This is a genomic window from Amycolatopsis sp. MtRt-6, assembly GCF_017308975.1.
Lineage (GTDB): Bacteria > Actinomycetota > Actinomycetes > Mycobacteriales > Pseudonocardiaceae > Amycolatopsis.
Map to the genome: position 1 here is coordinate 1 of NZ_JADWPD010000007.1, position 54753 is coordinate 54753.

Sequence of the window (54753 nt, forward strand, 5' to 3'; positions counted from 1 at the left end):
TGATAGATCGCCTCGTGACTGATGCGCATGGACTCATCATCGGGGAAATCAACCGGGAGCCGGTGAGAGATCTGCTCCGGGCTCCACGCCATCGCCCACCGCCGATCCTGCCGATACGGCTTGTTCACCGGCGGGCGATCTCGCGCACCCCGTGCTCCTGGGCACGCAACAGCGCGATCTCCTCACGCTCGGCGAACGACAGGTACCGGCCCGTGGGCTCCTCCAGACTGATCGGCGGCATGCCGCCAGCGTGACGGAACCAGCGGGCCGCGACCGGCCAGGACACACCGACATTCTCCGCCGCCTCAGCCGTCGTCACACCCAACGCGATCTGCCGCCAAAAATCCCGCTGCACCGCCCGAGACGGCTCCGGCCGGCCCGGTGAACGCATCGGTGCCCGCAACGCCCGATCCGCTGCCCACTGCCGCCGCGCACCCACCGGTGCCTCCGGCACCTGCTTCCGACCGCGCCCCATCGCAAACCTCCGTGATCAAGGTGTTGCGACGACCAGTTGAATCCGCCCTGGACCCCGCGGTCGGAATGAAACACCGCGTCATCTCCGACAAGACCGCGAGCAGTCGCGAGGTCGATCGCGTCGCAGACCAGGTCGGTGCGCATGTGCTCGGCCATGGCATGCCCGACGATCTCGCGGGTGTGCAGGTCGATGACGGTGGCCAGGTAGAGCCAGCCCTCAAACGTGGGCAGGCAGGTGATGTCCCCGACCATGCGCAGTCCCGGCGCCGGCGCGGTGAAGTCGCGGCGGATCAGATCCTGAACGGGGGTGACCGGCCCGGCCGCAGGCCGGGTGGTGGTGCGGCGTTTGCGGCGGGTGATCCCGGCCAGCCCATGCTCGCGCATCAGCCGCTCCACCCGCTTGTGATTCACGATATGGCCGCGGCGGTGCAGCTCCGCGGTGATCCGCGGGACACCGTAGGCCCGCCGGTGCTCGGCATGGATCTCGGTGATCAGCCTGACCAGCTCGGCCTCGGCCTCCGCCCGCGCGGCCCGGGCAGCCTCGGCAGCGACCCACTCGTGGAAGCCCTGCCGGCGCAGCCCGAGGACCTGGCACAACCGCTTCACGCCATAGCTGGCGCGGTGTTCGGAGATGAACCGGTAGCGGTAGATCATCGATCCATCTCGCGCGCAAAATAGGCGGCCGCTTTCCGCAGGATCTCCTTCTCTTTCTCCAGCTCAGCGACCCGCTTCCGCAACCGCTGCAGCTCCTGGGCCTCGGCCGGATCCTCCGCTTGCGGCCCGGCCTCGGCAGCCTGCTTGGCGGTGGTCACCCACGAGCGCAGGGTCTCGTGGTTGACCCCGAGTTCACGGGCGATCTGCCGCAACGGACGATCACTCGAGTTGACCAGCTCGATCGCGTCGCGACGGAACTGCTCCGGATACTTCGACCTGCGAGACACCAGGACATCCTCCCTCCAGACCACCGTCTGGAATCAAGGTGTCCGGCCCCACGGGGCAACTCCACGTGATGCCCCTCCAGACACGCGAGATCGCTCCTCAATCACGCGAATTCCGGCTTCGATCACGCGAGCCGGCTTCGGCCGCTGGACCATTCGCACCAATGACCCGCTAATTCGGTATCTCCTCGTCTGTCCGGAGCGCTATCGTCCGCCGGGTGAAACTCACATCGCGCATCTTTGCCGTCATCGCGGCAGCAATGGCACTGGGATTGGGAGTCACGGCTCCGGCGGTGGCGGAAACCAATCAGACGCTCGAAATCAAGAACGTCGCCTTGGGCAAATGTCTCGCTGTCGGGGCACCGGCCAACGCCTGGCTGACGGTGGAGACCTGCACCGGCGCGCCGACCCAGCAGTGGGAGCGGATTCCCGTGGACGGCGACAAGGTGATGCTCCGCAACCTCGGCGACCGAAGCTGTGCAATGGGGCTCAACAACCTCGTCCGCTACGAATGCGACGACGAGAACAACGAACAATACTGGGTGCTCGCCGGCGACCAGCTGAAGAATGCCAAGACGGGCCAGGTGGCCGATACCTACCTGCACGACGGCGGCTCCGGCGTGATCCTGTGGGACGCCGGCGGCAGTGACTACCAGCGGTGGCAGTTCAGGGTCACCGGGACCGCGCCGGCTCCGCCCGCGGACACCAGTGGCCAGATAATCGGGATCAAGAGTGTGTCGGATCGACAGTGCGTCGCGGCCAGTGGCATCGCCGCGCGGCTGGCGGACTGCGCCGGTGTGGTGGAACAGAAGTTCCAGCGTGTCGAGTTCGGCGAGGGCGTGGTCCAGCTGCGGAGCATTGCGTCCGGTAAGTGCCTGCGCACCGGGTCGTTCGGATCGCCCCGCGTCGATCTGGTGACCGCCTGCGCTGCGAACGACCCGGCGCAGCAGTGGCAGATCGAGCCGGACCTGATCGGCACGGTCCGGGTGCGCAACGTCGCCAGTGGCAATTACCTCACGCCCAGCACAAGCGCCAACATCACGACCTACGAGCGTACTTCCCTGGCGAACTGGCAGAAGTGGAGTCTCGCCGTCGCCTGACCGAAACGACGGTGCCGGCCGATCCCGGCCGGCACCGTGGTCTCAGGCGCGCTGCCCGGACCACGCCTCCCACAGCTTCGCGTACCGGCCACCGGCGGCCACGAGATCGTCGTGGGTGCCGGACTCCACGACCGCTCCCGCGTCGAGGACCACGATCCGGTCGGATGCCGCCGCCTGCGTGAGGCGGTGCGCCACCACCAGCGCCGTCCGTCCCTCCAAGGCCGCCGCGGCCGCCGCTTCCAGCACCTTCGAGCCCGCGCTGCCCGCCTCCGCCGTGGCTTCGTCGAGGATCGCGATCGGCGGGTCGGCCAGCACCAGCCGCACCAACGCCAGCTGCTGTGCCTGCGTCACCGTCAGCTGGTGACCCCCTTCGCCGACGACCGTCGCGAGACCGTCCGGTAGCGACGACGCCCAGGTCAGCGCGCCCACCTTGGCCAGCGCTTCCCGCAGTTCGGCGTCCGTCGCCGACGGGCGGGCGAGCCGCAGGTCGTCGGCCAGCGTGCCGGCGAAGACGTGGACCTCCTGGCTGATCAGCCCCACCGTCCGCCGCGTCCCCTCCGGCCCCAGCTCGTCCAGCGCCACGCCGCCGAGCGTCACCGAACCCGTGTCCGGGCGGTGGATGCCGGCGATCAGCTTGGCCAGCGTCGTCTTCCCGGCCCCGCTCGCGCCGACCAGCGCCACCCGCTCGCCCGGCGCGACACCGAGGTCGACGTCGCGCAGCACCGGGTGACCGTCCACGTAGGAGTAGAAAATCCCGGCGGTCTTCACCGACGCGTCCACCGGCCGGGCCGGCCGCGCGGGCGACGCCTCGGCCGGCAGGTCGGCGACGCCGATCAGGCGCGCGAGGCTGGCCGCGGCCGCCTGGGCGTCGTCGACCAGCGCCAGCGCCGTCGTGATCGGCCCGAACAGGCTGTGGAAGTACAGTGCCGCCGCGGTCGCGACGCCGACCGTCACCGCGTCCGCGCCCACCAGCACGAACCCCAGCGCCAGCACCGCCGACAGCCCGACGAACTCCGCCAGGTTGAGCCGCGCGTAGAACCGCGTCACCAGGCGGATTCCCCGCAGCGCCAGCGAAACGGCGGCCTCCGACCGCTCGCGCACCCGCGAAAGGTGAGCGTCCGCCAGCCGGAACGCGCGGACCGTCTTCGCGCCGCCGATGGTGTCCAGCAGCTGCTGCTGTTGCGTCCCGACCGCCTCGCGCTGGGCGGCGTACAACGGCTTCGCGCGCGGCACGTACCAGCGCACGGTCCACAGCTGGATCGGCACGGCCAGCAGCGCGGCCAGCAGGAACCGCCAGTCCAGCACGGCCAGCGCCCCGAGCGTCAGCACGACCGTCAGCACCGACCGGCCCAGCTCGGGCAGCGCCTGCCGGACGCCCTCGGCGACGACCGAGACGTCGTTCGTCACCCGGGCGGTGAGGTCGCCGGACCCGGCGCGCTCCAGCTGTTCGAGCGGCAGGCCCAGCGCGCGTTCGACGAAACGCTCGCGCAGCTCGGCCAGAATCGTCTCGCCCAGCCGCGCGACCAGCGACACGCCGATCGCGGTCGCCACCGCCTGTGCCACCGCGACGAGGACCAGCCCCACCACCGGCGTGACGAGCTCGGCGGCCGGACGGCGCGTGGCGACCAGGTCGACGACCCGGCCGAGCAGGGGCGCGGTCAGCAGACCGATCGCGGTGGCCGCGACGAGCATCGTGGCCGCGGCCGCCGCCCGGCCCTTCGCCCGGCCGACGAGCTCGCCGACGACGGCGCGGATCCGCCGCCCGTCGGCCACGGGGAGGAGTTCGCGGGTCATGACAGCACCGCCGCTCGGTAGTCGGGACGGCCGGCCAGCTCGGCGTGGCTGCCTTCGCCCGCGATCCGCCCGTCGTCGAGCAGGACGACGCGGTCGGTGGCGGCCAGCAGCGCCGGGCTGGTGGTGACGAGGATCGTGGTGCGGCCACGCCGCAGTTCGGCGAGGCCCGCGGCGATCCGAGCCTCGGTGACCGTGTCGACGGCGGTGGTCGGGTCGTGCAGCACCAGCACCGGCGCGTCGGCGGCCAGCGCCCGGGCGAGCGCGACCCGCTGCCGCTGCCCGCCCGACAGCGACCGCCCGCGTTCGGTGACGGCGGTCGCGACGCCGTCGGGCAGCGCGCTCGCGACCTCGTCGACGGCGGCCGCGGTCATCGCCTCGGCCGTCTTCGGCCCGGTCTCGATGTTCTCGGCGACCGTCCCGGCGAACAGGTCCGCGTCGTGCGCGGCGACCAGCACGACCTCACGCACCCGGCTCGGGTCCACAGTGGACAGGTCGACCGAGTCGACCGACACCGAGCCGCTCGCGGGATCGGCGGTGCGGCCCAGGCAGTCGAGGAGGTCCGTCGCGGCGGCCGGGTCGGTGGCGACCACGCCCAGCAGCTCACCCGGGCGCGCTTCGAAAGCGACGTCACGCAGGGCGCCGCGGTGCAGCGCGGACAGCTTGACGTGCCCGGCTGCCGGAACCGGCAGCGTCGCGTCCCCGGCGCCGACGGCGGGCGGCGCGTTCAGCACGTCGGCGATGCGCGCGGCCGAGGCCCGGCCCTGCGCGAGTTCGCCGTTGACCCACGAGAAGATCGTGAACGGCGTGATCAGGTACTGCGCGAGCCCGACCGCGGCGACCAGGTCGCCGACGCTGATGTCACCCGCGGCGGCGAGGTTGCCGCCGACCAGCGCGACCACGGCGATGAAGATGCCGGTGAGCGCCAGCAGCGCGCCGTTGTGCCAGGCCTGGGCGCGGGCCGCGCGCAGCGTCGCGCGCAGCGAGTCCTGGCTCGTGCGGCGGTAGCGGTCGACGGCGGCGCGTTCGGCGCCGACGCCCTTCAGTACGCGCAGCCCGGCGACGAGGTCGGTGGCGACGCCGGAGGCGAACGCGGAGCGCTCCTGCTCGGCCTCGCTGCGGCGCTCGAGGGGCTTGCCGATGAGGTGCGCCAGGTACAGCATCGGCGGCGTGCCGAGCAGGACGAGCAGCCCGAGCGGCAGCGACATGGTGAGCAGCGCGATCGCGCTGACCAGCAGCCCGGCCAGGCCGGCGACGCCGAAGGGCAGGACGCCGTTGACGGTGCCGACGCGCTTGGCGTCCGACGTCCCGATGCTGACCAGCTCGCCGGCGAGCGTGCCGGAGTCGGCCACACCGCCGGGGTGCAGCACCCGGCGTCCGACGTCGAGGCGGAGGTCGTGGGCCGCGCGTTCGGCGGCGCGCTCGCCGAAGCGGGCACCGAGGCGGTAGCTGGTCGACAGCGCGGCGAAGAGCACGCCCAGCACCACCAGCCAGAACACCAGCGTGCCTGCCGAGCCGCCCGCGACGGCCTGGTCGATGACCACGCCGATGACGACCGGAACCAGTGCTTCGCCGCCTTGGTGGCTCGAGGTCAGCAGCGCGGCGAGCGCCACCGACCGTCGTTGCCCGGCGATCGACCGGCGGAGGACTTCCCGTCCCGTCGTGCTCACCCGCGCCTCCCTCTCCAGAGCTGGGATAGGTAAGGCTAGTCTAAGTAAAGAAGTTACGGGAACACGGTCGGCTTGGTCTCACTTCGCTGCTCGGTGGCCGGTTCGCCGAACCGCGCCAGCGCGAGCGCGGCCGCCACGGCGAGGGCGAACCCGGCGACGGCGACGACCGCGAAGCCGGGCCGGGTGCGGTCGCCGAGTGCCAGCACGCCGACCAGCGACGGGAAGATCGTCTCGCCGAGCACCATCATCGCGGTCGAGGTCGTGACGCTCCCGCGCTGCAGCGCCGTCGCGTAGAACAGCATGGCCATCGCGCCCGCGACCGCGACGGTGTAGGTGGCGAGGTCGGTGAGCAGGTCGAGTGGTGCGAGGCTGGGGATGATCCGGCCGGCGATGGCGACGACACCGAAGCACAGCCCGGCGACGAGCCCGAGCGCCGGCGTCCGGATCCGGCGGCTCGCCTTGCCGGCGGCGATCCCGGCCACGGCGAGGACGGCGACCGCGGCGACCAGGCCGAGCCGGAAGCCCAGCCCGACGGGGTCCGAGCCTTCGCTTTCGGCGGCGGTGCCGAGCAGGGCGAGCCCGGCGCACACGACGACGACAGCCGCCCATTCCGGCCGGCCGAGCCGCACGCCGAGGAACCGCGCGGCGACGGCGGTCACGGCGAGACTGGCGGCGAGCGCGGCCTGGACGACGAAGAGCGGCAGGACGTGCAGGGCGGCGATCTGCGCGACGAACCCGAGGACGTCGAGCAGGAGGCCGAGCACGAACTTCCCCTGGCGGAGCACGCGCACCAGCAGCTTCGGGTCGACCCCGGCGGCGCCGGTGTCGGTGGCCCGCGCGGCGACCGACTGCATCACCGAAGCCACGCCGTACGCGCATGCCGCGCCGAGGGCGCAGAGCAGTCCCCACCACATGCCGATCACTCTATTTCGCCGTCCCGGTTTTGTCGGACCGGTGCGGTACGGTGCGACCATGTCGAACACGAGTTCGAAGACGCACCGCCAGTGGCCCGCCCCGCTGGCGGCCGGCGAGCTGCGTCTGTTGCTGGATTTCCTGCAGTTTCTCCGCGCGACGGCGGTGAACAAGCTGGCGGGGTTGGCGCTGTCGCAGGCCTCGGCGACGCCGTTGCCCACGTCACCGAGGATGAGCGCGCTGGGCGTGGTGAAGCACCTGACGGCGGTGGAGCGCTGGTGGCTGGCGATCGAGGCGGGCGGGGCGGACCTGCCGTCACTGTGGGCGGGCAGCCCGGACCCGAGCTGGGACCTGGGCCCGGAAGACACGCCGGCCTCGGTGGTGGCGGCGTACAAGGCGGAGTGGGCACGGGTGGAGAAGGCGTTGCGGGGGCTGGGCCCGGACGACCGGACCCGGCGACGATCGGAGTTCACGGTGCGGTGGGTGGTCGCGCATGTCGTACAGGAGACGGCGCGGCATGTGGGGCACTTGGACGTGCTGCGCGAACTGGCCGACGGGGAGGTGGGTGAGTGATGCAGCGGTGAGGTGGCGGCGGGTGGGTGTGGCGCCGTCCGCCGGGTGCCCGACGCCGGCGCGTGTTCCGGCCCGTTCCGGCGAAAACCGCGTGACAAGCGCAGCTACCCTGAATTCGTGACCGTCCTCGTGGAACACCGCCGATTTACCGGCCCCCTGGCCCTTTCCGGGCGCCAGCGGGGTTCCGGTGCCGCGTCCACGACCAACGCAGCCTGAACCGAACCTCGCCGGGTGTCCGGGCCAGGGGGAACCGCCCTCAGCCGTCCCGTACACCCGGAGGTTCCGTCATGTCCGCAACACTGACCCCCGCCCAGCTCGCGCGCGATCTCGCCGTTCGCGACCTCACCGATCCGGCCGCCGGGCCGCATGCCGTCCAGCTCGTTGTCGACCAGGCCGTCGAGGCGCTCGCCGGCCGGTGGCCCTGTTCCGTCCGGAGAATCGCCGGCGACCGCGTCGTCACCGTTGCCGACAACTACGACAACCTCGGCTACCACCCCGCCGACGTCACGCGCGACGCCCGCTACACCCGGTACGTCGACGACCGGCACGTCCTGCGCAGCCACTCCACCGCCCTGGTCCCCGGCGCGCTGCGAAACCTGGCCGCGAACCCCGCCGACGACGTCCTGCTCGTCTGCGCCGGCGTCGTCTACCGCCGCGACAGCATCGACCGGCTGCACAGCGGCACGCCGCACCAGCTCGACCTCTGGCGGATCGTCCGCGGGACCGTCGCCCGGGCCGACCTCGAAGAAATGGTCGCCGCCCTGGTGCCCGGCTTGAGGTGGCGGCTCGAACCGCGCCGTCATCCGTACACAGTGGATGGTGCGCAGCTCGATGTCGACCACGACGGGCGCTGGGTCGAGGTCGCCGAGTGCGGGCTCGCCCACCCGGGCGTTCTCGCGCGGGCCGGGCTCGGCGACGGCTGGTCCGGCCTGGCGCTCGGCATGGGCCTCGACCGGATGCTCATGCTGCGCAAGGGGATGCCGGACATCCGGCTGCTGCGCTCCACCGAGCCGGCCGTCGCCGCGCAGCTGACGGACCTCGCGCCCTACCGGCCGGTCTCTGCGCTGCCGCCGGTGCGTCGCGACCTGTCGATCGCGGTGCCGGCCGGGGACCGGGCCGAAGATCTCGGCGACCGTGTCCGCGACGCCCTCGGCGCCGATGCCGACGTCGTCGAGTCGGTCGAGATCCGGCAGGAGACGTCGTACGCCCGGCTGCCCGCGCCGGCCCGAGCCCGGCTCGGTGCGACGCCGGACCAGAAGAACCTGCTCGTGCGCCTCGTGCTGCGGCCCCTGGACCGGACGCTGTCCGATCGGGAGGCGAACGTCCTGAGAGATCGGGCCTATGCCGCCCTGCACCGGGGGAGCGTCCACGAGTGGGCCGGATTCACCGGACCACGCGATAGCGCAGGTGCGTGACCGAGGCCGTCGCCCGCGCGTCCACCTGCTCCAGGTTCAGCGGCGGGACACCGTCGAACAGCCGGACGCCGTCGCCGAGTGTGTACGGCGCGACGTGCAGCCGCAGTTCGTCGATCAGGCCCGCGGCGAGGTACTGGTTGACGGTGGTCGCGCCGCCGTGGACGGAGATCCCGCCGTCGCCGGCCGCTTCGCGGGCGCGGGCCATCGCGGCCTCGATGCCGTCGGTGACGAAGTGGAAGGTGGTGCCGCCCGCCATCGGCTGCGGCTCGCGCGGGTGGTGGGTGAGCACGAAAACCGGGCCGTGGTAGGGCGGGTTGTCGCCCCACCAGCCCGTCCACGGCCGGTCCCACGCGCCGCGCACCGGGCCGAACATGTTGCGCCCCATGATGAACGCCTTGGCCGTCATCATCCGGTCGAACTCGGCCGGGTGCTCGTCGCGGCCTTCGCCGTACCAGGCGTGCAGCCGGTCGCCCCAGCCGTCGCCGCCGTCGTCGCCGAACGGGCGCTGCTCGGTCTGGTGGTGCCCGGCCGCGTATCCGTCGAGGGTGATCGTGAGGTCGCAGGTCACCTTGCCGGTCATGTCCGTCTCCTTCTCGGTCGGCTGCTCCGGAACCAGGATGGACCGGACATGACATGACGTCCAATGCCAGTTGGGGCGGTGACCCATTGATATTCTCGATGAATGCTGAACCTGGTGCAGCTCAAGGTCCTGGCCGCGGTGGCCCGGCACGGCTCGGTGACCGAAGCGGCCCGGGAGCTGCACTATTCGCAGCCGTCGGTGAGCCACCACCTGGCCCGCCTGGAAGCGGCCACCGGCGCCCGGCTCGTGCAGCGGGCCGGCCGCGGGATCCGCCTGACGCCGGAAGGCCGCCTGCTGGCCGACCGCGCCGCCGAAATCGCCGGCCGCGTGGAGGCGGCGGCCGAAGAGCTGGCCGCGCAGGTCGGCCTGCGGGCCGGGCGCGTCCGGCTGGCCGCCAACGCGTCCGCGCTGAGCACCCTCGTGCCGAGAGCGGCCGCGTCGCTGGCGCAGGCCCACCCGGGGCTCGAGCTGAGCCTGCTCGACCGGCATCCCGTCGAAGCACTGGACATGCTGCGCCGCGGCGAACTCGACGTCGCCCTCGTCTTCCAGCACGCCGGCGCCCCGGCCGGGGAGGACGGGTTCCGGTTCCGCCACCTCGCCGACGACCCGATCCACCTGATCAGTCGCCGGCCGGGCGAAAGCCTCGCCGACCATCGCGGCTCCGCCTGGATCGGCGGGTGCGACCGGTGCCGGGCGGAGCTGACCGCCGTCTGCGCGGGGGCGGGGTTCAGCCCGCGCCTCGGCTCGTTCAGCGACGACATGGTCGTCGTGCAGTCCCTGGTCGCCGCCGGCCTCGGCGTCGCCATCCTGCCCGGGCTCGCGCTGGAAGCGCACCGCCATCCCGGCGTTCACGCGACCGAACTCCCCGGCGTCCACCGCCGCATCCACGCGGCCACCTACGGCGACCCACCCGACCCGCCCGCGGTGGCCGCCGTCCTGACCGCGCTCACCGAGGCCGCCTCACCGGCATGACGGACGATCATCGTGCCGGGCGAGCAGGTCTCCGCAGATGGCCAGCATGAACCTGGTGTACAGGGCGCCGAAAGCCGTCGCGTCGAAGTCGGCGAACCGCTCGTCGTAGGTGCTGTTCGGCAGGTAGGCCAGGATCTCGGTCGCGCGATCCACCGCGACCTGCGAGCCGTAGACGAACACGCGGGCCTTGATGGTGAGGAGTTCGTAGCGGGAGGCCGCGAAATTCTGCTCTTCCCGGGAGCAATCCAAAGGTTTCGGGGCCGGCGGGTCGTTCCCGTCCGCGCCTACCGACCTGGGTACCGGGTTGCGGCAGCTTGCGACGCTTTGGGCCGCGCTGGCATGCCGATCTGCCGCGTCGAGGAACTTCAGGTACGCGTCGGACCGCTTCTCGCGGTCGTCCTTCGCGCGTTGCTCGGACGCCTGGACGTCCTGGTTCCGGATCGAGGCGTCCACGCTGACCTTCGAGCCGAAGAAGGTTCCTGTCACGCCGAGGATCCCGACGAGGGCGGTGGCGACGACGGAGACGACCGCCACGCGCCGGTCCGCGCGCTTGTCTTCCCCGGGCGAGTCGTCAGCGGGCATGACCAGGCCGTCGTGGGCCGCGGTGCCGGTGTTGCACCCGCGGGAACGCTTGTTATCGCACCGTTGCCGTAGGGTGTCCGCTGTGACTGATCGGCTCTACTTCCGGCAGCTGCTCGCCGGCCGTGACTTCGCCGTCGGCGACCCCGTCGCGACGCAGATGGTGAACTTCGCCTACCTGATCGGCGACCGCGAAACCCGGGACGCGGTCATCGTCGACCCGGCCTACGCGGTGCGTGACCTGCTCGACGTCCTGGCGCAGGACGGCATGCGGCTCACCGGTGTGCTGGCCACCCACCACCACCCCGACCACGTCGGCGGCGAGATGCTCGGCTTCTCGCTGCCCGGGATCGCCGAGCTGCTCGCCGCCGAGCCGGTGCCGATCCACGTCAACGGCGCCGAGACCGAATGGGTCAAGCGGGTCACCGGCGTCTCCGGCACCGATCTGCGCGCGCACGACCACGACGACGTCCTCGAGGTCGGGGCCATCCCGATCCGGCTGCTGCACACGCCCGGGCACACGCCGGGCAGCCAGTGCTTCCTCGTCGAGGACAAGCTCGTCTCCGGCGACACGCTCTTCCTGGAAGGCTGCGGCCGCACCGACTTCCCGGGCGGCGACGCCGAAGAGATCTACCGCAGCCTGCAGGCGCTCGCCGGCCTGCCCGGCGACCCGGTCGTCTACCCCGGGCACCAGTACTCGGCCGAGCCGTCCGCCGCGCTGTCGGACGTCAAGCGCACGAACTTCGTCTACCGGCCGCGGTCGCTCGACGAATGGAAGGTCATGTTCGGCGGCTGAGCCAAGCCGTTCCACGGGCTGAAACACCGGGAGTTCACGGAGTGGGCGCCGATTGACTTCGCTTCCCGCTCCCCGGATGGTCGGGACCACGCCATTCCGATCGTCCCCGTCCCCGGGAGAAATCCGTGTCGATTTCCACCACGGGTGTGCTCGCGCACGCCCGGAAACGCGCCGCCGAGCCGCCGCGCAACGCCCTCAGGCGGCCCGACCTGCGGCGCTGGATCAGCCCGGTGGTGCTCGTCGCCGCCTGGCAGCTGGCCAGCGCCACCGGCGTCCTGCCGCCGGACAAGCTCAGTTCACCGTGGACGGTCGTGCGGGCCGGGATCGAAACCGCGCGCAGCGGCGAACTCGGTGCCGCGTTCGCCGTTTCGCTCGGCCGGGTCGGCGCCGGCTTCGTGCTCGGCGCGCTCGCCGGCGTCCTGCTCGGCCTCGCCTCCGGGCTCTCCCGCTGGGGTGAGGCCCTGGTCGACCCGCCGGTGCAGATGCTGCGCACCCTGCCGTTCCTCGGCCTGATCCCGCTGTTCATCCTGTGGTTCGGCATCGGTGAGGAGACGAAGATCGTGCTGGTCGCGCTCGGCGTGGCCTTCCCGCTCTACCTCAACGTCCACTCGGGAATCCGCGGCGCCGACCCGGCCCTCGTCGAAGCCTCGCGGGCGCTCGGGTTCAGCCGCGCGGAACGGCTCTGGCACGTCGTCCTGCCCGGCGCCCTGCCGCAGGCGCTCGTCGGGCTGCGGCAGTCGCTCGGGCTCGCCTGGCTCGCGCTGATCGTCGGCGAGACCGTCAACGCCGATGCCGGCGTCGGCTACCTCATCAACAACGCCCGCGAATTCCTGCGCACCGACGTCGTGGTCGTCGGACTGGTCCTGTACGCCCTGCTCGGCCTGGTCACCGACGCGCTGGTCCGGCTGCTCGAACGGAAGGTGCTGCGGTGGCGAACCCGGTAGCCGACGTCCGCGGCCTCACCAAGCGGTTCGGCGACCGGACCGTCCTCAGTGGACTCGACCTGACCGTCGAACGCGGCGAGTTCGTCGCCCTGCTCGGCCGCAGCGGGTCCGGCAAGTCGACGCTGCTGCGGGTGCTCGCCGGCCTCGACGACGACGTCGAAGGCCACGCCGACGTCACCGGCACCGTCTCGGTCGCGTTCCAGCAGCCGAGACTGCTGCCGTGGCGGAAGGTCTGGCGCAACGTCGTCCTCGGCCTGCGCCAGGACGGCGTCACGAAGTCCCGCAACCGGGCGCTGGCCGAGAAGGCTCTCGCCGAGGTGCACCTGAGCGACCACGCCGACGACTGGCCGCTGACGCTGTCCGGCGGCGAAGCGCAGCGCGTGTCGCTGGCCCGCGCGCTCGTGCGCGAACCCGATCTGCTGCTGCTCGACGAGCCGTTCGGCGCCCTGGACGCGCTCACCCGGATCGCCATGCACGGCCTCGTGCAGGACCTCTGGCGGCGGCACCGGCCGGGCGTGCTGCTGGTGACCCACGACGTCGACGAGGCCCTGCGGCTCGCCGACCGCGTCCTCGTGCTGGACGGCGGCCGGATCGTGGCCGCGCACCGGCCACGCGACGCCGCCGATCACGACGACCTCCGCCGCCGCGTGCTGGCCGACCTGGGAGTGACCGAAGATGCTGTGGCGTAAGGGAATAATGGCCGTCACGGCGGCCCTCGTGGTGTCCGCGTGCGGCACGGCGACCGGGAACGAAGCTTCCGTGCCGGCCTCGGTGAGCGCGGCGGACCTGGCGAAGGTGACGCTCAAGGTGGGCGACCAGAAGGGCGGTCTCAAGTCGCTGCTCACCGCGGCGAACCTGCTGCAGGGGACGCCGTACAAGATCGAATGGTCCACGTTCACCTCGGGCCCGCCGCTGCTCGAAGCGGCCTCGGCCGGCGCGATCGACACCGGGCGCGTCGGCAACACGCCGCCGATCTTCGCGGCCGCCGCCAAGGCGAAGATCAAGGTGATCAGCGTGTCGCGCAGCAACGTCGAGCGGGAAGCCGTCCTCGTGCCGCCGGACTCGCCGCTGCAAGACGTCGCCTCGTTGAAGGGCAAGACGATCGGCGTCGCGAAGGGCTCCTCCGCGCACGGCCAGCTGCTGAACACGCTGCACCACAACGGACTTTCCACGAAGGATGTGAAGCTGAGCTTCCTGCAGCCGTCCGAGGCCTACGCCGCGTTCACCCAGCGCGCCATCGACGCCTGGGCGATCTGGGACCCCTACACCGCGCAGGCGCAGCTCGAAGCGCACGCACGGGTGCTGGCCGACGGCCGGGGCGCGTCGAACGGCCTGGCCTTCCTGACCGCGAGCACGGCGGCGCTCGGCGACCCCGGCCGGAACTCCGCGCTGCGCGACTTCGCCGTGCGTGTGGTCAAGGCGCAGAAGTGGGCCGACACGCACCGCGAAGAGTGGGCGCAGGCGTGGGCCGAGGAGACCGGCCTGAAGCCGGAGGTCGCGCGGAAGGCCGTCGAAGCGGGCCGTGACCTGCCGATCGCGCTCGACGACGCCGTGGTGGCGTCCGAACAGCAGCTCGCGGACGCCTTCACCGACGAGAAGACTCTGCCGGGCAAGGTGGACTTCGCCGCCTTCGTCGACCGGCGGTTCGGTCCCGACCTGGACCAGGCGAGGAGCAACGGATGAGCATCAGGCTGCACTGGTTCCTGCCCACCAGCGGTGACGGCCGCACGATCGTGGAACGCTTCCACGCCAATCGGTCCGCCGGCCCGGCCGCCCAGCGCGACCCGGACCTGGACTACCTGGCCCAGGTCGCCCGCGCGGCCGAGCGGCAGGGCTTCGAAGGCGTCCTGACGCCGACGGGCACCTGGTGCGAGGACGCGTGGCTCACCACGGCCGCGCTGATCCGGGAGACGACCCGGCTGAAGTTCCTGGTCGCCTTCCGCCCGGGCGTCATTTCGCCGACGCTCGCCGCGCAGATGGCGGGGACGTTCCAGCGCCTGTCGGGCGGCCGCGTGCTGCTCAACATCGTCACCGGCGGCGACGCGGTCGAGCAGCGCCGCTTCGGCGACTGGCACGACCACGACGCCCGCTACGCCCGCACCGACGAGTTCCTGACCATCGTGCGCGGCGTCTGGTCCGGCGAGCCGTTCAGCTTCACGGGCGACCACCTGCGCGTCGAGGGCGCGACGACGCTGGCCGCGCCGGACCCGGTGCCGCCGATCTACTTCGGCGGCTCGTCACCGGCCGCGCTGCCGGTCGCGGCCCGGCACGCCGACGTCTACCTAACCTGGGGCGAACCGCCCGCCCAGGTCGCCGAGAAGATCGGGAAGGTGCGGGAGCTGGCCGGGGACCGGCCGATCCGCTTCGGCGTCCGGCTGCACACGATTTCGCGCGACACCTCGGCCGAGGCGTGGGCGGAGGCGCAGAAGCTGCTCGACGCGCTGAGCCCGGAGCAGGTCACGAAGGCGCAGGCGCAGCTGGCGGCGAGTGAGTCGGTGGGGCAGCAGCGGATGGTCGCGCTGCACGGCGGCCGGACCGGCGGCGGCGTCCGCGGGCTGGAGATCCACCCGAACCTGTGGGCGGGTGTCGGCCTGGTCCGCGGCGGTGCCGGCACCGCGCTGGTCGGGAGCCACGAGGAGGTCGCGGACCTGATCGAGGAGTACCACTCGATCGGCGTCAGCGAGTTCGTGCTGTCGGGCTACCCGCACCTGGAGGAGGCGTACTGGTTCGGCGACGGCGTGCGGCCGGAGCTGGCCCGGCGCGGCCTGCTGGCGGACGTCCCCGCCCTGCCCCGGCCGGCGCACCCGGAGCGCAACGTCGCGGCGCTGTAGCTACTGCTGTGACTCGGCGAGCAGGCGCAACGCCAGCTCCTTCAGCCGCGGGCTCGCCGTGGCCGCGTCGCCCGCGTCGAACGGCGGCCGTGGGTCGTACTCCACCGCCAGCTGGACGGCGCGGGCGACCTCCTCGCCGGCGAGCTCGCTCGCCAGGAACAACGCCATGTCGATGCCGGCGGAGACGCCCGCCGCGGTGATCACCTTGCCCACCCGCACATACCGTTCCGGCACGTACTGGACGCCGAAGGTGGCCTCCAGGTAGGGCGCCGACGCCCAGTACGTCGTCGCCCGCTCGCGCAGCAGGCCGGCCGCGCCGAGGACCAGCGCGCCGGTGCACACCGACGTCGTCCAGGTCGTGTGGCGGTCGATGCGGCGGATCCAGTCCAGCAGCACCGGGTTGCGCATCGCCCCGACCGTGCCGCGGTCACCGGCGCCGGGCACCAGCAGGACGTCGAGACGGTCCACTTCGGACACCGCGCGGTCGGCGAAGACGGCCGTGCGGTGAGTGTCGGTGCGCACCGGGCCGCGGCGCTCGCCGATCATGGTGACCGTCGCGCCCGGGAGCCGGGAGAGCAGTTCCGCCGGACCGGTCGGGTCGAGCAGGCTGAACCCGTCGTAGAGCAGGATGCCGATCTTCGGGCCGGGACGGCCGTCCAGGACCGGCACCGCGGCGGCGGTGCCGGTCGCGGCCGGGAGCCCCAGTGCCGCGACCGCGGCCAGCCCGCCGAGCACGGTCCGCCGGGTCGTCTGTGTGGTGGTCATGCCCCCGGAGTCTGGACGGCCGCCGCGCCCGGGAGCCGCGGCATGTCCGGCATCCTGCGAAGCGTGTCCCCGGTGACGCCGTAGTGGTCGAGGAACGCCTGCCGCAGCGTCTCGGCCGAGCCGAACCCGCACCGGCGGGCGATGGCGGCGAGCGGCAGTTCGCTGCCCCGCACCAGGTACGCGGCGGCTTCGGTGCGCGCGACGCGGACCGCGCGGGCCGGGGTGGTGCCGAGATGGGTGGCGAACAGCCGGGCCAGGTGCCGCGGTGTCACCCCCGCCCTGGCCGCCAGCGCCGGCGGGCTCAGGTCCGCGGCCAGGTGGCCGGCGATGTACCCGAGCAGGTCCGGCACGACCCGGTTCCCCGGCGACGGCGCGGCGAGGAACATGCTGATCTGGGCCTGGTCGGCGGGGCGGTGCAGGTAGGTGACGAGCTCGCGGGCGACCGCGCGGGCCAGCGTCGGGCCGTGGTCGGCTTCGACGAGCGCGAGGGTCAGGTCGAGCGCGCTGGTGACCCCGGCCGAGGTGTAGACGTTGCCGTCGCGCAGGTACAGCGGCGCCGGATCGACGGTGACGGCGGGGAACCGGGCGGCGAGCAGTTCGCCGTAGCCCCAGTGCGTGGTGACCCGCCGCCCGTCGAGCAGCCCGGCGGCGGCGAGCACGAACGTGCCGGTGCACACCGAGGCGATCCGGCGGCTCCGCCCGGCCAGCCGGCGGATCTGGGCGAGCAGCGGTTCGTCGAGCACGGCCGCGCGCGTCCCGGCACCGCCCACGACCATCAGCGTGTCCAGCGGCCCGGTGATCGCGGCGAGCCGCCGGGCCCCGGCGAGCACGATCCCCGCCGAGCTGCGCGCGCCCTGCCCGGACACGGTGGCCAGCTCGACGCGGTACGGCGGCGCGGCGCCGTGGGAGTTCGCCAGTTCCAGCGCGCCGCTCGGGCAGGCCACGTCGAGGATCTGGATCTGGTCGAAGGCGGCGATGACGACCCGTCTTTCCTGCCCCATGCCCGGAATCTACCGGGTCGGCGGCAGCAGCCCGGGCGGCGCGAAGAGCGGGTAGGTGACGAGCACGCCGTCGGCCGTCCGGGTGACCGACGCCGGGCGGAAGAGGTCGCGTTGGCCGGCGTAGAAGGCGGTGGCACCGTCTTCGTCACCGGTCAGCAGGACCCGGCGGCGCGGCTGCCCGGCGGCGTCCTCGCCGAGCACCTCCGGGAAGGCCGCGACCCGCACCGGCCGGGTGGCCGCGAGCGCGGCGAGGGTGGTGATGAGCCGCGGGTCCGCGCGCCCTGCACGCAGCACGGCGGCGGCCTCGGGGCTCAGCGTGATCCGCGCCGACGCGGCCAGCGCTTCGCCGGCGTGGGCCCGGGCCGGAGCTTCCGGCGGCGCGCCGGGATCGACGGGCGGCAACCCGAGGCGCCAGACGGTGACTCGCGTGTCGCCGGCCCCGAAAACGGCGGTCGGGCCGGCGCCGGCGAGCGCGCCGTCCAGCGCGGGATAGTGCTTGCGGAGCGCGGCTTCACCGGAGCCGAAGACAGCCCATTCGGCGGCCGGGCAGGTGACGTCGCACGCGGCGGGCGGGGCCAGCATGCCGGTCGGCCAGCCGGCGTTGGCGAGTTCGGCCCAGGCGGCGTCGTCGACGAGCAGCCGGGAGCCGGAAGCGTTGGCGCGCACCCAATCGCGGGCCTCGGCCAGCGGGCCGCCGCGGGCGATGGTGGGTTGCAGCGCGGAGTAGCCGGCGACCCAGCTGACAGCGAGAGTGGCCACGACGACGGTGGCGGCCAACGCGGGCGCGATCGGGCGGTGGCGGCGCGTGCGGCCGTGGTGCGTGGGGTGCGGAGGCGGGGCGGCCGGGTTGCGGCGGTCGGCGAACCGCCGGTGTGCGGGGGTGGGCTGTGGGTTGGTGGGGCCGGTCGGTGCGGTGTCGGCCAGCGCGGGCCGGGTGCGGCAGGGCCTCCTGAGCGCGGCCACCACCCGGCCCGGGCCGCCGGTACCCCCGGCCGGGGCCGCAATGGCGCCGGCCGGGGCCGGCCGGGCGAGACCGCCCGCGTCTCCCCGGCCCTCCGGGGCGGCCCACCGGATCGCCGCTTCCCGCGGGAGCCGGCCCCAGCGAGCCCGGGAACCCCGCCGGGTCAGGGCCTGGGCCACTCCCGCCACCAGCAGCGGTGTCACCGGCAGCAGCAACGCCAGCACCGCCGTCGACGGCACACCCGGCACCAGCAGCACCGCCGCGAGCAGCACGCCCGTCAGCGCGAACGGCCGCACCGCCCGCACCCCCAGCGCCGCCACCGAAGCGACCGCCGACCACAGCACCCAGGCCGGGTCCAGGGCCGCCCAGTCGGCGAGCGCCGGACCGGTTGCGGCCGGCAGGTGGGGGCGCAACACCGCCGCCGCCGGGCCGAACGCGATACCCAGGCCCAGGTTCAGCACCACCGCCACCAGTGCCGCCCGGACCGGGGCCCGGCGGACCAGCAGCCAGCCCGCCGCGGGGAGGAAGAACAGCGCCAACGGGGACGTCAGCACCGCCGCCAGCAGGCACGCCGCCGCCGCCACGTCGTGGCGGACGCGGGCCCTCCGGCGGGTGATCAGGACCAGCGCTCCCAGCACCCACACCGCCGCCAGGTGCTCCACGACGACCAGGCGCTGCACCCCGAGCGCGAGCGGGGACGCCGCCAGGAGCAGCACCGCCACCGCCGCGGCCCAGCGCGGCAAGCCCAGGCGGCGGGCCAGGACCCACAGCAGTGCCGCGCCCGCCAGGGCCGCCAGCAGCACGGTTTCGCGGACCGCCGCCAGCGCCGTCGTCGACCGGCCGAACGCGTCCGGCACCATCGTCGCCGCCGCGAGCTGGAGCCAGCCGAACGGGCTGACCCCGGCGCCGCCCGCGTCGGCGAACGACGTCAGGTGGCCGAGCGCGTACGCGTGGGCGACCGTGGCGGCCTCCGCGGGCAGGGCCGGCGCGGGCGCGGCGAGGTAGAGCACCCGCAGCCCGCCGGCCAGCGCCAGCAGGGCGAGCACGATGTCGAGCGACAGCAGCCGGTGCGCGGCGGAACCCGGCCTGTGAGCCATTGGACGGACTGTAGCGGAGCCCGCCGCCGGAACCCGTTGCCGGGCAACGCCGGCTACGGCTGTCCCGAGAGTGTCCGGGTCAACGCGAGCGCCACCGTCCGGACGGCCGGGGCGACCCGCTCGGTCCGCATCCGGTTGGCCCAGCCGGAGATCGACACCGCCGCCACCGCGACGCCGCGGGCGTCGAGCAGCGGGCTGGCCGCGCACACCACGCCGACGCCGGATTCCTCGCGCTCCAAGGCGATCCCGTCCTCCCGGACGCGGCCGAGCTGACGGCGGAGCAGGCCGGGCGCGGTGATCGTCCGCGCGCTCAGCCGCGGCAGCCCGGCGTCGATCACCTGGCTCACCACGGACTCCGGGGAAAACGCCAGGATCGCCTTGCCGACGCCGGTGGCGTGCGCCGGGAACCGGCCGCCGATGCGCGAAGGCAGCGTCGGCGCGTCCGGCCCGCGCAATACGTCCAGGTACACGACTTCGGTGCCTTCGAGGATCGCGAGGTGGACGGTGTTGCGGGTGGCCTCGCGCAGGTCGGCCAGGTAGGGCCGGGCCGCCTCGACCAGGCCGCGCCGCGGCGAGGCCAGCTGGCCGATCTCGAACAGCCGCAGCCCGAGCCGCACCGCGCCCGCTTCGCGTTCGAGCAGCCCGGTCTCGGTGAGGTGCCCGGCGAGCCGGTGGACGGTCGTCTTCGCCAGGCCGGTCCGGCGGGCGAGCTCGGAGACGCCGAGGGTCTCGTCACCCGGCCGGAAGGCCTCCAGGAGCGCGGCGAGCCGGGCCGCGACGAGGCCGTCGCCGTTCGCGCCGTCGTTCCGTCCAGCGGTACGCATGGGTTGAGTGTGCCCGATCGGCGGGGCGAGTGTCAGCAGTGAGGAGGTGGGGTCAGTGGCTGTCGGCGCCGAGGACGAGCTTGACGCAGTGCGCGACGAGCCGTTCGCGCGACACCGGCAGCGACCCGTCGAGGTAGGCGATGAAGACGTTGCTCAGCGCGCCGACCAGCCCGACGGCGGCCAGCCGGCGTTCGAGCTCGTCGCCGTGGGACAGCTGCTCGCCGACGAGCGCGGCGAACACCGGCAGCAGGTGCAGGCCCCGGCGGGTCAGCGCCGGGTCGGTGAGCGGCGCGAGCAGCAGGACCCGGCCCTTGCGGGGGTCGTCGACGATCAGCTCGACGAACGCACGCACGGCGTGCTCCGCCCGCAGCACCGGAGTGGGCGCGTCCCGCACGGCGTCGACGAGCGCCTGCCGCGCCTGCTCTCCGACGTGCTCGTACACGGCCGCGACGAGCTCTTCGCGGTCGGCGAAGCTCTCGTAGAAGTAGCGCTCGGTCAGCTTCGCGTGCCGGCACACCGCGCGGACGCTCGTCCCGGCCGAGCCCTCGGTGCCCAGCAGCTCCAGGCCCGCGGCCACCAGTTGCTCCCGCCGGAGCGCCTTCCGGTCGTCCAGCGTCGTGCCCGCCCAGGTCCGGCCCGGCATCACAGCTCCTCGGTTGACTACAACTGTTGTCAGATCCTAGCCTGACAACAGCCGTAGTCAGTTCCGGACTCGACGAGGAGTACGCGATGGAACCCGAGCCGCTGGGGCCCGACTCGCTGACGTGGAAGTACTTCGGCGACTGGCGCGGCCTGCTCATCGGCCTGTGGGCCGGGTCGATGCAGAACATGCACCCCGGCCTCGGCGCCGGCGTCGAGCAGCACTCGCGGTTCTTCGAAGAGCGCTGGCAACGGCTGTTCCGCTCGCTCTACCCGATCGGCGGGGTGGTCTACGACGGCCCGCGCGCCCACCGGACCGCGCTGGAAGTCCGCGGTTACCACGACCGCATCAAGGGCGTCGACGCGCAGGGCCGCCGCTACCACGCGCTCGACCCCGGCACCTACTACTGGGCGCACGCGACCTTCTTCGTCAGCACGATCCTCATCGCCGACCACTTCATGGGCGGCATCGGCGAGGCCGAAAAGCGGCGGCTGTTCGACGAGCACGTCCAGTGGTGGCGGATGTACGACATGACGATGCGGCCGGTGCCGGAGAGCTGGGAGGACTTCCAGCGCTACTGGAAGCACATGTGCGCCGAGGTCCTCGAAGACAACAAGGCCACCCGGGACGTCCTCGACATCCGCGGGCTCGGCAAGCCGCCGTTCCTGCCCTGGCTCCCGGACCCGCTGTGGCGGCCGGTCCAGCGGGTGATCGCGCGCAACTTCGTGTGGCTGACGATCGGCCTCTACGACCGCGAGGTCCGCGACCTGCTCGGCTTCCGCTGGACCGAGCGCGACGCGCGGCGGCACCGGCGGTTCGGGAAGTTCGTCAACGCCGCCTTCAAGCTCGTCCCGCACGACCGCCGCTACCACCCGCGAGCCCGCGCCGGCTGGCGCCGCGAGCGCGGGGAGGTGGCCGCGGACGCGCCGTTGGTCGAGACTCCACCCAGGAACCTGCCGCCGCTGTCCGAGCGGGGCAAGCCCGAGCACTACGCGCCGAACGTCTAGGAGGCATTCGTGAAGCTGGGATTCCATGTCGGGTATTGGCAGAGCGGCCCGACCCCGGGTGCGCTCGAAGCCGTCCTCAAGGCCGAGGAGCTCGGCTTCGACTCGGTGTGGACGGCGGAGGCGTACGGCTCGGACGCCTTCACGCCGCTGGCCTGGTACGGCGCTTCCACCAGCCGGATCCGGCTCGGCACGAACATCGTCCAGATGGCCGCCCGGACGCCGACGGCGACGGCGATGAGCGCGCTGACCCTCGACCACCTCTCCGGCGGCCGGATGGTGCTCGGGCTCGGCGCGTCCGGTCCGCAGGTCGTCGAGGGCTGGTACGGCCAGCCCTACCCGAAGCCCCTGGCCCGGACGCGCGAGTACATCGACATCGTCCGGCAGGTGATCGCCCGTGAGGCGCCGGTGACCCTCGACGGCGAACACTTCCAGCTGCCCTACCAGGGCGGCGCCGGGCTCGGCAAGCCGCTGAAGTCCACGGTGCACCCGCTGCGCACGGACATCCCGATCCACCTGGCGGCCGAAGGTCCCAAGAACGTCGCCCTCGCGGCGGAGATCGCCGACGGCTGGCTGCCGCTGTTCTTCTCGCCCAAGAGCAACGACTTCTACAAGGCTGCGCTCGAAGAAGGCTTCTCGCGGCCGGGCGCGCGGCACACCTTCGAGACGTTCGAGGTGCCGTGCTCGCTGCCGGTCATCGTGCACGACGACGTCGAGGAGGCGGCGAGCTGGATCAAGCCGTCGCTGGCGTTGTACATCGGCGGGATGGGCGCCAAGAGCGTCAACTTCCACCACGACGTGTACGCGCGGCTCGGCTACGGCGACGTCGCCGACGAGGTCCAGGAGCTCTTCCTCGCCGGCCGCAAGGCGGAGGCGGCCGCGGCGATCCCGACGTCGCTGGTGGAGGACACCTCGCTGATCGGGCCGCCGGAGAAGATCCGCGAAGAGCTCAAGGCCTGGGAGGACACCGTGGTCACCCAGCTGCTGCTGCGCGGGGACGCCGCGACGCTGGAGAAGATCGCCCGCGCCCTCGGCTGACCGGCGGGCCGCTCCGTGCCCCAGGTCACGACGATGGCACGATTCCCCTCGATCCCCACCGGGTGCCCGCCGAGATCGAATACTCGTGCGGGCACCCGGTAAGCCTGCGAGGAGGACCATGACGACGCTGTCCGGCCGGACGAGGTTCCGCTATTCGCTCGGCTCGTTCGTCACCGGGTCCTTCGGCACGGTCCCGGGCCTGGTGCTGGTGAAGTACCTGACCGACACGATGGCCGTGCCCGCGGGCTGGGCCGCGGCGATCGTGTTCGTGCCCAAGGCCTGGGACGTGCTGTTCAACCCGGTCGCCGGCCGGCTGTCCGACGCCGACCTGCTCAGGACCGGCAGCCGGCGGCGGTTCCTGCTGATCGGCGGCATCGGCGTGGCGATCCTGTTCGCGGCGATGTTCGCCCACCCCGGCTTCGGCGACCCACTGCCGGACGCGCTGTACGTGGCCATCATGTTCGCCGCCTGCGCCACGGCATACGCGCTGTTCCAGGTGCCGTTCAACGCGCTGCCGGCCGAGCTGACCGAGTCGGCGACCGAGCGGACGAAACTCACCAGTGTCCGCATCGGCGTGCTCGCCGTGACGATCCTGGTCTGCGGCGGTGGCGCGCCCGCGATCACCGCCGGGATCGGCGGGGTCGCCGGGTACCGGATCATGGCCGTCGTCATCGGGCTGATCGTGCTGGCCGCGACGCTGCTGGTCTACTTCGGGCTCAAGGACGCGCCGGTCGGCTCGCTGCGGCCGAACACGGTGAGCCTCAAGGAACTCGTGCGCACGCTCGCCGCGTGGCGGCCGTTCCGCTGGCTCCTCGGCACGTACTTCATCCAGGCGCTGGGCATCGGCACGGTGCTCGCCGCGATCCCGTTCTTCGCCCAGCGCATCCTCGGCAGCGAAGGCTACGGCACGATCCTGTTCGTCATCTTCGTCGGCCCGGCGCTGGTCACCATGCCGCTGTGGCCGCGGCTGGGCGACCGGGTGGGCAAGCTCAACGGCTTCCGCCTGGCCACCGCCGCCTTCGCGATCGGCCTGCTCGGCCTGGTCTTCGCCCAGTCGATCCCGCTGGTCGTCTCGTTCGTCTTCGTGGCGCTCTGCGGCGTCGGCTACGCCGGGATCTCGGTGTTCCCGCTGGCGATCCTGCCCGACCTGATCACGGCCGAGGAGGAACGCACCGGCGAGACGCGCGCCGGGATCGCGGCGGGGGTGTGGACCGCGGGGGAGACCCTCGGCCTGGCCTTCGGCGGCGGGCTGTGGGCGCTGATCCTGGCGTTCGGCGGGTACGTGTCCAGCACGGACGCCACGGCGTTCCAGCCGCACAGCGCCATCGTGGCGATCCTCGTCGGCTCGTCGATCATCCCCGGCATGCTCATCGCGCTGGCCCTGCCGCTGCTGCGGCGCAAGGTGCTGGAGCCGCGCCCGTGACCCCGCCCGAGGACGTCCTCGCGGCGCTGCGGGAGCTGCGCGCGGGCGACCTGCCGACGCACGGCGGCCGGACGCTGGCCTACGTCTACGACAGCGGGCTGTCCGAAGTGGACTCCCTGGGCGCGGCGGCGCACGCGCTGGCGTCGTCGGCCAACGGCCTGGACCCGACGGCGTTCCCGAGCCTGCTGCGCATGGAGAACGACCTCGTCTCCGCGGCGGTTTCGCTGCTCGGCGACGTCCCGGGCGTGGTGGGTTCGGTGACTTCCGGTGGCACGGAGTCGTGTCTGCTGGCGGTGCTCGCCGCCCGGGACGCGCATCCCTCGGTGGCGTCCCCGTCGATCGTGCTCCCGACGACCGCGCACGCGGCGTTCCACAAGGCCGCGCACCTGTTCGGGCTGCGGCGCGTCGACGTCCCGGTCGACCCGGTGACGTTCCGCGCCGACCCGGCGGCGATGGCCGCGGCGATCGACGACTCGACGGTGCTGGTCGTGGCGAGTGCGCCGTCCTACGCCCACGGCGTGCTCGACCCGATCGCTTCGATCGCGGCGGCCGCCGACGAGCGCGGGGTCCGGATGCACGTCGACGCCTGCATCGGCGGCTGGGTGCTGCCGTACCTCGCCCGCCTCGGCGCGGACGTCCCGCCGTTCGACTTCCGCGTCCCCGGCGTCACCAGCATTTCGGTGGACCTGCACAAGTACGCGTACTGCCCGAAGGGGACGTCGGTGCTGCTGCACGCTTCGGCGGAGCTGCGGCGCCCGCACTACTTCGCGAGCGCGGCCTGGCCGGGCTACACGATGCTGAACACGACGATCCAGAGCACCCGCTCCGGCGGCCCGCTCGCCGCGGCGTGGGCGGTGGTGAACCACCTCGGCGCCGACGGCTACCTGTCGTTGGCGGCGGCCACGCGGGAAGCGGTTTCCCGGATCCGCTCGGGTATCGCGGAGGTGCCGGGCCTGCGGGTGCTCGGTGACCCGGTGTCGACGCTGGTCGCGTTCACCGGGGACGACGGTTTCGACCTGTTCACGGTGGCCGACGAAATGAAGGTGCGCGGCTGGTACGTCCAGCCGCAGTTCGCCTTCGAGTCGTCTCCGGTGAACCTCCACCTGACGGTGACGGCGGCCAACCACGGCAGCGAGAAGGAGTTCCTGGCCGACCTGGCCGCGTCGGTGGACGCGGCCCGCGTGGCCGGTCCGGTGGTCGTCGACCCGGCCGTGGCGGAGTTCGTCGCGGCGCTCGACCCGGCGACGCTGACGTCGGAGCAGTTCGCCGGCTTGCTGGCGGCGGCCGGCCTCGGGGGCGGTGCGGGGTTGCCGGAGCGGATGGCGCCGATCAACGCGCTCCTCGCAACGGCACCGGCGCCGTTGCGGGAGCGGCTGCTGCTCGAGTTCCTGGGCGCGCTCTACACGCCCTGAACCTCACTGGTCGCGGGAGGCCAGCCCCGCGGGCGCGGACCTGACCGCCGCGTGGATCGCGTCCGCCAGGGCGAGCGCGTCCTCTTCGGTCAGTTCGAGGGCCACGCGCGCCGAAGCGCCCAGGGCCGGGTTCCGGAAGTCGATGTTCACCGTGTGCGCGTACGGCGCGTGGACCGGGTGGTCGACGTACACGGTTCCCTCGGTCAACCGGAACCAGCCGCGGGCGCCCTTGCCGCTGCCTTCGAGCGCGAACTTCTCCGTCAGGTATGTGCACATGGCGAGTCCTCTCAGGTGGTGAGCGTGCGGGCGTAGAAGTCGAGGATGCGTTCCCAGCCGTCCTTGGCGGCTTCGGGGCGGTAGCTCGGGCGGTCGACGGCGAAGAACGCGTGGCCCGCGCCGGCGTAGGTGTGGAACTCGTGCTCCTTGCCGTGCTTCTCCAGCTCCGCCGCCAGCACGGCCACCTCGTCCGGTCCCGGGAACTGGTCGTCGGCGCCGAAGATGCCCAGCAGCGGGCAGGACAGCTGCGGTGCCAGGCCGAGCAGCGGCTTCATCTGCTTCATGGCCTCCGGCGGGTCGTTGACGACGAAGGCGCCGTAGCAGTCCACCGCCGCGTCGATGTCCAGCGAACAACCGACGAGGAACGCCTGGCGGCCGCCCGAGCAGTGCCCGATGACGCCGATGCGGCCGTTCGCGTTTTCCAGCGCGCGCAGGTAGTCGGCCGCGCCGGAGACGTCGCCGACCAGGCGGTCGTCGGGGACGCCGCCCGCCGCGCGGACCGTCGCGGCCGCGTCGTCCGGATCCGCGCCCGGTGCTTCGCGCGTGTACAGGTTCGGGCAGAGCGCGTTGTAGCCCTCGACGGCGAAGCGGCGCACCATCTCCTTCGTCGCGGCGTCGTAGCCGGGCATGTGGTGGATCACCACGACACCGCCGCGCGGGGTCGCGTCGGTCGGCTTGGCCAGGTAGGCCTCCAGTTCGTCCCCGTCGTGGCCGGTGATGGTGACGGTTCCGGCGATGATCTCGTCGGTCATCGGTTCTCCTTGACTGTCTCGGGGATGTGGACGTACTTCGCGCCGCGGAACGCGGAAGCGAGCGCGGCGACGACGGCCATCGCGGCGGCCGCGGTGAACACGACCACCAGGCCGTGGTGGAACGGGCCGGAAACCAGCTGCGGGAAGAAATCGCCGCCGGTCAGGGTCGCCCGGCCGGCGGGCGTCAGTCCGGAAAGGACGTCCGGGCCGAGCAGGTGCCCGACCGGGTTGCTGCCGAGGAACGCCGCGAACAGCGTGCTGACCGGCGGCAGCTGCGCGACGCCGTCGGCGACGGGCGCCGGGACGCCGTGGGCCTGCAGGCCGCTCGTGAGCGTCTGCGGCAGCGACGAAGCCAGCCCGGCGACCATCAGCGAGAAGAACACCCCGATCGACAACGACGTCCCCGAATTCTGGAACGTCGCCCGCATGCCGGAGGCGACCCCGCGCTGTTCGGTCGGGACGCTGCTCATGATCGCCGACGTGTTGGGCGCGGCGAACATGCCCTGGCCGACGCCGCTCGCGACGAGCAGGGCCGCGAACGCCGGGTACGGGAAGTCCACCGGCAGCGCCAGGAGACCGAGGAACGCCGCGGCGACCAGGAGCAGGCCGCCGGTGGCCAGCGGCCGGGCGCCGAACCGGTCGGACAGGTACCCGGACACCGGCCCGGCGATCAGGAACCCGACGGTCAGCGGCAGCAGGTGGATGCCCGCCCAGAGCGGTGTCTGCTCGTAGTCGTAGCCGTGCAGGGGCAGCCAGATCCCCTGCAGCCAGATGATGAGCATGAACTGCATGCCACCACGCGCGACCGAAGTCAGCAAGGCGGCGATGTTGCCCGCGGCGAACGCGCGGATCCTGAACAGCTTCAGCTGGAACATCGGCGCGGCGACGCGGCTCTCGATGACACCGAACAGCAGGAGCAGCAGGACCCCGGCGCCGATCCCGCCGAGCACCCAAGGGTTGCCCCAGCCGGTCGCCGAGCCACCGTAAGGCTGGATGCCGTAGGTGATCGCGGCGAGGAGCACCGCCGTCCCGGCCGCGAAGGTGACGTTGCCGCCCCAGTCGACCTTCGCGCGCTGCGGTGTCCCGGCCTCGCGGAGGCTGCGGATCGACCAGATCGTGCCGAGCAGGCCGAACGGGACGCTCACCCAGAACACCGCGCGCCAGTCGATCTCGGCGAGCAGGCCGCCGACGACCAGGCCGAGGAACTGCCCGGCCAGCGCGGTGATCTGGTTGACGCCCAGCGCCATCCCGCGCTGCTCGGCGGGGAAGGCGTCGGTGAGGATGGCCGCGGAGTTCGCCGTCAGCATCGACCCGCCGACGGCCTGCACGACCCGCCAGCCGATCAGCCAGAGCGCGCCGCCGGCGGCGTGGAAGGGGTCGAACGACAGCGCCACCGACGCGGCGCTGAACACGACGAAGCCGAGGTTGTACATCTTGACGCGGCCGAACATGTCGCCCAGGCGGCCCAGCGTCACCACCAGCACGGCCTGGACCAGCAGGTAGCCGAGGATCATCCAGAGCAGGTAGCCGATGTTGCCCGGGGCCAGGGGATCGAGGCCGATGCCGCGGAAGATGGCGGGCAGCGAGATGATGACGATCGAGCCGTCGAGCGCGGACATCAGCACGCCGAGCGTGGTGTTCGACAGTGCGACCCACTTGTAGCTCACAGCTCGTCCGCCAGCCGCTCGATCAGCGGGATGGCGGCGATCAGCGCGCGTTGCTCGGCCTCGGTGAACTTTTCGGCGAGGACGGCCGCCATCTGCCGGCCCGTCCGCGAGCGCCGGTCGGTGAGCAGCTTGACGCCGGCTTCGGTGACCGACATGAGCACCTTGCGGCCGTCGGAGTCGTCCTTGCGGCGCTCGACGAGCCCGCGTTCGACCAGCCGGGCGAGGGTGACGCCCATGGCCTGCGGCTTGACGCGTTCGAGGTCGGCGAGGGAGCCGGGGGTGGCCGGGCCGTCGCGGTCGAGCCGGGACAGGACCGAGCGTTCGGGCAGGGTCGGTTCGCCGGCGACGTAGCCCTGGCGCAGCCGCCGGACCAGCCGGCCGAGCGCGACGCGCAGGTCCGTGCTGGCTTGGAGGAGCTCTTCGCCGGTCACGATCGTCAACCTAGACTGATAAACCTGGGTTGATCAACTCGGACGTCGGCGCCGCTATCGGGTGAGCCGGGAGGTTTCGCCCTGTCTCCGGTGTTACCGTCCGAAGTGGACACACCCTGGAAGGGAAACGCCGATGACCATCCCGCACGTCGAGCACGCCGGCCACGACCACGTCCACCGGGAGGGCTGCGGCCACGCGGCGATCCCGCACGGCGACCACGTGGACTACGTGCACGAGGCTCACCTGCACCGAGCCCACGACGGTCACTTCGACGAGTGCGAAATCGCGGGCCACGTCCCGCACACGGGCCACGACCACACCCACGGAGACGGCTGCGGCCACGTGGCGGTCCCGCACGGCGACCACGTCGACTACCTGCACGACGGCCACCGCCACGCGGTCCACGAGGACCACTACGACGACCACTGACGCGTCAGCGTCAGCCGAGTGGGATCACGACCGTGGCCTGGCCGCCGTCGGATTCTGCGGCCAAAGTGAGCGTCCGTGCCTCCGTCGGCGGGCCGGGTTCGAACGTGCGCCGCTCCACAAGCAGGCCGTGCGACCCGGACCCACCGCCGGCGCTGCCGCGGTACTGGGTTCCCGCGTCGTCCCACCCGCGCCACCGGATGTCCGGCCGGAAGCGGTCCCGCAGCAGGCGGTGATCGCGGTAACCGTGGGAAAAGGTCAGGGCGACGAAGGTCGACCACACCTCCAGGCTCACCAGGTCCGCCGTCAGCTCGCCGGCGTCGAGGGTGCGGCCCGCGGTCGCCACCAGCTGCCAATGGCTCGCCACGGGCCGCCCCGCCGCAGGCCGGCCCAGCCGCAGGACCCACCCTCCCGGGGGATCCGCCCCGCTTCAGCGTACCGAGGCGGGCCGACGAAACCCGGCGAAAAACGCTCGCCGGGCAACGGTCATCCACACCGCAGCCCACTTGTGGGCAACCAGCCGCGAGTCGCCTCATCAGGGCGTTCGGTCCATCCGGCCCTACGGATCTTCTGCCGGTCGAGCGAACTTCGCCGCCCGACGTCCGGTTGCCCCGGCCCGCGTCCGGATTGTCGGAAATCGCCCTCTCCGGCCATCCATGCCGCCGATTCAGTGGACGTGGACAGGGCCCCACTCCGGGAACGGGTCCGGCCCGGTCGGCTCCCCGAGGCAGTCCCGCAGGGCCGCCAGCAGCGCGTCCCCGGCCAGGTCGACGCCGATGAACACCAGCTCCTGCCGCGGCTCGGCCGCCACGCCCTGCGGTTCGAACCGGGCCACCGCGCCCGCCTGGGACCACAGACCCGTCACCCCGGGGCGGGACGCCAGCGCGAAGAACCCCTTCGACCGCAGCACGGTCCCGAACTCGCCCGAGTCCAGCCGCCGGGTGACGAAGTCCCACAGGGCCGCCGGGTCGAACGCCCGGGACGCGCGGAACACCACGCTGGAGATGCCGTACTCCTCGGGCTCCGGGACGTGGTCGCCGTTCAGCTCGGCCACCCAGCCCGGGGCCTCCTGAGCCTTGACCGGGTCGTAGCGGCCGGTCCCGAACACGCGCTCCAGCGGCACCTTCCCGAAGCTGCCCGTGACGACGTCGGCCGCCGGGTTGAGCCGACGCAGCGTCGCCACGAGCCGATCGACGTCAGGGGCGAGGTCCGTCTTGTTCAGCAGCAGGACGTCGGCGAACTCGACCTGGTCCATCAGCAGGTCGCTGACCGTCCGCTCGTCGCCGGAGTACTGGTCGAGCCGGCGCTCCACGAGGGAGTCGCCGGCTGCCAGCTCGCGGGCGAAGTTCGCCGCGTCCACCACCGTCACCATCGTGTCGAGGTGGGCGACCTGCTCGAGGAAGGTGAACGTCGCCGCCACCGGCATCGGCTCGGAGATGCCGCTCGACTCGATGAGCACGTGGTCGAAGCGGTCGTCCGCGCACAGCGCCGCGACCTCTTCGAGCAGGTCCTCCCGCAGGGTGCAGCAGATGCACCCGTTGGTCAGCTCGACGAGGCGCTCCTGCGAGCGCACCAGCGCCGCGTCGATGTTGACCTCGCTCATGTCGTTGACGATCACCGCGACCCGCAGGCCCGCCCGGTTGGCGAGGATGTGGTTGAGCAGCGTCGTCTTGCCCGCGCCGAGGAAGCCGGACAACACCGTGACGGGAACGCTCACTGCTGGTGGAAGTGCTTCATGAGCCGGCGCGGGACCAGCTGCACCTTGCCGTCGACCTTGATCGGCACCAGGTCGGGCACGGCGGCCTTCCACTGCGCCCGCCGGGACCGCGTGTTGCTGCGCGACATCTTGCGCTTGGGGACGGCCATCAGCGGGCGCCTCGCTTCCCGTAGCGGCGGTGGAACTTCTCGACCTGGCCGGCGCTGTCCATGATCCGCTGGGTGCCGGTCCAGAACGGGTGCGACCACGAGCTGATGTCGACCATGACGAGCGGGTAGGTGTTGCCGTCGGACCATTCGATGGTCCGCTCGGAGGTGATGGTGGAGCGGGTGAGGAATGCGTCGCCGGTCGACGAGTCCTTGAACACCACCGGGTGGTAGTCGGGGTGGATCCCGGGTTTCACTGGTCATCCTTTCGGTTCGCCGCGGTCGCGTCGTGCCGCGCCGGGTCGGTTTCGGTGTCCTCGCACGGTTCCTCGTGCCAGTCCCCGAACGGGTCGGGGTAGCGCGCCCACGCCTCGGGGCCGGCCGCCAGCTCTTCGTCGGTCAGCAGCGCGCCGCGCAGGGCGGCCTCGACCTCGTCGGGGGTGGCCTGGTCGGTGACGACCACCAGTTCCTGCGCGCGGTCGCCGTGCACCGGGTCCCAGCGCAGGGACGCCAGCGTGCGGCGCTCGGGGGAGACGTCCGTCCACTGCGGACCGTTCGGGGACGCGAGCCACGGCCCGGCGTGGCCGAGGCCCAGGCCGCCGCCCGCCGACTCGATCCAGAACGCGACGTCGGGCTGGCTGGCCACCCACGCGCGCCCGCGGGTGCGGACGACGCCGTCGAGGAGCACGTCCAGCGCGTCGTGCAGGCGCGAGGGGTGGAACGGGCGGCGCGCGGTGAAGGTGAGCAGGGCGATGCCGCAGTCGTCGTGCAGGGGCGGTTCGCCGCGCAGCAGGGCGCCGTGCATGTCGGTGACCTCGCCGCGGCGGGCGTTCGCCGGGACCGCGTCGAGCACGCTGTGGCCGTCGATCCGGGCCAGCTCGACCCGCGGGATCGACGGGGCCACCCGGTCGAGCACCGCGGACGCCTTCGCGGCTTGCCACGCGTCGGTGGCCGCGCCGGCCAGGACCAGGACGTCGGCGAACTCCACCTGGGACAGCGCGACCTGGGCCACGGTCCGCTCGTCCTCGGGGCTGCCCTGCAGGTTCCGCTCGGCCAGCACTTCGTCGCCCGTCGCGTCGGCGAGCCAGGTCGCGCACTCGACGACGGTGAGCACCGCCCGCAGGTCGACGTCGTCGGCGACCGGGTGGTCGCCGACCAGGACGTTGCGGATCGCCCAGCTCACCGGCTCCGGCTCCATGGCCTCGTCGAGCCGGACGACGATCCGGGTCACCTCCGGGAGCCGGGCCAGCCGCCGCAGCAGCGGGAGCAGATCCTCCCGCAGGGTGCACGACACGCAGCCGTGGGCCAGCTCCAGCACGGTCAGCTCGTCGCGCTCGCCGAGCCGCAGGCGGCGGCGGACGACGCCGGAGTGGATCTCGCGCAGGTCGTGGTGGACGACGGCGGTGCCCGGCCCGGCGGTGCGCAGCAGCTCCGCCAGCTCGGCGTTCGGGCCCGCGGCGAGGCCGCTCACGAGGACGAGCGGGACTTGGGGGTGACGGGTCTGCTTGGGGGTCACTGCGGCTCCAGGAACGCGGGCGGGGTACGGTGCGTAGCGTAGATGAAAACGAAAACCACTACCAACTCGGGAGGGTCCGTGTCCGCCGTGTGCCAGGTCACCGGCCGCGAGCCGTGCCGAAGGCGAAGGGAGTGAAGCTGTCATGGCGAAGAGCACCGACATCCGGCCGATCATCAAGCTGCGGTCCACCGCGGGCACCGGATACACGTACGTGACCAAGAAGAACCGCCGCAACAACCCGGACCGGATGGTCCTGCGCAAGTACGACCCCGTGGCGCGCAAGCACGTCGAGTTCAAGGAAGAGCGCTGATGGCGAAGAAGTCGAAGATCGCGAAGAACGAGCAGCGGAAGGTGGTCGCCGCCCGCTTCGCCGAACGCCGTCGTGCGCTCAAGGCCGTCGTCGCCTCGCCCGCGTCGTCGCCGGAGGAGAAGGCCAACGCGGTCGTCGCGCTGCAGAAGCTGCCGCGCGACGCGAGCCCGACGCGGATCCGCAACCGGGACGTCGCCGACGGCCGTCCGCGCGGATACCTGCGGAAGTTCGGGTTGTCGCGGGTGAAGATGCGGCAGGCCGCGCACAACGGCGAGCTGCCCGGCGTCTCGAAGTCGAGCTGGTGAGCCGCATGCCGAAGCCGCACCGCGACCGCCCCGGCAAGCGCAAGGTGAACCTGCTGCGCGCCAACAAGATCGAGCGCGTCGACTGGAAGGACGTCGACCTGCTGCGGAAGTTCATCTCCGACCGCGGCAAGATCCGCGCCCGCCGCGTCACGGGATTGACGCCGCAGCAACAGAAACAGGTCGCCACGGCGATCAAGAACGCCCGTGAAATGGCACTGCTGCCGTACCCGTCTTCGGGGCGCGCGAGCTGAAATTCGGGTGCGCACCCGCCGGGCGGTGCGCGACCATGGGCGTCCGAACGGGGGCGTCGCAAGGGATGTCCTGAACCAGGAGGTCCACGCTTGCACGCCCAGCTCACGGTCACGCCCGCCCGGCTGCCCGAGGTCCTGCTCACCACCGCCGTCGTGCGGCCGGTGTTCCTCTGGGGCGCGCCCGGGATCGGGAAGTCCTCGCTGGTACGCGATTTCGCGGCGTCGCTGGGGCTCGACTGCGTTTCACTGCTGGGTACCCAGCTCGCTCCCGAAGACCTGATCGGCGTCCCGCAGATCGTCGACGGCCGCAGCCGGTTCTGCCCGCCGGAGCAGATCGCGCGCGACGAGCCGTACTGCCTGTTCCTCGACGAGCTGAACGCCGCCGCGCCCGACGTCCAGAAGGCGTTCTACTCGCTCATTCTCGACCGCCGCATCGGCTCCTACGAGCTGCCGGCGGGCTCGGTCGTCATCGGCGCCGGCAACCGCGCCACCGACCAGGCACTCGCCCGGCCGATGGCCTCGGCCCTGGTGAACCGCCTGGTGCACGTCCACCTGCGCGCCGCGCCGGGCGACTGGCTCGCCTGGGCCGCCGGCCACGGCATCCACCCGTGGGTGATCGAGTACCTCACCCAGCGCCCGGACCACCTGTGGAGCCCGCCGCCGAAGACCGAGGAGCCGTTCTCGACGCCGCGGTCCTGGCACATGCTCTCCGACCTGCTCCACTCCGCCGGCGACCCGGCCGAAGACGAGACGATCGCGCTGCTGGCGTACGCCACGCTCACCCCGGCCCACGCGGGCGCGTTCCGCGCGTACCTCAAGGTGGCCCGGCACGCCTTCGGCCTGGAGGCGATCCTCAAGGGCGACGCGCGCTGGCCCGCCGAGCCCGGCGACCGCGACCTGCTCTACTTCCTCGCCGAGACGTTCCGCGCGCGGCTGGTCAAGGACCTGCCCGCGGACAAGCGGCACGCGTCGGCGGCCGTACGCCAGTTCGCCTTCCGCGCGAAGAGCCTGCTGGTCGAGCTGGCCGAGATCTCCCTGGAGATGGCGCAGCTCGTCATCGCCGACGACGAAGCAGGCAACCCGCGGCTGCCGTCGTGGTTCCTGGTCGAGGCCGCCCGCGATCTGCCGCGGCTGGTGGCGGCGCGGGCATGAGCAACGCCCGCGTCGAAGCCAAGCGCCGCGAGCGCCGGAACAAGGCGATCGCCGACGGCTGGGCCCAGGTCCGCGCGCACACCGTCCTCGACCACCTCGCCCGCGGCGCGAGCCTGAGCCAGGAAAGCGCCGACGGCTGGGCCGTGGTCACCGACCGCGGGGTGGTCACGCCGAACCGCGGCCGCGACGCCGAACCGGGCGAGTGGGCCTGGGTGTTCGCGCACCTGCTGCTGCACCTGGGCCTCGGCCACCTCGACGAAGACCGGCTGACCGAGGCGGAAGCGGTCACGCCGGCGCGCGAGGTCGACCCGGTGTACGCCGCCGCGTGCTGCGTGGCCGTGCACCGGTTCGCCGAGGCCGTCCACGTCGGGACGCCGGTGCTGGACCTGCCCGAACTCCCCGGCACCGACGAGTTCGCCCTGACCCGCGCCTGGCGGGAGACGGGCGTTCCGGCGCCGTTCGCCGACCTGGGCACCGGCCGGCCGTGCCTGGCGCTCGCGGAGCCGCTGTCGCGCTGGCAGCTGCAGTACCACGGGAAGCCGGACCCCTGGACCGAGCGGTTCGCGCGCGGGCTGATCGCCTCGGCCACCGAGGCGATGGAACGCGCCGCCGACGCGCGCGGCCAGACCCGGCACCGGCGCGCGCTGGGGGAGTGGGACCGCGCGCTGTCCTGGTTCGTCTCCTCGTTCCCGCTGCTCGGCGCGGTCGCCGCCGGGTTCACCCTGGTCGTCGACGCCGACGTCGTCCGCTCGTGGGACATCGCCCTGGCCGCGGTCGACGCCGAGCACGGCGAGATCTACGTCAACCCGGCCGCCGACCTGACCGCCGAGGAGTGGCGGTTCGTGCTGGCCCACGAAATGCTGCACGCGGCGCTGCGGCACGACCGCCGCGCGCTCGGCCGCGACCCGTACCTGTGGAACGTCGCCTGCGACTACGTGATCAACGGCTGGCTGGTCGCCATGGGCGTCGGCGAGCTGCCCCACGGCGTCCTGCACGACCAGCAGCTGACCGGGATGTCCGCGGAGTCGGTGTACGACACGCTGACCACCGACCTCCGCCGGGCCCGCAAGCTGGTGACCCTGGGCTCGCGCGAAGCCGGGGACGTGCTGGGCGACTGGCTGTCCGAACCGGACGCGGTGCGGCGCCGGTCGTCGAAGCGGAGCGCGCGGCCGATGCCGTGGGGTGACCGTGCCCACGGCGTCGACCTCGACGAGTTCTACCGCCGGGCGATGACCCAGGGCCTCGAGTACCACCACGCCCAGGGCCGCGGGCTGCTGCCGGCCGGGCTGGAGCAGGAGATCCGGGCTCTGGACCACCCGCCGCTGCCGTGGGACGCCCGGCTCGCGCGCTGGTTCGACGAGCACGTCCGGGTCGAGCTGCCGGTGCGCAGCTACGCGCGGGCGTCGCGCCGCCAGTCGGCGACGCCGGACATCCCGCGTCCGGGCCGCGTCCGCCCGGAAGGCCTCGACCGGCGCGTCACCTTCGGCGTCGTGCTGGACACTTCCGGGTCGATGAACGCCGAGCTGCTCGGCAAGGCGCTGGGCGCGATCGCGTCGTACGCGCTGGCCCGGGACGTCCCGGCGGCGCGCGTGGTGTTCTGCGACGCCGTCGCCTACGACGCCGGCTACCTGGCGGTCGAGGACATCGCGGGCCGGGTCAAGGTGCGGGGGCGCGGCGGGACGATCCTGCAGCCCGGCGTCGACCTGCTGGAGCGCGCGGCCGACTTCCCGGCCGACGGGCCGATCCTGATCATCACCGACGCGCAGTGCGACCATGTCCGGCCGCGCCGGGAGCACGCGTACCTGGTGCCGCGGGGCGCCCGGCTGCCGTTCGTGGCGCGCGGGCCGGTCTTCCGGGTGGCGTGACCCACGCCGGGCTGGCGCACGGGTGAACCGCCAATAAACTCCCGGCCATGGACGACCCGCACTACCTCTCCGGCCTCCAGCTCGCCGGCCGCCGCGTCGTGATGATCGGCGGCGGCACGGTGGCTCAACGACGGCTGCCCCGGCTCATCGGCGCGGGGGCCCGCGTCGAACTGGTGTCACCGCACACGACGCCTTCGGTGCAGGGCATGGTGGACGCGGGCGAGCTCGTCTGGCACGAGCGGCGGTATCAGGAAGGCGACCTCCGCAACGCTTGGTACGCGCTGGCCTGCACGAACGACCCCGAGGTGAACGCGGCGGTGTGCGCCGAGGCCGAGCGGGAGCGGGTGTTCTGCGTCCGCGCCGACGAGGGTGAGTCGGGCAGCGCGGTGACTCCGGCGTCCGGACGGCACGGCGGGCTGCTGTTCGGCGTGCTGTCCGGCGGCGAGCCGCTGCGCTCGGCGTCGGTCCGCGACTCGATGCTCGACGGCCTGCACAACGGCACGATCGAGGACGGCCGCCGGCCGCACCCCGAGGGCAGCCTGCCCGGTGTGGCGCTGGTCGGCGGCGGCCCGGGCGACCCGGAGCTGATCACGGTCCGCGGCCGCCGGCTGCTGTCGCGCGCGGACGTCGTCGTGGTGGACCGGCTGGCGCCCCGCGAGCTGCTCGACGAGCTCGCGCCGGAGGTGGAGATCGTCGACGCGGCGAAGATCCCCTACGGCCGCGCGGCCAGCCAGGACGTCATCAACCGCACGCTGGTCGAGCGCGCCAAGGAGGGCAAGTTCGTCGTCCGGCTCAAGGGCGGCGACCCGTACCTGTTCGGCCGCGGGTTCGAGGAGGTGCTGGCCTGCGCCGAGGCGGGCGTCCCGGTGACGATGGTCCCCGGTATCACCAGCGCGTTCGCGGTCCCGGCGGTGGCGGACGTCCCGGTGACCCACCGCGGCGTGGCCCACGAGGTGGTGGTGGTCTCCGGCCACGTGGCGCCGGGCGACGACCGGTCGCTGGTGGACTGGGAGCTGCTGGCCCGGATGCGCGGCACGATCGTGCTGATGATGGGCGTGGAGCGGCTCCCGCAGTTCGCGAAGGCCCTCCTGGACGGCGGCCGCCCGGCCGACACCCCGGTCGCCATCGTCGAGGACGGCACGATGCGCACCCAGCGCACCCTCCGGTCCACTTTGGACACGGTGGTCACGGACGCGGCGGCCTCGGGAGTCCGCCCGCCCGCGGTGATCGTGATCGGCCCGGTGGCCGGCCTGGCCCCCGTGTCGTAAGAGGACACACGCGTGATCCGGCGGGCATCACACGTGATTGAGGGGGCATCACCCTGATGCCCCCTCAATCACGCTTGATGCCCCTCCAGGCACGCGTGATGCCCGCTCAAGCACGGCCGGCGGCGGTGAGGATCGCGTCGGCGACTTCGGGCAACGGGCGGGTGGCGTCGACGATCGTGGCGCCGGGGTGGCGGTAGGCGTTGTCGGCGAGCGCCGCGGCCAGCTCCTCCGGGTGCTTGCCGAAGCTGTTCGTGGTGCGGGTCAGGAGCCGGTGGCGGAGCGTGTCTTCGTCGATCACCAGGCAGACCACGAGGTCGAAGAGATCCCGCACGTCTTCGTGGTTCTCGGGGCAGCCGCAGAAGAACGCGATCCCCCCGGACGCCCGAGCCGCCAGGGCCTCGACCTTCGGCCGGCTGATCTTCCAGCCGTAGCGGTCGAGCCAGCCCGCCGGCACCGGATCCGGGGGATCGGTGACCACCTGGCCGGTCGTCCGGTCCACCCAGTGGTGGTAGCCCTCGTTGTCCGCGTCGACCGCCAGTTCGCCCCGCTCCTTGAGCAGTGCGCAGACGCTCGACTTGCCGGCTCCCGCGTTGCCGGTCACCCACACCAGGGGCATCTCAGTCCCGGTAGCAGCTCGCGGCGAAATCGCGGATCGCGTCCGACAGCCGGGTCGGGTCGAACCGCAGCTCGACCGGGCTGCGGGCCTGGACGAACTCCGCCTCCGGCATGTCGACGGCCAGGGTGTCCGCGTCGCCGAAGGGGTGGATCGGGTCGTTCTGGTGGCCGATCACCAGTGCCCGGGTCGTGATCTTGCGGCGCACCGACTTCGGCGGCGCGATGCGGCCGAACAGCACCCCGTGCAGCAGCGCCGCCATCGGGGCCGGGCGCTGGGAGAGCGTGTCCGTCACGACGTCGACCCACTGGTTCCCGTGCGGGACCACCGACGCCGCCAGCGCCACCGCCTGCACCGTGAACGGCAGGAAGCGGGCCGCCATCAGCAGCGGGGCGAACGTGACCAGGCCCGCGACGATCGCGTTGTCCAGCACCGGCATCTCGACGATCAGCCCGCGTACCCGCGCCGGCGCCTGCACGGCCACCTCGAGCGAGACGTTCGCGCCCAGTGACGTCCCCCCGATGACCGCCGAGCCGACGTCGAGGTGGTCCAGCAGGGCCAGGGTCTGCTCGGCGAACGACGGCATCGAGTACAGCCACGACTCGGTCGGCCGGTCGGAGTCGCCGTGGCCGAGCAGGTCGAGGGTGATCACGCGGAAGCCGGCGTCGGCCAGCCTGCGGGCCAGCGGGGCGTGCATCCGGCGGGTGAGCATGATGCCGTGGGTGAGCACGACGACCTGGTCGCCGCTGCCGAACTCGGTGTACCAGAGCCGGTGGCCTTCGTGGTCGAAGGAACCGGTCAGCTCGATCGGGCGGGAGGCCCGCCGGGACGGTGCGGACGCCGGTTCGGGCTCGATCGCGGTCGCGCTGGCCGGGCTCATGTCCCACCGTCCTCCCCGTGTCGGCGTCGGTTCTTTCAGGAAAGCATCCCCCGACCAGGTTGGCACAGTGACACAGGGGGGCAATTGACAAGGTGCCAATGGCGGGTCGCCGCGGGCATGGGTCAAGATGACCCTATGACCGCTACTGCTGACAGTCTGCCCGACCTCGTCTCCCTGAAGGTCGACGTCGACGGCCATGTGGCCGAAGTGACGCTCCTCGGCCCGTCCAAGGGCAACGCGATGGGCCCGGACTTCTGGCGCGAGCTGCCGCTGGTGTTCCGCGCGCTGGACGCCGACCCGCAGGTCAGGGCCGTGGTATTGACCGGCAGCGGCAAGCACTTCTCCTACGGCCTCGACCTGCCGGCGATGATGGGCGACTGGGCGCCGATGCTGGGCGGTGACAGCCTGGCCGGCCCGCGGACGGCGTTCCTCGACCAGATCCGGTCGCTGCAGGCGGCGGTCAGCTCGATCGCGGAATGCCGCAAACCGGTCGTCGCGGCCGTTTCGGGCTGGTGCATCGGCGGCGGGGTCGACGTCGTCGCGGCCGCCGACGTCCGGCTGGCCAGCGCCGACGCCAAGTTCAGCGTCCGCGAGGTGCGCGTCGCCATCGTCGCCGACCTCGGCAGCCTGCAGCGGCTCGCCTCCATCGTCGGCGAGGGGCACCTGCGGGAGCTCGCCCTCACCGGCAAGGACATCGACGCCGCCCGCGCCGAGAAGATCGGCCTGGTCAACGACGTCCACGAGAACCAGGAAGCGCTGCTGAAGGCCGCGCGCGAGCTCGCCGGCGAGATCGCTGCGAACCCGCCGCTGGTGGTGCAGGGTACGAAGCAGGTACTGGCGGCGAACACCGAGCGCCAGGTCGCCGACGGCCTCCGGTACGTCGCCGCCTGGAACTCGGCGTTCCTGCCCAGCAAGGACCTCGGCGAAGCGGTCCAGGCCTTCATGGAGCGCCGCCCGCCGGAGTTCAAGGGCGAATAGGAGGCAGCGTGCACGTCCACCACGCGTTCCGCGTCGCGCGGGACTACCTGCAGACCCACCGCGAGGACTACGACACGGCCTACCGCGACTTCGCCTGGCCGGAGTTCGACGAGTTCAACTGGGCGATCGACTGGTTCGACGTCGTGGCGCACGACCCGGACAACGCCGAGCGGTACGCGCTGTGGATCGTCGAGGAGGACGACCGCGAGAACCGCTGGACCTACCCGGAGATGTCCGGCCGGTCCAACCAGGTCGCGAACTGGCTGCGCACGCTCGGCGTCCGGCGCGGCGACCGGCTGATCCTCATGCTGGGCAACCAGGGCGAGCTGTGGGAGACCATCCTCGCCGCGATCAAGCTCGGCGCGGTGATCATCCCGGCGTCGACGCTGCTCGGCCCGGCCGACCTGACCGACCGCGTGGAGCGCGGCGCCGCCAAGCACGTCGTCGTCCGCTCGGTGGACGCGCCGAAGTTCGACGGCGTCGAGGGGGACTACACCCGGATCGCGGTGGGGGAGCCGGTCGAGGGCTGGCACGCGTACTCGGCCGCGTTCGCCGAGTCGCCGGAGTTCACCCCGGACGGCCCGACGCGGGCCGCCGACCCGCTGCTGCTGTACTTCACCTCCGGCACGACGGCGAAGCCGAAGCTGGTGCAGCACACGCACGTCTCGTACCCGGTGGGCCACCTGTCCACGATGTACTGGATCGGGCTGCAGCCGGGGGACGTCCACCTGAACATCTCCTCGCCCGGCTGGGCGAAGCACGCGTGGAGCAACTTCTTCGCGCCGTGGAACGCCGAGGCGACGGTGTTCCTCTACAACTACAGCCGGTTCGACGCGGGCGCGCTGATGGCGCAGATGGACCGGTGCGGGGTCACGAGCTTCTGCGCGCCGCCGACGGTGTGGCGGATGCTCATCCAGGCCGACCTGACGGCCCTGCGCCATCCGCCGCGGAAGGTGGTGGGTGCCGGCGAGCCGTTGAACCCCGAGGTGATCGACCAGGTCGAGAAGGCCTGGGGCGTCACCATCCGCGACGGCTTCGGCCAGACCGAGAGCAGCGTGCAGATCGCGAACACGCCGGGCCAGGACGTCGTGCCCGGCTCGATGGGCCGCCCGCTGCCCGGCTTCGTGGTCGCGCTGGTCGACCCGGTCAGCGGCGAGCGGGCGGCGGAGGGCGAGATCTGCCTGGACCTCGCCCACCGGCCGGTGGGCCTGATGACGGGGTACGCGGACGACGACGAGCGCACGTCGGCGGCGTTCGCCGGCGGCTTCTACCACACGGGTGACGTCGGCTCGATCGACGAACGCGGCTACATCACCTACGTCGGGCGCACCGACGACGTGTTCAAGGCGTCGGACTACCGGATCTCGCCGTTCGAACTGGAGAGCGTCCTCATCGAGCACGAGGCGGTGGCCGAGGCGGCGGTCGTCCCGGCCCCCGACCCGATCCGGCTCGCGGTGCCCAAGGCGTACGTCGTGCTGGCGGCGGGCTTCTCGCCGGACGCGGAGACCGCGCGGTCGATCCTGGCGTACTGCCGCGAGCACCTGGCGCCGTACAAGCGGATCCGGCGGCTGGAGTTCGCGGAGCTGCCGAAGACGATCTCGGGCAAGATCCGCCGCGTCGAGCTGCGCGGCCGCGAGAGCGACCCGGCCCGGGGCGCGGGGACCGAGTACCGCGAGGAGGACTTCCCCGACCTCAAGTCCTGACGGGCCCGGCTCAAGCGCCCCAATGTGGCCTTGGTTGCGCTCAACGCACCGAAGGCCACATTGGGTGCGTTGGACGCACCGAAGGCCACATTGGGTGCGTTGGACGCACCGAAGGCCACATTGGGGCGCTGGGGGCCGGGTCGATCAGGTGCGGGTGCCCTCGACCTGGCGGCCGTCCTCGGTGGAGCACGCCGTCACCGGGTCGTTCGGGCCGCTGCCGCACGTCCACTCGTCGACGACGACCGGGCCCGGGCCGTCGGCGTCGTTCGCCTCGGCCGGGGTCAGCTTCGCGAAGTAGTCCTTCAGGAGCTTCGTCGCCGCGGGGCAGTCGACCTTGCCGTGCGCGACGACGGCCGTCTTCGCGCCGCCCGTGCCGGTGACGTCGCCGCACGGCACGCCGGGCGCCGTCGACCCGGCCGCCGCGGCCGCGGCCGGGACCGGCGGCTCGGACGACGGCGCGGCGGGCGCCGGCTCGCTGCCGCAGCCGGCCAGCGCGGCGGCCGTGGCGACGAGCAGCAGGGGGTAGGCGAGTGTCTTCAAGGCCCCTCGGGATCGGATCGGACTCATTCGGACGGCACGACGGCGGCGAAGACCGTCTGCTCGCCCTTGGTGCAGGTGGTGCCGCCCTGCGCGGCGGGTGGCCCGGAGGTGCACAGCCAGCCGTCGACGGTCTCGTTCACCGCGTCGTTCGAGCCGGCGCCCTGGCGCCCGGCGATCTTGCGGTGGAAGTCGCCGACCAGCTTCGTCGCCGCGACGCAGCTGACACCGGCGGCGCCGCTGTCGAAGACGTAGAGCGTCAGCCCGCTGGCGGCGGTGACGGGACCGCACGCCCCGGGCACCGACGGCGGTGGACCGGACGGCCGCGTCGCCGGGGCGGGCGCGGACTCGCTGCCGGTGCCGCCGGGCGGAGGCGGCGGGGTGCCGGTCGGCGTCGTCGCGGACGCCGGGGTGGTGCCGGACGGCGGGGCCGGGGGAGCCTGCGCGGCCGGATCGCCGGAGCAGGCCGCGAGCAGGGGCAGGGCGAGGCAGGCCACGAGCCACGTCCTCGTGGTGGTCGGGTGGGGCACCGCGATCCTTCCTCCCCGGGTCGGTCCCCGTGGAGCCACGGGTGTGCCGGAGATTACAACAGTGCCCCGGCGGCCCGGTCCGGTGGCCGCCGGAATTATGTCCACAATGGACGATTAACATTCCGTTCACGCTCCGAAACCTCCCGCTGTCATCAAGAATCGATCGGTCTAATTCCGGCCGTGACCGTTAACAATCCGGCCGCGTGCGCCGAAGATCTTGGTGGAGGCTGACGAGCTTCCCGTCCCCGACAACCGTCCCGAATCCGTGAGAGCGATGAACGCCGACGCTGTGAGCACCGAAGAACCGTCCAGTCCGCCGACCGTCCCGAGCACCGTGGTCTGGTGCTGCGGCCGCCCGTACGTCCTCGAGGGAAGCGCCGGCCGGGCGCGGTGGATGGGCACTGACTACCGAGGCCGTCCCGAGTCGCTGAGCAGCGCGGAGCTGCAGCGCCGTGGGTGGAGCCACCGCCGCGCGAGCTGAAGGTGAGGCCGGGTCATGGGGGTGGCCCGGCTTTCCCGATCGGCCTGCGGGGGAGGGCCTGGGGCGAGAATCGCCTGGTGGTGTGCATGGCCTGGTGGCGGGTTTGGTGGCGAGCTGCCGCCGGATGGCCTGGGGCCGGAGTGCCGCAGGTTCGGCGCCGGCCGCGACCTGCGCTTCGACGCTCGGGTGGCGCAGCCCCTGCACCCCGCGTCCCGGTTCCCGGCCGGCGCACGCTCGGCAACCCGAACCGCGCCGCACCACCGGGCGCCCCACCGGCGCCCCGCTGTTTAATGGCCCCGTGAGCACAGCCGCCCCCGAACCCGCCGCTCAGGCTGGGCCCGCCGCCGAGCCCTCGCTGCTGCGGCAAGCCCTGAACGTCCCCAACATCCTCTCCCTGCTGCGGCTGGCCGGGGTGCCCGTCTTCCTCTGGCTGCTGCTCGGCCCGCGAGAAGACGGCTGGGCGCTCGCCCTGCTCGTCTTCAGCGCCCTGACCGACTGGCTCGACGGCAAGCTCGCGCGCTGGCTCAACCAGATGTCCCGGCTCGGGCAGCTGCTCGACCCCGCCGCCGACCGGCTCTACATCCTCGCCACCCTCATTGCCTTCCTCGTCCGCGACATCATCCCGTGGTGGGTCGTCGTCCCGCTGGTCCTGCGGGAAGCCGTGCTCGGCGTCTGCGTCGTCACCCTGCGCCGCCGGGGGTTCGCGCCGCCCGAGGTCACCTACATCGGGAAGGGGGCCACCTTCGTCCTGATGTACGCCTTCCCGTTCCTGCTGCTCGCGCAGGGGGGCTCCGACGTCGCCGCGGTCGCGCGGCCGATCGGGTACGCCTTCACGATCTGGGGTGCCGTCCTCTACGTCTGGTCCGGTGTCCTCTACGTCGTCCAGGCGCGCAACGCGCTGCGCGGTACCACCCAGTGAGCTTTCGCCGGGTCGTGGCGGGCGGCTGCGCCGTGTGGGTGTAAGACTTCGCCCAACACTTCCAGTGAGGGCATGAAAGGGGACCGGCGGTGTCCGCTCCTGAAGAGCTTCGCTACACCGAGGAACACGAGTGGGTCGCCACCCGCGGCGAGGACACCCTCGTGCGCGTCGGCATCACCGAGTACGCGCAGGACCAGCTCGGCGACGTCGTCTTCGTCGACCTGCCCGACGTCGGCAGGCAGGTGAGCGCGGGCGACGTCTTCGGCGAGGTCGAGTCGACCAAGAGCGTCTCCGAGCTGTTCGCGCCGGTCGACGGCGAGGTCGTCGCGGTCAACGACGCCGTCGCCGACTCGCCCGAACTGATCAACAGCGATCCCTACGGCGAGGGCTGGCTGATCGAGATCCGGCTCGACGACCCGGCGGGCCTGGAAGCCCTGCTCGAAGCCGAGGCGTACGACGCCCTGACCAAGGGCTGAAGCCCGCTCCGCCGGTTCGGGGAGCCGGGGCTCGGAGAATCGATCAGGCACGGTACGTTGGCAGCTACACGTTCTTGAGTACTGGCAACACAGCATGTGTGGAGGAGAGCTCAGGTGAGCACGAACGACGGGCCCGGCGGCGTTCCCCCGGAGCAGTCTCCGGAGCGGACCTCTGTCTTCCGGGCCGACTTCCTGGCCGAAGCCGAAGGTCGCGAGCCCGCCCCGGAAGCCCCGGTCCAGGGTGTCGACGCCCTGCCGCCGGGTTCGGCGCTGCTGGTCGTGAAGCGCGGGCCGAACGCGGGTTCGCGGTTCCTGCTCGACCGCGACACCACCAGCGCCGGGCGGCACCCGGACAGCGACATCTTCCTCGACGACGTCACCGTCTCCCGCCGGCACGCCGAGTTCCGGCGTGAGGGCGGCGAGTTCGTCGTCATCGACGTCGGCAGCCTCAACGGCACCTACGTCAACCGCGAGCCGGTCGACCAGGCGGTGCTCGCCGGCGGCGACGAGGTGCAGATCGGGAAGTTCCGCCTGGTCTTCCTGACCGGCCCGGGGCACGGGGGCCAGGGGGCGCAGTGACGGCGGCCGGACGGCCACAGAACCACGGACTGAGCATCGGGGCGGTCCTCGCGCAGCTGCGCGGGGACTTCCCCGATGTCACCATCTCCAAGATCCGGTTCCTCGAAGCGGAAGGCCTGGTCACCCCGGGCCGGACGCCGTCGGGGTACCGGCAGTTCGCCGCGGCGGACGTGGAGCGACTGCGGTTCGTCCTGGCCGCCCAGCGGGACCACTACCTCCCGTTGAAGGTCATCAAGGAGCAGCTGGACGCGGCGGACTCGGGTGCCGGGCCCACCGCGGCCCTGCCCCGCCCGCCGCGCCGGCTGGTGCCCATCGACGTGACGGCGGAGAACGTCGGCCTGCCCGTGGCGGACGACTTCACCGCGGGCAAGGAGCTGCGCCTGACCCGGGAGGAACTCCTGGAGCAGGCCGGCATCGACGCGCCCGTGCTGGCCGAGCTGCAGCAGTACGGCCTGGTCCGGCCCGGTCCCGCCGGGTTCTTCGATCCGGACGCGGTGCTGGTCGCGCGGACGGTGAAGGCGATGACCGAATTCGGGATCGAACCGAGACACCTGCGTGCCTTCCGCGCCGCGGCCGACCGCGAGGTCGGGTTGCTGGAGCAGATCGTGACGCCGGTGTACCGGCACCGTGACCCGGAGGCGAAGGCACGCGCCGACGAGGTGGTGCGGGAGCTCGCGGCACTGTCCGTGACCCTGCACACGCTCCTCGTCAAGGCGGGAATCCGCGGCGTCGCCGGGTGTTGATCGATAACGGGGCAGTGAGATCCTCTTTGCGGTCCCATGTCAATGACTGAATGTTCGGCACCGCATGCCGTACCGTGAAGGCACGGGTTTGCGGCAGGCGAACCGAGAGAGTCCGGACAGCGAGCACAGCGCGCGGATGACGGGTAGCGTCGAGGAGTGAGGGCGTGAAGCCGGTTCAGCGCTGCAGCCCGTGTGCACGGGAGGGAGGCGAAGCCCGATGAGCGAAATGCGCGTCGTCGGTGTGCGGGTCGAGCTGCCCGCGAATCAGCCGATCTTGTTGCTGCGGGAAACCGAAGGTGAACGGTACCTGCCGATCTGGATCGGCTCGGTCGAAGCCACCGCCATCGCCTTGGAGCAACAGGGGGTCCGCCCCGCCCGTCCGCTCACGCATGACCTGCTGAAAGAGGTCATCGGAGCGCTCGGCCGGGAACTCGAGCAGGTCGTCATCACCGACCTGAAGGAAGGCACGTTCTTCGCGGAGCTCGTGTTCGACGGCGACATCCGGGTGTCCGCCCGGCCGAGCGACTCGGTCGCGCTGGCCTTGCGGATCGGGGTCCCCATCCACGCCGTGGACTCGGTGCTGGAGGAAGCCGGCCTGATCATCCCGGACGAGCAGGAGGACGAGGTCGAGAAGTTCCGCGAGTTCCTCGACTCCGTGTCGCCCGAGGACTTCCGGGGCGCCGACACGTAAGGGGGCGCGGAGCCTGGGCGAGGTGTGCTCGCGGAGAGCGCTCACCCGGAACTCCTCGCCGTGTCTTCTGGGGGTGCAACCCCCAGACCCCGCCCGGGGGCACGCCCCCGGACCCCCGCGTCCTCCCGCGGTAAGGCGTTTCCCTTGCCTTGGGAACTTGCCTTGACGCGCACGTCAACGTCTAGCGTCGAGGGCATGCGGATCGGAGAACTGGCGCAGCGCACGGGTGTCACCACCCGTGCGCTGCGGTTTTACGAGGACCAGGGCCTGCTCACCGCCCGGCGCTCGGCCAACGGCTACCGCGAGTACGGCGAGGACGACCTCCAGCTGGTCCGGGAGATCCAGACCCTCCAGACGGTCGGCCTGACCCTCGAGGAGACCCGCCCGTTCGTCGAGTGCCTGCGCAGCGGCCACGAGACCGGCGACTCCTGCGCGAACTCCATCGAGGTCTACCGGCGCAAGCTCGAAGAAGCCGACGCCCTCCTCGCGCGGCTCGGCGGCATCCGCGGCGAACTGGCCGCGAAACTCGCCGCCGCGCTCGCCCGGCAGGCGCCCGATCCGTGTGTCGTGCCCGAATCCCCGCGCCCGTGAAGGAGCCGGCCATGTCCGAAATTGCCGAAGTCACCGACAGCACCTTCGCCGAAGTGCTCTCCAGTGACGTCCCCGTGCTGGTCGAGTTCTGGGCCACCTGGTGCGGCCCGTGCCGGATGGTCGGCCCGGTGCTCGCGCAGCTGGCCGCCGAGCGGGACGGCGCCCTCGTCGTGCGCAAGATCAACGCCGACGAGAACCCGGAGACCACCCGCGCCTACCAGGTCATGTCCCTGCCGACCATGATCCTCTTCCGCGGCGGCGAGCCGGTCGAGACGATCGTCGGCGCGTTCCCGAAGGCCCGCATCGAAGAGCGGCTCGACTCCGTTCTCACGGCGCCGTCGCTTTGACGAACGTGTCGGCCAGCTCGCGGCCGTACTGCTCCAGGTCCAGCCCCGGGTCGGCCGCGTAGGCCGTGGCCACGCCGTCGATGGCCTGCGCGATGGACATCGCCATCACCTCGGGCGTGAACTCGCCGAACACGCCCTCGGCCTGGCCCTGCTTCAGCTGGCGGGCCAGCCCGTGCACGCGCAGGTCGTCGACCAGCACCTTCGTCATCACCCAGCCGTCGGCGTCGTCGGCGTTGGCGGCCAGCTCCGTCAGCGCCCGGACGCACTCGGGGTAGGCCCGCAGGAACGCCACCGACGTCTCGATGTGCGCCCGCAGGTAGCCGGGCCGGTCGGCTGGGTCGAGGCCGCCGCCGGTGCGCTCGGCGAGGAACCCGTTCTTCGTCTCGACGACCGTGCTGAGCACGGCCTGCAGCAGGCCGGCCTTGTTCGTGAAGTGGTAGGAGATCAGCCGGGTGCTGCTGAGCCCGGCGCGCTCCTTGATCTTGGCGAAGGTGGTGCGGCGGTAGCCGAGGTCGGCCAGGACGCCGATGGTCGCGCCGATGATCTGCGCCCGGCGGGCGGCCTCGGTGACGCTCAGGCCCATCTCGGCCATGATGTCGGGGTTTACTTGCATGAGTAAAAAATTACTCGGCTGAGTAAAAGACGTCAAGGGGTTTGAATCGCGCCGGAGTGGGGTACGGCGAACGGCGCAAAGCCTCAGCCGACCGCCTGAGCTTGCCGCGCGTCGCGTTGACCGGCACTGTCCGGGCGCTTACCGTCGAAGAAGGGAAATCGCCACGGTGTGATTCACGGTCTGGGGCCGGATCGTGGCGGTTGATCTCCGGCGGGTCCCGCTCCTGGGGCCGTCCGGCTGTCATTCGCCGGCCGCCAGGTCGGGCGAGGGGAGGCTTGCGTGGTCGAGGCTGGTTCCGAGAAGCAGCCTGTCGAGGTCGCGACTGGTGAGCAGGGCGAACTGTTCCCCGACAACTCGCTGCCCGACGAGCTGGTGGGCTACCGGGGTCCGGCGGCGTGCCAGATCGCCGGCATCACCTACCGCCAGCTCGACTACTGGGCCCGGACCAAGCTGGTCGCGCCCAGCATCCGCACCGCGCACGGCTCCGGCTCGCAGCGGCTCTACTCGTTCAAGGACATCCTGGTCCTCAAGGTCGTCAAGCGGCTCCTGGACACCGGGGTCTCGCTCCAGAACATCCGGGTGGCGGTCGACCACCTGCGCGTCCGCGGCGTCCGCGACCTGGCCAGGGTGACGCTGTTCTCCGACGGCACCACGGTGTACGAATGCACCTCGCCGGAGGAGATCGTCGACCTGCTCCAGGGCGGCCAGGGCGTCTTCGGCATCGCGGTCAGCGGCGCGATGCAGGAGATCAGCGGCACGATCCACGAGTTCCCGGCCGAACGCGCCGACGGCGGCATCGTCGAGACGCACGAACCGGACGAACTCACCCAGCGCCGCAACGCCCGCAAGACCGGTTGATCACCGCCGCGGCGGGCAGAGTAAGGTTCACCGTGCGGTCGACGAATCCGCGCGGGAGAGTCCGAGCCACACCTTGAGCTCGGCGCCGAAGGAGCAAGTCCTCCCCGGAACCTCTCAGGCACCCTGGACCGCGCGGACGAGACGCCTCTGGAAAGCGGGTCGTCAGGACACAGCCTGATGGCCCCGCCGACGGTGCAAGCCCGGCTCAACCTGCGGGCGAAACTCTCAGGCGCCTCCCAGGAGGTACGGACAGAGTGGGGAGGGCCAGGACACCGCCGTCCCGGTCCAGCCCCGCTGTCCCCAGGAGGCCATCGTGGATCCGTCACTCGCCTCCCTCGAACAGGGCATTCCCTTCGCCGACCGGCACATCGGGCCCGGACCGGACGAACTCCGGCACATCCTGGACGTCGTCGGCGTCGCCTCGCTCGACGAACTCGCCGAGCGAGCCGTTCCCGCGTCGCTGCGGGCCTCCGCCGAGCCGCTCGAGCTGCCGCCCGCCGCCTCCGAAGCGCAGGCCCTCGCCGAACTGCGCGCGCTGGCCGCCCGGAACCGGCCGACCGCCGCCATGATCGGGCTCGGCTACCACGACACCGTCACCCCGCCCGTCATCCGGCGGAACGTGCTCGAAAACCCCGCCTGGTACACCGCCTACACGCCCTACCAGCCGGAAATTTCCCAAGGGCGGCTCGAAGCGCTGCTCAACTTCCAGACCATGGTCGCCGACCTGACCGGGCTCCCCGTCGCCAACGCCTCCCTGCTCGACGAGGCCACCGCCGCCGCCGAGGCGATGACCCTGGTGCGCCGGGCCGGGCGGGCGACGTCGAATCGGTTCGTCGTCGACGAAGACACCCTGCCGCAGACCCTCGCCGTGCTCCGCACGCGAGCCGAGCCGCTCGGCATCGAACTCGTCGTCGAAGACCTCTCCCAAGGGCTGACCGGGCTCGGCCTGGGCGGTGACTTCTTCGGCGTGCTCCTGTCCTACCCGGGCGCGTCCGGCGCGGTCCGGGAACTCGACCTCACGATCGGCGAAGCCAAGAAGCACGGCGCGGCCGTCATCGTCGCCGCCGACCCCCTCGCCCTCACCCTGCTGCGCCCGCCGGGCGAGCTCGGCGCCGACGTCGCCATCGGCTCGACGCAGCGGTTCGGCGTCCCGCTCGGCTTCGGCGGGCCGCACGCCGCCTACCTCGCCGTGCGGAAAGGCCTCGAACGGCAGTTGCCCGGCCGGCTGGTCGGCGTCTCGAAGGACGCCGACGGCGCGCCCGCGTACCGGCTCGCCCTGCAGACGCGCGAGCAGCACATCCGCCGCGAGAAGGCGACGTCGAACATCTGCACCGCGCAGGTGCTGCTCGCGGTGATGGCGTCGATGTACGCGGTCTACCACGGGCCCGAGGGCCTGCGGGCGATCGCGCTGCGCGCCCACCGGATGGCGACGGTGCTGGCGGCCGGACTCTGCGAAGGCGGCGTCGAGGTCGTGCACGGCGAGTTCTTCGACACCGTCGTCGCGGCCGTGCCGGGCCGGGCGGACACCGTCGTCGCGGCCGCCCGCGACCTCGGGATCTCCCTGCGCCGGATCGACGCCGGCCACGTCGGCGTCGCCTGCGACGAGACGACCACGCGTGAGCGGCTTTCCTGCGTCTGGAAGGCGTTCGGCGTCTCGGTGTCCGATGTGGACGGCCTCGACGCGGACACCGCGGACGCGCTCCCGGCCCCGCTGCGGCGCACGAGCGAGTACCTCACCCACCCCGTCTTCCACGCGCACCGCTCGGAAACCGCCATGCTGCGCTACCTGCGTGCGCTGGCGGACTCCGACGTCGCTCTCGACCGCAGCATGATCCCGCTCGGCTCGTGCACCATGAAGCTCAACGCCACCGCCGAAATGGAGCCCGTCACCTGGCCGGAGTTCGCCGGCCTGCACCCGTTCGCGCCCGCCGAAGACGCCGCCGGGCTCCTGGACGTCGCCGCCGACCTGAGCGCCTGGCTCGCGCGGATCACCGGCTACGACGCCGTTTCCCTGCAACCCAACGCCGGCAGCCAGGGCGAGTTCGCGGGCCTGCTCGCCATCCGCGCCTACCACCGCGCCCGCGGCGAGCACGCGCGAGACGTCTGCCTGATCCCGGCCAGCGCGCACGGCACGAACGCGGCCAGCGCGGTGATGGCGGGCATGCGCGTGGTCGTCGTCCGCTGCGACGACGCCGGCAACATCGACCTGGCCCACCTGCGGTCCACAGTGGACTCCCATGGCGATGACCTCGCCGCGATCATGCTCACGTACCCGTCGACGCACGGCGTCTACGAAGACACCGTCGGCGAGGTGTGCGCGGCGGTGCACGACGCGGGCGGGCAGGTGTACGTCGACGGCGCCAACCTGAACGCGCTGATCGGCGTCGCGCAGTACGGCCGCTTCGGCGCCGACGTCTCGCACCTCAACCTGCACAAGACGTTCTGCATCCCGCACGGCGGCGGCGGGCCGGGCGTCGGCCCGATCGGGGTCCGCGCGCATCTGGCGCCGTTCCTGCCGAACCACCCGCTGCAGCCCGCCGCCGGCCCGGCCACCGGAGTCGGCCCGGTCAGCGCGGCGCCGTGGGGCAGCGCGTCGATCCTGCCGATCTCGTGGGCGTACGTCCGGATGATGGGCGCCGACGGCCTGCGCCGCGCGACGCTCGTCGCGGTGGCCAACGCGAACTACGTCGCCCGCCGCCTCGCCGGCCACTACCCGGTGCTGTACGCCGGGCGCGAAGGCCTGGTGGCGCACGAATGCATCCTCGACCTGCGGTCGTTGACGAAGGCCACCGGCGTCACGGTCGACGACGTCGCGAAGCGGCTGGCGGACTACGGCCTGCACGCGCCCACGATGTCGTTCCCGGTCGCGGGCACGCTGATGGTGGAGCCGACGGAGAGCGAAGACCTGGCCGAACTCGACCGCTTCTGCGCCGCGATGATCGCGATCCGCGGCGAGATCGACCGCGTCGCGGCGGGGGAGTGGCCCCTGGAGGCGTCACCGCTGCGGCAGGCCCCGCATACGGCGCGGTGCGTCGCGGGGGACTGGAACCGGCCGTACAGCCGCGAGACCGCGGTGTTCCCGGCGGGGGTGACGGCGGCCAAGATCTGGCCGCCGGTCCGCCGCATCGACGGCGCGGCGGGCGACCGGAACCTGGTCTGCTCGTGCCCGCCGCCGGAGGCGTTCGCTTCAGCTCCGTGAGAGGCGGACGATCAGCTCGGCGCGGCTCGCGATGTCCAGCTTGCGGTAGATCTGCTGGAGGTGCTTCTGCGCCGTCCGCGGGCTGATGCCCAGGTGCCGGGCGACCTCCCGGTCGGTCGCCGCCCGCGCCACCGCCTCGGCCACCTCGCGTTCTCGCACGGTCAGCACTTCCAGGGGCACGCCGGTGAGCGGCTAGACCGGCGGGTGCTCCTCGCGGGCGAACGCCTGGGCCACGTGCGGGGCCAGCAGGTCGACCAGCGCGCGCTCGCGGGCGGAAAAGCCGGGCCGGGAGCGGTTGAACGACAGGATGCGCCCGTGGCGGTCGTCGACCTGGATCACGCACGACAGCTGGTCGGCGGTGCCCCGCGGCCGGTAGAAGTCCGTGTACAGCGGCAGGGCACGCAGCGTGCGCCGGTCCGCCAGGTCGCTCAGCGCTGCCGACGTCCCCAGTGACAGCCGCCCGTCCCGGTGGGCCACGAACGTCGGGTGCTGGTGGGCCTGCGCGCGGAACTCCGGGAGGCGCAGCAGGTTGTGCTCCGGACGGGCGGCCATACGCAGTTCTGCGTACGCACACTGCGGGCGCACAGGAACGGGAGGTAGGTTGACGCCCATGGCGAATGGGCACGGTCCTGATCGGACGTCCGTGGTCGTGACCGGCGGCAGCGGCTTCATCGGCCGGGCCGTCGTGCGCGCCCTCCGCGACCGGGGCGTCCCGGTCACCGTCGTCGACCGGGTCCCGTTCCCGGAAACGCTCGACGGCGCGCGCGTGGTCGTCGGTGATCTCCGGGAGGCCGCCGTCCGCGAGCAGGCCGTGGACCGGGGGACCGTGGGCATCGTGCACCTCGCCGGGCTGACGTCGGTGCTGAAGTCGGTCGAGCTGCCCGAGGACACCTTCGCCGACAATGTCCTGGTCACCCAGGAACTGCTGGAACTCGCCCGCCGCCACGAGGTGCCCACGTTCCTGCTCGCCTCGACCAACGCGGTGATCGGCAACGTCGGCGGCGCGACGATCACCCCGGACCTGCCGCTGCGGCCGCTGACGCCCTACGGCGCCACCAAGGCGGCGTGCGAAATGCTGCTGTCGGGCTACGCCGGCGCGTACGGCATGACGACGTGTGCGTTGCGGTTCACCAACGTCTACGGTCCGGGAATGTCCCACAAGGACAGTTTCGTGCCGCGGATGATGCGAGCCGCGCTGACCGGCGGCGGGGTCAGGATCTACGGCGACGGCCGCCAGCGCCGCGACCTCGTCCACGTCGACGACGTCGTGCGGGCGGTCCTGCTGGCCCTCGGCAGCGGCTACTCCGGCCGCGCGATCGTCGGCGCCGGGCGCTCGGTGTCCGTGCTGGAGATGGTCGAGGCCGTGCGCGAGGTGACCGGCGCCGAGCTGCCGGTGGAACACGTCGAAGCCCCGGCCGGCGAGATGCCCGCGGTCGTCGTCGACGTCTCGGCGAGCGCGGAGACCATCGGCTACCGGCCGGAGGTCTCGCTCACCGACGGCCTCGTGACGGCGTGGAAGTACTTCTCCGGCCTCGAAACACCGTGAAGGTCTTTCTCAAGCGGCACTGGCTGCTGCTCCTGCTGCTCGTCCCGGCGATCACGCTCCGCGTGCTGACCTGGCTGGCCTACCGCCCGGCACTGCTGTTCATCGATTCCTTCCGCTACATCGACAACCTGCACGCCCTGCGCGCCGACCAGCTCAACCCGATCGGCTACGACCTCGTCCTGCGGCCGCTGCTGGCGGTCGGCGGGCTCGCCTGGGTCGCCGCGGTGCAGCACGTCGGCGGCGTGCTGATCGCGATCGGCCTGTACAAGCTGGTCCTGCGGCTGGGCGGCCGGCCGTGGGTCGGCGCGCTCGCCGCGGCGCCGGTACTGCTCGACGCCTACCAGCTGCAGATCGAGCAGAACATCATGTCCGAGGTGACGTTCGAGGCCGTGCTCCTCGGGCTCCTCTGGCTGCTGCTCGGCTGGGGCACCCCCGGCTGGAAGCGGGCCGGCGCGGCCGGCCTGCTGCTCGGCTTCGGCGTGCTGACGCGGCTCATCGGCATCTCGCTGGCGTTGCCGCTACTGGTCTTCCTCGTCGTCGCCGGGGGAGCGTGGCGCCAGTGGGCGGGCTGGCGCCGGGCCGGCGCCGGCCTCCTGGGACTGCTCGCCGTCCTGGTCCCGTACTCGGCGCGACTGCATGCGGAGAC

Annotated in this window: 62 protein-coding genes, 1 pseudogene and 1 riboswitch (1 of these 64 only partly in view); of the genes and pseudogenes, 34 read left to right on the forward strand and 29 right to left on the reverse strand. The window is 72.4% G+C overall.

Annotated elements, in window-relative coordinates:
- From I4Q55_RS49145 to I4Q55_RS14070, 3 genes and pseudogenes are all read right to left on the reverse strand, one after another.
- Positions 1-391 (reverse strand): annotated as a pseudogene (locus I4Q55_RS49145) (helix-turn-helix domain-containing protein); the annotation flags it as partial.
- Positions 316-1128, reverse strand: coding sequence for an IS3 family transposase (locus I4Q55_RS14065; RefSeq protein ID WP_206788122.1), 813 nt, complete (start codon positions 1126-1128; stop codon positions 316-318). The gene I4Q55_RS14065 and the pseudogene I4Q55_RS49145, both read right to left, overlap by 76 nt.
- On the reverse strand, positions 1125-1415 hold the full coding sequence (locus I4Q55_RS14070; protein ID WP_206788123.1) for a transposase: 291 nt from the start codon (positions 1413-1415) through the stop codon (positions 1125-1127). Before I4Q55_RS14070 ends, I4Q55_RS14065 begins: the two co-directional genes overlap by 4 nt.
- A gap of 215 nt (positions 1416-1630) precedes the next feature.
- On the opposite strand from I4Q55_RS14070, the gene I4Q55_RS14075 reads away from it, so the two are divergent.
- Positions 1631-2512 (forward strand): RICIN domain-containing protein, encoded by an 882-nt coding sequence (locus tag I4Q55_RS14075; RefSeq protein WP_206788124.1) that lies wholly within the window; start codon positions 1631-1633, stop codon positions 2510-2512.
- A gap of 42 nt (positions 2513-2554) precedes the next feature.
- On the opposite strand, the gene I4Q55_RS14080 is transcribed toward I4Q55_RS14075, so the two are convergent.
- Genes I4Q55_RS14080 through I4Q55_RS14090 form a run of 3 tightly spaced genes read right to left on the reverse strand, consistent with a single transcriptional unit; the run spans position 2555 to position 6887 of the window.
- Complete coding sequence (locus I4Q55_RS14080) at positions 2555-4306, reverse strand: ABC transporter ATP-binding protein (RefSeq protein ID WP_206788125.1); 1752 nt, start codon at positions 4304-4306, stop codon at positions 2555-2557.
- Positions 4303-5973: an ABC transporter ATP-binding protein gene (locus I4Q55_RS14085; RefSeq protein ID WP_206788126.1), complete on the reverse strand. Its 1671-nt coding sequence runs from the start codon at positions 5971-5973 to the stop codon at positions 4303-4305. Before I4Q55_RS14085 ends, I4Q55_RS14080 begins: the two co-directional genes overlap by 4 nt.
- Positions 5974-6026: 53 nt before the next feature.
- On the reverse strand, positions 6027-6887 hold the full coding sequence (locus I4Q55_RS14090) for a hypothetical protein (RefSeq protein WP_206788127.1): 861 nt from the start codon (positions 6885-6887) through the stop codon (positions 6027-6029).
- A 58-nt stretch (positions 6888-6945) separates the two neighbouring features.
- Between I4Q55_RS14090 and I4Q55_RS14095 the strand changes: the two genes are divergently transcribed.
- Both I4Q55_RS14095 and I4Q55_RS14100 read left to right on the forward strand, forming a co-directional pair.
- Positions 6946-7458 carry a DinB family protein gene (locus I4Q55_RS14095; RefSeq protein ID WP_206788128.1) on the forward strand — a complete coding sequence of 171 codons (513 nt, stop codon included), beginning with the start codon at positions 6946-6948 and terminating at the stop codon, positions 7456-7458.
- Between the two features lie 287 nt (positions 7459-7745).
- A complete protein-coding gene (locus I4Q55_RS14100) occupies positions 7746-8873 on the forward strand; it encodes a hypothetical protein (protein ID WP_206788129.1) in 1128 nt (375 codons plus the stop codon).
- Here the strand turns inward: I4Q55_RS14100 and I4Q55_RS14105 are convergent.
- Positions 8842-9453: a dihydrofolate reductase family protein gene (locus tag I4Q55_RS14105; RefSeq protein WP_206788130.1), complete on the reverse strand. Its 612-nt coding sequence runs from the start codon at positions 9451-9453 to the stop codon at positions 8842-8844. The genes I4Q55_RS14100 and I4Q55_RS14105 overlap by 32 nt on opposite strands.
- A 102-nt stretch (positions 9454-9555) precedes the next feature.
- Here I4Q55_RS14105 and I4Q55_RS14110 point away from each other — a divergent pair, with 102 nt between their 5' ends.
- Positions 9556-10425 (forward strand): LysR family transcriptional regulator, encoded by an 870-nt coding sequence (locus I4Q55_RS14110; RefSeq protein WP_206788132.1) that lies wholly within the window; start codon positions 9556-9558, stop codon positions 10423-10425.
- Here I4Q55_RS14110 and I4Q55_RS14115 read toward each other — a convergent pair.
- On the reverse strand, positions 10414-11007 hold the full coding sequence (locus tag I4Q55_RS14115) for a hypothetical protein (protein WP_206788134.1): 594 nt from the start codon (positions 11005-11007) through the stop codon (positions 10414-10416). The two genes, I4Q55_RS14110 and I4Q55_RS14115, sit on opposite strands and share 12 nt — an antisense overlap.
- A gap of 82 nt (positions 11008-11089) precedes the next feature.
- Here I4Q55_RS14115 and I4Q55_RS14120 point away from each other — a divergent pair, with 82 nt between their 5' ends.
- The 5 genes from I4Q55_RS14120 to I4Q55_RS14140 all read left to right on the forward strand — a co-directional run bounded on the left by I4Q55_RS14120 (position 11090) and on the right by I4Q55_RS14140 (position 15575).
- On the forward strand, positions 11090-11800 hold the full coding sequence (locus I4Q55_RS14120) for an MBL fold metallo-hydrolase (protein WP_206788136.1): 711 nt from the start codon (positions 11090-11092) through the stop codon (positions 11798-11800).
- A gap of 125 nt (positions 11801-11925) precedes the next feature.
- Positions 11926-12744 carry an ABC transporter permease gene (locus tag I4Q55_RS14125; protein WP_206788138.1) on the forward strand — a complete coding sequence of 273 codons (819 nt, stop codon included), beginning with the start codon at positions 11926-11928 and terminating at the stop codon, positions 12742-12744.
- A complete protein-coding gene (locus I4Q55_RS14130; RefSeq protein ID WP_206788140.1) occupies positions 12729-13433 on the forward strand; it encodes an ABC transporter ATP-binding protein in 705 nt (234 codons plus the stop codon). Before I4Q55_RS14125 ends, I4Q55_RS14130 begins: the two co-directional genes overlap by 16 nt.
- A 7-nt stretch (positions 13434-13440) precedes the next feature.
- Positions 13441-14427, forward strand: a complete 987-nt coding sequence (locus tag I4Q55_RS14135; RefSeq protein ID WP_206788142.1) for an ABC transporter substrate-binding protein — start codon at positions 13441-13443, stop codon at positions 14425-14427.
- Positions 14424-15575: an LLM class flavin-dependent oxidoreductase gene (locus I4Q55_RS14140; protein WP_206788144.1), complete on the forward strand. Its 1152-nt coding sequence runs from the start codon at positions 14424-14426 to the stop codon at positions 15573-15575. Before I4Q55_RS14135 ends, I4Q55_RS14140 begins: the two co-directional genes overlap by 4 nt.
- On the opposite strand, the gene I4Q55_RS14145 is transcribed toward I4Q55_RS14140, so the two are convergent.
- From I4Q55_RS14145 to I4Q55_RS14165, 5 genes are read right to left on the reverse strand one after another with little or no spacing between them, the layout of a single operon-like run.
- Entirely contained in the window at positions 15576-16340 is a 765-nt protein-coding gene (locus I4Q55_RS14145; protein ID WP_206788146.1) for a DJ-1/PfpI family protein, read from the reverse strand. It abuts the gene before it with no gap.
- Positions 16337-17341: a GlxA family transcriptional regulator gene (locus I4Q55_RS14150; RefSeq protein WP_206788147.1), complete on the reverse strand. Its 1005-nt coding sequence runs from the start codon at positions 17339-17341 to the stop codon at positions 16337-16339. The genes I4Q55_RS14145 and I4Q55_RS14150 overlap by 4 nt, the downstream gene beginning before the upstream one ends.
- 9 nt (positions 17342-17350) lie before the next feature.
- On the reverse strand, positions 17351-19399 hold the full coding sequence (locus I4Q55_RS14155; RefSeq protein ID WP_242545983.1) for a glycosyl transferase: 2049 nt from the start codon (positions 19397-19399) through the stop codon (positions 17351-17353).
- Between the two features lie 53 nt (positions 19400-19452).
- Positions 19453-20223, reverse strand: coding sequence for an IclR family transcriptional regulator (locus I4Q55_RS14160; protein WP_206788148.1), 771 nt, complete (start codon positions 20221-20223; stop codon positions 19453-19455).
- A gap of 52 nt (positions 20224-20275) precedes the next feature.
- Positions 20276-20866, reverse strand: coding sequence for a TetR/AcrR family transcriptional regulator (locus tag I4Q55_RS14165; protein WP_206788149.1), 591 nt, complete (start codon positions 20864-20866; stop codon positions 20276-20278).
- A gap of 86 nt (positions 20867-20952) precedes the next feature.
- Here I4Q55_RS14165 and I4Q55_RS14170 point away from each other — a divergent pair, with 86 nt between their 5' ends.
- The 4 genes from I4Q55_RS14170 to I4Q55_RS14185 all read left to right on the forward strand — a co-directional run bounded on the left by I4Q55_RS14170 (position 20953) and on the right by I4Q55_RS14185 (position 25740).
- The gene (locus I4Q55_RS14170) at positions 20953-21870 is read left to right on the forward strand and encodes an oxygenase MpaB family protein (RefSeq protein WP_206788150.1); all 918 of its coding nucleotides are present in this window, start codon (positions 20953-20955) and stop codon (positions 21868-21870) included.
- A 9-nt stretch (positions 21871-21879) separates the two neighbouring features.
- Complete coding sequence (locus I4Q55_RS14175) at positions 21880-22905, forward strand: LLM class F420-dependent oxidoreductase (protein WP_206788151.1); 1026 nt, start codon at positions 21880-21882, stop codon at positions 22903-22905.
- Positions 22906-23023: 118 nt separating this feature from the next.
- Complete coding sequence (locus I4Q55_RS14180) at positions 23024-24328, forward strand: MFS transporter (protein ID WP_206788152.1); 1305 nt, start codon at positions 23024-23026, stop codon at positions 24326-24328.
- On the forward strand, positions 24325-25740 hold the full coding sequence (locus I4Q55_RS14185) for an aminotransferase class V-fold PLP-dependent enzyme (RefSeq protein WP_206788153.1): 1416 nt from the start codon (positions 24325-24327) through the stop codon (positions 25738-25740). Before I4Q55_RS14180 ends, I4Q55_RS14185 begins: the two co-directional genes overlap by 4 nt.
- A 3-nt stretch (positions 25741-25743) precedes the next feature.
- Here I4Q55_RS14185 and I4Q55_RS14190 read toward each other — a convergent pair whose 3' ends face one another.
- From I4Q55_RS14190 to I4Q55_RS14205, 4 genes are read right to left on the reverse strand one after another with little or no spacing between them, the layout of a single operon-like run.
- A complete protein-coding gene (locus I4Q55_RS14190; protein ID WP_206788154.1) occupies positions 25744-26016 on the reverse strand; it encodes a DUF6295 family protein in 273 nt (90 codons plus the stop codon).
- 11 nt (positions 26017-26027) lie between these two features.
- The gene (locus tag I4Q55_RS14195; RefSeq protein ID WP_206788156.1) at positions 26028-26768 is read right to left on the reverse strand and encodes a dienelactone hydrolase family protein; all 741 of its coding nucleotides are present in this window, start codon (positions 26766-26768) and stop codon (positions 26028-26030) included.
- Positions 26765-28435 carry an MFS transporter gene (locus I4Q55_RS14200; protein WP_206788158.1) on the reverse strand — a complete coding sequence of 557 codons (1671 nt, stop codon included), beginning with the start codon at positions 28433-28435 and terminating at the stop codon, positions 26765-26767. Before I4Q55_RS14200 ends, I4Q55_RS14195 begins: the two co-directional genes overlap by 4 nt.
- Positions 28432-28866, reverse strand: coding sequence for a MarR family transcriptional regulator (locus I4Q55_RS14205; RefSeq protein ID WP_307793203.1), 435 nt, complete (start codon positions 28864-28866; stop codon positions 28432-28434). Before I4Q55_RS14205 ends, I4Q55_RS14200 begins: the two co-directional genes overlap by 4 nt.
- Positions 28867-28999: 133 nt before the next feature.
- Here I4Q55_RS14205 and I4Q55_RS14210 point away from each other — a divergent pair, with 133 nt between their 5' ends.
- A complete protein-coding gene (locus I4Q55_RS14210; protein WP_206788160.1) occupies positions 29000-29296 on the forward strand; it encodes a hypothetical protein in 297 nt (98 codons plus the stop codon).
- Positions 29297-29306: 10 nt separating this feature from the next.
- Here the strand turns inward: I4Q55_RS14210 and I4Q55_RS14215 are convergent, their stop codons facing one another.
- The 5 genes from I4Q55_RS14215 to mrf form a co-directional block, all read right to left on the reverse strand.
- Positions 29307-29660, reverse strand: a complete 354-nt coding sequence (locus I4Q55_RS14215) for a hypothetical protein (RefSeq protein ID WP_206788161.1) — start codon at positions 29658-29660, stop codon at positions 29307-29309.
- 300 nt (positions 29661-29960) lie between these two features.
- Positions 29961-31010 (reverse strand): GTP-binding protein, encoded by a 1050-nt coding sequence (locus I4Q55_RS14220; RefSeq protein WP_206788162.1) that lies wholly within the window; start codon positions 31008-31010, stop codon positions 29961-29963.
- Entirely contained in the window at positions 31007-31159 is a 153-nt protein-coding gene (gene rpmF / locus I4Q55_RS14225; protein WP_206788163.1) for a 50S ribosomal protein L32, read from the reverse strand. Before rpmF ends, I4Q55_RS14220 begins: the two co-directional genes overlap by 4 nt.
- Entirely contained in the window at positions 31159-31413 is a 255-nt protein-coding gene (locus tag I4Q55_RS14230; protein ID WP_206788165.1) for a type B 50S ribosomal protein L31, read from the reverse strand. The genes rpmF and I4Q55_RS14230 overlap by 1 nt, the downstream gene beginning before the upstream one ends.
- Positions 31410-32672 carry a ribosome hibernation factor-recruiting GTPase MRF gene (mrf, locus tag I4Q55_RS14235; RefSeq protein ID WP_206788166.1) on the reverse strand — a complete coding sequence of 421 codons (1263 nt, stop codon included), beginning with the start codon at positions 32670-32672 and terminating at the stop codon, positions 31410-31412. Before mrf ends, I4Q55_RS14230 begins: the two co-directional genes overlap by 4 nt.
- Before the next feature lie 142 nt (positions 32673-32814).
- Here mrf and rpmG point away from each other — a divergent pair, with 142 nt between their 5' ends.
- The 6 genes from rpmG (at position 32815) to cobA (ending at position 37823) form a co-directional block, all read left to right on the forward strand.
- Complete coding sequence (gene rpmG, locus I4Q55_RS14240) at positions 32815-32982, forward strand: 50S ribosomal protein L33 (RefSeq protein WP_116205050.1); 168 nt, start codon at positions 32815-32817, stop codon at positions 32980-32982.
- Complete coding sequence (rpsN, locus tag I4Q55_RS14245; RefSeq protein ID WP_206788169.1) at positions 32982-33287, forward strand: 30S ribosomal protein S14; 306 nt, start codon at positions 32982-32984, stop codon at positions 33285-33287. The genes rpmG and rpsN overlap by 1 nt, the downstream gene beginning before the upstream one ends.
- Positions 33284-33538 (forward strand): 30S ribosomal protein S18, encoded by a 255-nt coding sequence (gene rpsR / locus I4Q55_RS14250; RefSeq protein WP_206788170.1) that lies wholly within the window; start codon positions 33284-33286, stop codon positions 33536-33538. Before rpsN ends, rpsR begins: the two co-directional genes overlap by 4 nt.
- Positions 33539-33628: 90 nt before the next feature.
- Positions 33629-34690, forward strand: a complete 1062-nt coding sequence (locus I4Q55_RS14255) for an ATP-binding protein (RefSeq protein ID WP_206788171.1) — start codon at positions 33629-33631, stop codon at positions 34688-34690.
- Positions 34687-36555, forward strand: a complete 1869-nt coding sequence (locus I4Q55_RS14260; RefSeq protein WP_206788172.1) for a hypothetical protein — start codon at positions 34687-34689, stop codon at positions 36553-36555. The genes I4Q55_RS14255 and I4Q55_RS14260 overlap by 4 nt, the downstream gene beginning before the upstream one ends.
- 47 nt (positions 36556-36602) lie before the next feature.
- Complete coding sequence (cobA, locus tag I4Q55_RS14265; RefSeq protein ID WP_206788173.1) at positions 36603-37823, forward strand: uroporphyrinogen-III C-methyltransferase; 1221 nt, start codon at positions 36603-36605, stop codon at positions 37821-37823.
- Positions 37824-37929: 106 nt separating this feature from the next.
- On the opposite strand, the gene I4Q55_RS14270 is transcribed toward cobA, so the two are convergent.
- Positions 37930-38439 (reverse strand): AAA family ATPase, encoded by a 510-nt coding sequence (locus I4Q55_RS14270; RefSeq protein ID WP_206788174.1) that lies wholly within the window; start codon positions 38437-38439, stop codon positions 37930-37932.
- A gap of 1 nt (position 38440) precedes the next feature.
- Positions 38441-39316 (reverse strand): alpha/beta fold hydrolase, encoded by an 876-nt coding sequence (locus I4Q55_RS14275; RefSeq protein ID WP_206788175.1) that lies wholly within the window; start codon positions 39314-39316, stop codon positions 38441-38443.
- A 135-nt stretch (positions 39317-39451) separates the two neighbouring features.
- On the opposite strand from I4Q55_RS14275, the gene I4Q55_RS14280 reads away from it, so the two are divergent.
- Positions 39452-40294 carry a crotonase/enoyl-CoA hydratase family protein gene (locus I4Q55_RS14280; protein WP_206788177.1) on the forward strand — a complete coding sequence of 281 codons (843 nt, stop codon included), beginning with the start codon at positions 39452-39454 and terminating at the stop codon, positions 40292-40294.
- An 8-nt stretch (positions 40295-40302) separates the two neighbouring features.
- Positions 40303-41997, forward strand: a complete 1695-nt coding sequence (locus I4Q55_RS14285; protein WP_206788179.1) for an AMP-binding protein — start codon at positions 40303-40305, stop codon at positions 41995-41997.
- Positions 41998-42141: 144 nt separating this feature from the next.
- Here I4Q55_RS14285 and I4Q55_RS14290 read toward each other — a convergent pair whose 3' ends face one another.
- Positions 42142-42537: a hypothetical protein gene (locus I4Q55_RS14290; protein WP_206788181.1), complete on the reverse strand. Its 396-nt coding sequence runs from the start codon at positions 42535-42537 to the stop codon at positions 42142-42144.
- 23 nt (positions 42538-42560) lie between these two features.
- Entirely contained in the window at positions 42561-43064 is a 504-nt protein-coding gene (locus tag I4Q55_RS14295; RefSeq protein WP_206788183.1) for a hypothetical protein, read from the reverse strand.
- 274 nt (positions 43065-43338) lie between these two features.
- On the opposite strand from I4Q55_RS14295, the gene I4Q55_RS49150 reads away from it, so the two are divergent.
- The 8 genes from I4Q55_RS49150 (at position 43339) to trxA (ending at position 47891) form a co-directional block, all read left to right on the forward strand.
- Complete coding sequence (locus I4Q55_RS49150) at positions 43339-43545, forward strand: hypothetical protein (RefSeq protein WP_242545985.1); 207 nt, start codon at positions 43339-43341, stop codon at positions 43543-43545.
- Between the two features lie 298 nt (positions 43546-43843).
- Complete coding sequence (locus I4Q55_RS14300) at positions 43844-44464, forward strand: CDP-alcohol phosphatidyltransferase family protein (protein ID WP_206788186.1); 621 nt, start codon at positions 43844-43846, stop codon at positions 44462-44464.
- 89 nt (positions 44465-44553) lie between these two features.
- Entirely contained in the window at positions 44554-44940 is a 387-nt protein-coding gene (gene gcvH / locus I4Q55_RS14305) for a glycine cleavage system protein GcvH (protein ID WP_013226819.1), read from the forward strand.
- A gap of 114 nt (positions 44941-45054) precedes the next feature.
- Positions 45055-45519 carry a glycogen accumulation regulator GarA gene (gene garA / locus I4Q55_RS14310; protein WP_004559567.1) on the forward strand — a complete coding sequence of 155 codons (465 nt, stop codon included), beginning with the start codon at positions 45055-45057 and terminating at the stop codon, positions 45517-45519.
- The gene (locus tag I4Q55_RS14315; protein ID WP_206788187.1) at positions 45516-46262 is read left to right on the forward strand and encodes a MerR family transcriptional regulator; all 747 of its coding nucleotides are present in this window, start codon (positions 45516-45518) and stop codon (positions 46260-46262) included. The genes garA and I4Q55_RS14315 overlap by 4 nt, the downstream gene beginning before the upstream one ends.
- A 217-nt stretch (positions 46263-46479) precedes the next feature.
- Positions 46480-46953 carry a bifunctional nuclease family protein gene (locus I4Q55_RS14320; RefSeq protein WP_004559569.1) on the forward strand — a complete coding sequence of 158 codons (474 nt, stop codon included), beginning with the start codon at positions 46480-46482 and terminating at the stop codon, positions 46951-46953.
- Between the two features lie 195 nt (positions 46954-47148).
- Positions 47149-47544, forward strand: coding sequence for a MerR family transcriptional regulator (locus I4Q55_RS14325; RefSeq protein ID WP_206788188.1), 396 nt, complete (start codon positions 47149-47151; stop codon positions 47542-47544).
- 11 nt (positions 47545-47555) lie between these two features.
- Complete coding sequence (gene trxA / locus I4Q55_RS14330; RefSeq protein ID WP_242545986.1) at positions 47556-47891, forward strand: thioredoxin; 336 nt, start codon at positions 47556-47558, stop codon at positions 47889-47891.
- On the opposite strand, the gene I4Q55_RS14335 is transcribed toward trxA, so the two are convergent.
- On the reverse strand, positions 47872-48504 hold the full coding sequence (locus I4Q55_RS14335; RefSeq protein ID WP_242545987.1) for a TetR/AcrR family transcriptional regulator: 633 nt from the start codon (positions 48502-48504) through the stop codon (positions 47872-47874). The genes trxA and I4Q55_RS14335 overlap by 20 nt on opposite strands.
- Positions 48505-48783: 279 nt before the next feature.
- On the opposite strand from I4Q55_RS14335, the gene I4Q55_RS14340 reads away from it, so the two are divergent.
- Complete coding sequence (locus I4Q55_RS14340; protein WP_033260631.1) at positions 48784-49362, forward strand: MerR family transcriptional regulator; 579 nt, start codon at positions 48784-48786, stop codon at positions 49360-49362.
- A gap of 42 nt (positions 49363-49404) precedes the next feature.
- Positions 49405-49503, forward strand: a riboswitch (glycine riboswitch).
- A 172-nt stretch (positions 49504-49675) separates the two neighbouring features.
- Positions 49676-52561 carry an aminomethyl-transferring glycine dehydrogenase gene (gene gcvP / locus I4Q55_RS14345; protein WP_206788189.1) on the forward strand — a complete coding sequence of 962 codons (2886 nt, stop codon included), beginning with the start codon at positions 49676-49678 and terminating at the stop codon, positions 52559-52561.
- Here gcvP and I4Q55_RS14350 read toward each other — a convergent pair.
- Both I4Q55_RS14350 and I4Q55_RS14355 read right to left on the reverse strand, forming a co-directional pair.
- A complete protein-coding gene (locus I4Q55_RS14350; protein WP_206788190.1) occupies positions 52550-52741 on the reverse strand; it encodes a LuxR C-terminal-related transcriptional regulator in 192 nt (63 codons plus the stop codon). The two genes, gcvP and I4Q55_RS14350, sit on opposite strands and share 12 nt — an antisense overlap.
- Before the next feature lie 12 nt (positions 52742-52753).
- Entirely contained in the window at positions 52754-53113 is a 360-nt protein-coding gene (locus tag I4Q55_RS14355; protein ID WP_206788191.1) for a hypothetical protein, read from the reverse strand.
- 58 nt (positions 53114-53171) lie between these two features.
- Here I4Q55_RS14355 and I4Q55_RS14360 point away from each other — a divergent pair, with 58 nt between their 5' ends.
- Both I4Q55_RS14360 and I4Q55_RS14365 read left to right on the forward strand, forming a co-directional pair.
- Entirely contained in the window at positions 53172-54107 is a 936-nt protein-coding gene (locus I4Q55_RS14360; RefSeq protein ID WP_206788192.1) for an NAD(P)-dependent oxidoreductase, read from the forward strand.
- A protein-coding gene (locus tag I4Q55_RS14365; RefSeq protein WP_206788193.1) for a glycosyltransferase family 2 protein crosses the window boundary here: on the forward strand, positions 54104-54753 show its beginning. 1525 nt of this gene lie beyond the right edge of the window; 650 of the gene's 2175 nt are visible here — the first part of the coding sequence; it begins with the start codon at positions 54104-54106; the stop codon falls past the right edge of the window. The genes I4Q55_RS14360 and I4Q55_RS14365 overlap by 4 nt, the downstream gene beginning before the upstream one ends.

Coding starts and splice junctions, on each gene's coding strand:
- I4Q55_RS14260 (WP_206788172.1), top strand. CDS start 34,687: ATGAGCAACGCCCGCGTCGAAGCCAAGCGCCGCGAGCGCCGGAACAAG.
- I4Q55_RS14160 (WP_206788148.1), bottom strand. CDS start 20,223: ATGCGTACCGCTGGACGGAACGACGGCGCGAACGGCGACGGCCTCGTC.
- I4Q55_RS14155 (WP_242545983.1), bottom strand. CDS start 19,399: ATGGCTCACAGGCCGGGTTCCGCCGCGCACCGGCTGCTGTCGCTCGAC.
- I4Q55_RS14135 (WP_206788142.1), top strand. CDS start 13,441: ATGGCCGTCACGGCGGCCCTCGTGGTGTCCGCGTGCGGCACGGCGACC.
- I4Q55_RS14325 (WP_206788188.1), top strand. CDS start 47,149: ATGCGGATCGGAGAACTGGCGCAGCGCACGGGTGTCACCACCCGTGCG.
- I4Q55_RS14095 (WP_206788128.1), top strand. CDS start 6,946: ATGTCGAACACGAGTTCGAAGACGCACCGCCAGTGGCCCGCCCCGCTG.
- I4Q55_RS14320 (WP_004559569.1), top strand. CDS start 46,480: ATGAGCGAAATGCGCGTCGTCGGTGTGCGGGTCGAGCTGCCCGCGAAT.
- I4Q55_RS14360 (WP_206788192.1), top strand. CDS start 53,172: ATGGCGAATGGGCACGGTCCTGATCGGACGTCCGTGGTCGTGACCGGC.
- I4Q55_RS14110 (WP_206788132.1), top strand. CDS start 9,556: ATGCTGAACCTGGTGCAGCTCAAGGTCCTGGCCGCGGTGGCCCGGCAC.
- I4Q55_RS14100 (WP_206788129.1), top strand. CDS start 7,746: ATGTCCGCAACACTGACCCCCGCCCAGCTCGCGCGCGATCTCGCCGTT.
- rpsN (WP_206788169.1), top strand. CDS start 32,982: ATGGCGAAGAAGTCGAAGATCGCGAAGAACGAGCAGCGGAAGGTGGTC.
- I4Q55_RS14355 (WP_206788191.1), bottom strand. CDS start 53,113: ATGGCCGCCCGTCCGGAGCACAACCTGCTGCGCCTCCCGGAGTTCCGC.
- I4Q55_RS14140 (WP_206788144.1), top strand. CDS start 14,424: ATGAGCATCAGGCTGCACTGGTTCCTGCCCACCAGCGGTGACGGCCGC.
- I4Q55_RS14195 (WP_206788156.1), bottom strand. CDS start 26,768: ATGACCGACGAGATCATCGCCGGAACCGTCACCATCACCGGCCACGAC.
- I4Q55_RS14065 (WP_206788122.1), bottom strand. CDS start 1,128: ATGATCTACCGCTACCGGTTCATCTCCGAACACCGCGCCAGCTATGGC.
- I4Q55_RS14335 (WP_242545987.1), bottom strand. CDS start 48,504: ATGCAAGTAAACCCCGACATCATGGCCGAGATGGGCCTGAGCGTCACC.
- I4Q55_RS14270 (WP_206788174.1), bottom strand. CDS start 38,439: ATGCCCCTGGTGTGGGTGACCGGCAACGCGGGAGCCGGCAAGTCGAGC.
- rpmG (WP_116205050.1), top strand. CDS start 32,815: ATGGCGAAGAGCACCGACATCCGGCCGATCATCAAGCTGCGGTCCACC.
- cobA (WP_206788173.1), top strand. CDS start 36,603: ATGGACGACCCGCACTACCTCTCCGGCCTCCAGCTCGCCGGCCGCCGC.
- I4Q55_RS49150 (WP_242545985.1), top strand. CDS start 43,339: ATGAACGCCGACGCTGTGAGCACCGAAGAACCGTCCAGTCCGCCGACC.
- I4Q55_RS14090 (WP_206788127.1), bottom strand. CDS start 6,887: ATGTGGTGGGGACTGCTCTGCGCCCTCGGCGCGGCATGCGCGTACGGC.
- I4Q55_RS14180 (WP_206788152.1), top strand. CDS start 23,024: ATGACGACGCTGTCCGGCCGGACGAGGTTCCGCTATTCGCTCGGCTCG.
- I4Q55_RS14275 (WP_206788175.1), bottom strand. CDS start 39,316: ATGAGCCCGGCCAGCGCGACCGCGATCGAGCCCGAACCGGCGTCCGCA.
- I4Q55_RS14165 (WP_206788149.1), bottom strand. CDS start 20,866: ATGCCGGGCCGGACCTGGGCGGGCACGACGCTGGACGACCGGAAGGCG.
- I4Q55_RS14105 (WP_206788130.1), bottom strand. CDS start 9,453: ATGACCGGCAAGGTGACCTGCGACCTCACGATCACCCTCGACGGATAC.
- I4Q55_RS14170 (WP_206788150.1), top strand. CDS start 20,953: ATGGAACCCGAGCCGCTGGGGCCCGACTCGCTGACGTGGAAGTACTTC.
- trxA (WP_242545986.1), top strand. CDS start 47,556: ATGTCCGAAATTGCCGAAGTCACCGACAGCACCTTCGCCGAAGTGCTC.
- I4Q55_RS14145 (WP_206788146.1), bottom strand. CDS start 16,340: ATGACCACCACACAGACGACCCGGCGGACCGTGCTCGGCGGGCTGGCC.
- I4Q55_RS14080 (WP_206788125.1), bottom strand. CDS start 4,306: ATGACCCGCGAACTCCTCCCCGTGGCCGACGGGCGGCGGATCCGCGCC.
- I4Q55_RS14150 (WP_206788147.1), bottom strand. CDS start 17,341: ATGGGGCAGGAAAGACGGGTCGTCATCGCCGCCTTCGACCAGATCCAG.
- I4Q55_RS14115 (WP_206788134.1), bottom strand. CDS start 11,007: ATGCCCGCTGACGACTCGCCCGGGGAAGACAAGCGCGCGGACCGGCGC.
- I4Q55_RS14190 (WP_206788154.1), bottom strand. CDS start 26,016: ATGTGCACATACCTGACGGAGAAGTTCGCGCTCGAAGGCAGCGGCAAG.
- I4Q55_RS14280 (WP_206788177.1), top strand. CDS start 39,452: ATGACCGCTACTGCTGACAGTCTGCCCGACCTCGTCTCCCTGAAGGTC.
- I4Q55_RS14210 (WP_206788160.1), top strand. CDS start 29,000: ATGACCATCCCGCACGTCGAGCACGCCGGCCACGACCACGTCCACCGG.
- rpmF (WP_206788163.1), bottom strand. CDS start 31,159: ATGGCCGTCCCCAAGCGCAAGATGTCGCGCAGCAACACGCGGTCCCGG.